47 protein-coding genes and 1 pseudogene (1 of these 48 only partly in view) are annotated in these 56,496 nt (G+C 69.4%); 16 read left to right on the forward strand and 32 right to left on the reverse strand.

Going from position 1 to position 56,496, the window contains the following annotated elements:
• Window positions 1–160 precede the first annotated feature (160 nt).
• Window positions 161–2,347: a TonB-dependent receptor gene (locus AC1Q5A_RS14590; RefSeq protein ID WP_492701851.1), complete on the reverse strand. Its 2,187-nt coding sequence runs from the start codon at window positions 2,345–2,347 to the stop codon at window positions 161–163.
• Between the two features lie 182 nt (window positions 2,348–2,529).
• Here AC1Q5A_RS14590 and AC1Q5A_RS14595 point away from each other — a divergent pair, with 182 nt between their 5' ends.
• Both AC1Q5A_RS14595 and AC1Q5A_RS14600 read left to right on the forward strand, forming a co-directional pair.
• Window positions 2,530–3,192 (forward strand): hypothetical protein, encoded by a 663-nt coding sequence (locus tag AC1Q5A_RS14595; protein WP_492701853.1) that lies wholly within the window; start codon window positions 2,530–2,532, stop codon window positions 3,190–3,192.
• Window positions 3,193–3,260: 68 nt separating this feature from the next.
• The gene (locus AC1Q5A_RS14600; RefSeq protein ID WP_492701855.1) at window positions 3,261–4,007 is read left to right on the forward strand and encodes a pteridine reductase; all 747 of its coding nucleotides are present in this window, start codon (window positions 3,261–3,263) and stop codon (window positions 4,005–4,007) included.
• Here AC1Q5A_RS14600 and AC1Q5A_RS14605 read toward each other — a convergent pair.
• From AC1Q5A_RS14605 to folB, 3 genes are all read right to left on the reverse strand, one after another.
• On the reverse strand, window positions 3,965–4,150 hold the full coding sequence (locus tag AC1Q5A_RS14605; protein ID WP_492701857.1) for a hypothetical protein: 186 nt from the start codon (window positions 4,148–4,150) through the stop codon (window positions 3,965–3,967). The two genes, AC1Q5A_RS14600 and AC1Q5A_RS14605, sit on opposite strands and share 43 nt — an antisense overlap.
• Window positions 4,151–4,262: 112 nt before the next feature.
• The gene (gene folK / locus AC1Q5A_RS14610) at window positions 4,263–4,751 is read right to left on the reverse strand and encodes a 2-amino-4-hydroxy-6-hydroxymethyldihydropteridine diphosphokinase (RefSeq protein WP_492701859.1); all 489 of its coding nucleotides are present in this window, start codon (window positions 4,749–4,751) and stop codon (window positions 4,263–4,265) included.
• Entirely contained in the window at window positions 4,751–5,110 is a 360-nt protein-coding gene (folB, locus tag AC1Q5A_RS14615; RefSeq protein ID WP_492701861.1) for a dihydroneopterin aldolase, read from the reverse strand. The genes folK and folB overlap by 1 nt, the downstream gene beginning before the upstream one ends.
• 95 nt (window positions 5,111–5,205) lie before the next feature.
• On the opposite strand from folB, the gene dbpA reads away from it, so the two are divergent.
• Window positions 5,206–6,585, forward strand: a complete 1,380-nt coding sequence (gene dbpA / locus AC1Q5A_RS14620; protein ID WP_492701863.1) for an ATP-dependent RNA helicase DbpA — start codon at window positions 5,206–5,208, stop codon at window positions 6,583–6,585.
• A gap of 29 nt (window positions 6,586–6,614) precedes the next feature.
• Complete coding sequence (locus AC1Q5A_RS14625) at window positions 6,615–7,385, forward strand: glutaminyl-peptide cyclotransferase (RefSeq protein WP_492701865.1); 771 nt, start codon at window positions 6,615–6,617, stop codon at window positions 7,383–7,385.
• A 12-nt stretch (window positions 7,386–7,397) separates the two neighbouring features.
• On the opposite strand, the gene AC1Q5A_RS14630 is transcribed toward AC1Q5A_RS14625, so the two are convergent.
• The 3 genes from AC1Q5A_RS14630 to AC1Q5A_RS14640 are packed head-to-tail and all read right to left on the reverse strand — an operon-like array spanning window position 7,398 to window position 11,893.
• Window positions 7,398–8,111: a c-type cytochrome gene (locus AC1Q5A_RS14630; RefSeq protein ID WP_492701867.1), complete on the reverse strand. Its 714-nt coding sequence runs from the start codon at window positions 8,109–8,111 to the stop codon at window positions 7,398–7,400.
• An 11-nt stretch (window positions 8,112–8,122) separates the two neighbouring features.
• Window positions 8,123–10,741 carry an MtrB/PioB family outer membrane beta-barrel protein gene (locus AC1Q5A_RS14635; protein WP_492701869.1) on the reverse strand — a complete coding sequence of 873 codons (2,619 nt, stop codon included), beginning with the start codon at window positions 10,739–10,741 and terminating at the stop codon, window positions 8,123–8,125.
• A 12-nt stretch (window positions 10,742–10,753) separates the two neighbouring features.
• Window positions 10,754–11,893, reverse strand: coding sequence for a DmsE family decaheme c-type cytochrome (locus AC1Q5A_RS14640; RefSeq protein WP_492701871.1), 1,140 nt, complete (start codon window positions 11,891–11,893; stop codon window positions 10,754–10,756).
• A 250-nt stretch (window positions 11,894–12,143) separates the two neighbouring features.
• Between AC1Q5A_RS14640 and AC1Q5A_RS14645 the strand changes: the two genes are divergently transcribed.
• Entirely contained in the window at window positions 12,144–13,106 is a 963-nt protein-coding gene (locus AC1Q5A_RS14645; protein WP_492701873.1) for a LysR family transcriptional regulator, read from the forward strand.
• Window positions 13,107–13,117: 11 nt separating this feature from the next.
• Here AC1Q5A_RS14645 and AC1Q5A_RS14650 read toward each other — a convergent pair whose 3' ends face one another.
• Complete coding sequence (locus AC1Q5A_RS14650) at window positions 13,118–14,350, reverse strand: TIGR03862 family flavoprotein (protein ID WP_492701875.1); 1,233 nt, start codon at window positions 14,348–14,350, stop codon at window positions 13,118–13,120.
• Between the two features lie 989 nt (window positions 14,351–15,339).
• Between AC1Q5A_RS14650 and AC1Q5A_RS14655 the strand changes: the two genes are divergently transcribed.
• From AC1Q5A_RS14655 to AC1Q5A_RS14665, 3 genes are all read left to right on the forward strand, one after another.
• On the forward strand, window positions 15,340–16,134 hold the full coding sequence (locus tag AC1Q5A_RS14655) for a hypothetical protein (RefSeq protein ID WP_492701877.1): 795 nt from the start codon (window positions 15,340–15,342) through the stop codon (window positions 16,132–16,134).
• A gap of 60 nt (window positions 16,135–16,194) precedes the next feature.
• A complete protein-coding gene (locus AC1Q5A_RS14660; protein ID WP_492701879.1) occupies window positions 16,195–17,016 on the forward strand; it encodes a PKD domain-containing protein in 822 nt (273 codons plus the stop codon).
• Window positions 17,017–17,191: 175 nt separating this feature from the next.
• A complete protein-coding gene (locus AC1Q5A_RS14665) occupies window positions 17,192–18,541 on the forward strand; it encodes a M20/M25/M40 family metallo-hydrolase (protein ID WP_492702028.1) in 1,350 nt (449 codons plus the stop codon).
• Window positions 18,542–18,624: 83 nt separating this feature from the next.
• On the opposite strand, the gene AC1Q5A_RS14670 is transcribed toward AC1Q5A_RS14665, so the two are convergent.
• The 13 genes from AC1Q5A_RS14670 to gspE are packed head-to-tail and all read right to left on the reverse strand — an operon-like array spanning window position 18,625 to window position 34,607.
• Window positions 18,625–21,375, reverse strand: coding sequence for a bifunctional diguanylate cyclase/phosphodiesterase (locus tag AC1Q5A_RS14670; RefSeq protein WP_492702030.1), 2,751 nt, complete (start codon window positions 21,373–21,375; stop codon window positions 18,625–18,627).
• 17 nt (window positions 21,376–21,392) lie between these two features.
• Window positions 21,393–23,939, reverse strand: a complete 2,547-nt coding sequence (gene hrpB, locus AC1Q5A_RS14675) for an ATP-dependent helicase HrpB (RefSeq protein ID WP_492701881.1) — start codon at window positions 23,937–23,939, stop codon at window positions 21,393–21,395.
• 38 nt (window positions 23,940–23,977) lie between these two features.
• On the reverse strand, window positions 23,978–26,296 hold the full coding sequence (gspD, locus tag AC1Q5A_RS14680) for a type II secretion system secretin GspD (protein WP_492701883.1): 2,319 nt from the start codon (window positions 26,294–26,296) through the stop codon (window positions 23,978–23,980).
• 3 nt (window positions 26,297–26,299) lie between these two features.
• Window positions 26,300–27,025 (reverse strand): type II secretion system protein, XpsN-like, encoded by a 726-nt coding sequence (locus tag AC1Q5A_RS14685; protein WP_492701885.1) that lies wholly within the window; start codon window positions 27,023–27,025, stop codon window positions 26,300–26,302.
• Window positions 27,022–27,666, reverse strand: coding sequence for a type II secretion system protein GspM (gene gspM / locus AC1Q5A_RS14690; protein ID WP_492701887.1), 645 nt, complete (start codon window positions 27,664–27,666; stop codon window positions 27,022–27,024). The genes AC1Q5A_RS14685 and gspM overlap by 4 nt, the downstream gene beginning before the upstream one ends.
• Window positions 27,663–28,811, reverse strand: a complete 1,149-nt coding sequence (locus AC1Q5A_RS14695; RefSeq protein ID WP_492701889.1) for a PilN domain-containing protein — start codon at window positions 28,809–28,811, stop codon at window positions 27,663–27,665. The genes gspM and AC1Q5A_RS14695 overlap by 4 nt, the downstream gene beginning before the upstream one ends.
• Window positions 28,808–29,677, reverse strand: a complete 870-nt coding sequence (locus AC1Q5A_RS14700; protein WP_492701891.1) for a type II secretion system minor pseudopilin — start codon at window positions 29,675–29,677, stop codon at window positions 28,808–28,810. Before AC1Q5A_RS14700 ends, AC1Q5A_RS14695 begins: the two co-directional genes overlap by 4 nt.
• Window positions 29,674–30,315 (reverse strand): prepilin-type N-terminal cleavage/methylation domain-containing protein, encoded by a 642-nt coding sequence (locus AC1Q5A_RS14705; RefSeq protein WP_492701893.1) that lies wholly within the window; start codon window positions 30,313–30,315, stop codon window positions 29,674–29,676. The genes AC1Q5A_RS14700 and AC1Q5A_RS14705 overlap by 4 nt, the downstream gene beginning before the upstream one ends.
• Entirely contained in the window at window positions 30,312–30,737 is a 426-nt protein-coding gene (locus AC1Q5A_RS14710; RefSeq protein WP_492701895.1) for a type IV pilus modification PilV family protein, read from the reverse strand. The genes AC1Q5A_RS14705 and AC1Q5A_RS14710 overlap by 4 nt, the downstream gene beginning before the upstream one ends.
• Window positions 30,734–31,192: a GspH/FimT family pseudopilin gene (locus AC1Q5A_RS14715; protein WP_492701897.1), complete on the reverse strand. Its 459-nt coding sequence runs from the start codon at window positions 31,190–31,192 to the stop codon at window positions 30,734–30,736. Before AC1Q5A_RS14715 ends, AC1Q5A_RS14710 begins: the two co-directional genes overlap by 4 nt.
• A 4-nt stretch (window positions 31,193–31,196) precedes the next feature.
• The gene (gspG, locus tag AC1Q5A_RS14720; protein ID WP_492701899.1) at window positions 31,197–31,622 is read right to left on the reverse strand and encodes a type II secretion system major pseudopilin GspG; all 426 of its coding nucleotides are present in this window, start codon (window positions 31,620–31,622) and stop codon (window positions 31,197–31,199) included.
• Window positions 31,623–31,654: 32 nt separating this feature from the next.
• Window positions 31,655–32,872 (reverse strand): type II secretion system inner membrane protein GspF, encoded by a 1,218-nt coding sequence (gene gspF / locus AC1Q5A_RS14725; protein ID WP_492701901.1) that lies wholly within the window; start codon window positions 32,870–32,872, stop codon window positions 31,655–31,657.
• Between the two features lies 1 nt (window position 32,873).
• Complete coding sequence (gspE, locus tag AC1Q5A_RS14730; protein ID WP_492701902.1) at window positions 32,874–34,607, reverse strand: type II secretion system ATPase GspE; 1,734 nt, start codon at window positions 34,605–34,607, stop codon at window positions 32,874–32,876.
• 303 nt (window positions 34,608–34,910) lie between these two features.
• Here gspE and AC1Q5A_RS14735 point away from each other — a divergent pair, with 303 nt between their 5' ends.
• Window positions 34,911–35,708, forward strand: coding sequence for a TatD family hydrolase (locus tag AC1Q5A_RS14735; protein WP_492702032.1), 798 nt, complete (start codon window positions 34,911–34,913; stop codon window positions 35,706–35,708).
• A gap of 3 nt (window positions 35,709–35,711) precedes the next feature.
• On the opposite strand, the gene AC1Q5A_RS14740 is transcribed toward AC1Q5A_RS14735, so the two are convergent.
• From AC1Q5A_RS14740 to AC1Q5A_RS14765, 6 genes are all read right to left on the reverse strand, one after another.
• On the reverse strand, window positions 35,712–36,458 hold the full coding sequence (locus tag AC1Q5A_RS14740) for a class I SAM-dependent methyltransferase (protein WP_492701904.1): 747 nt from the start codon (window positions 36,456–36,458) through the stop codon (window positions 35,712–35,714).
• A gap of 44 nt (window positions 36,459–36,502) precedes the next feature.
• Window positions 36,503–37,036 carry a pseudouridine synthase gene (locus AC1Q5A_RS14745; protein ID WP_492701906.1) on the reverse strand — a complete coding sequence of 178 codons (534 nt, stop codon included), beginning with the start codon at window positions 37,034–37,036 and terminating at the stop codon, window positions 36,503–36,505.
• Between the two features lie 11 nt (window positions 37,037–37,047).
• Window positions 37,048–37,971, reverse strand: coding sequence for a class I SAM-dependent methyltransferase (locus AC1Q5A_RS14750; RefSeq protein ID WP_492701908.1), 924 nt, complete (start codon window positions 37,969–37,971; stop codon window positions 37,048–37,050).
• A gap of 76 nt (window positions 37,972–38,047) precedes the next feature.
• Window positions 38,048–38,710, reverse strand: a complete 663-nt coding sequence (locus AC1Q5A_RS14755; protein WP_492701910.1) for an NYN domain-containing protein — start codon at window positions 38,708–38,710, stop codon at window positions 38,048–38,050.
• Window positions 38,711–38,927: 217 nt separating this feature from the next.
• On the reverse strand, window positions 38,928–40,040 hold the full coding sequence (locus AC1Q5A_RS14760; RefSeq protein ID WP_492701912.1) for an S-(hydroxymethyl)glutathione dehydrogenase/class III alcohol dehydrogenase: 1,113 nt from the start codon (window positions 40,038–40,040) through the stop codon (window positions 38,928–38,930).
• Between the two features lie 67 nt (window positions 40,041–40,107).
• The gene (locus tag AC1Q5A_RS14765; protein ID WP_492701914.1) at window positions 40,108–41,028 is read right to left on the reverse strand and encodes a LysR substrate-binding domain-containing protein; all 921 of its coding nucleotides are present in this window, start codon (window positions 41,026–41,028) and stop codon (window positions 40,108–40,110) included.
• A 109-nt stretch (window positions 41,029–41,137) separates the two neighbouring features.
• Between AC1Q5A_RS14765 and AC1Q5A_RS14770 the strand changes: the two genes are divergently transcribed.
• Window positions 41,138–41,317, forward strand: a complete 180-nt coding sequence (locus AC1Q5A_RS14770; protein WP_492701916.1) for a hypothetical protein — start codon at window positions 41,138–41,140, stop codon at window positions 41,315–41,317.
• A 106-nt stretch (window positions 41,318–41,423) separates the two neighbouring features.
• Complete coding sequence (locus tag AC1Q5A_RS14775; RefSeq protein WP_492701918.1) at window positions 41,424–42,368, forward strand: aldo/keto reductase; 945 nt, start codon at window positions 41,424–41,426, stop codon at window positions 42,366–42,368.
• A gap of 111 nt (window positions 42,369–42,479) precedes the next feature.
• On the opposite strand, the gene AC1Q5A_RS14780 is transcribed toward AC1Q5A_RS14775, so the two are convergent.
• On the reverse strand, window positions 42,480–43,517 hold the full coding sequence (locus tag AC1Q5A_RS14780) for a TraB/GumN family protein (RefSeq protein WP_492701920.1): 1,038 nt from the start codon (window positions 43,515–43,517) through the stop codon (window positions 42,480–42,482).
• A 275-nt stretch (window positions 43,518–43,792) separates the two neighbouring features.
• A complete protein-coding gene (locus AC1Q5A_RS14785; RefSeq protein WP_492701922.1) occupies window positions 43,793–46,018 on the reverse strand; it encodes an NADP-dependent isocitrate dehydrogenase in 2,226 nt (741 codons plus the stop codon).
• Window positions 46,019–46,158: 140 nt separating this feature from the next.
• Here AC1Q5A_RS14785 and AC1Q5A_RS14790 point away from each other — a divergent pair, with 140 nt between their 5' ends.
• The 5 genes and pseudogenes from AC1Q5A_RS14790 (at window position 46,159) to AC1Q5A_RS14810 (ending at window position 50,833) form a co-directional block, all read left to right on the forward strand.
• A complete protein-coding gene (locus AC1Q5A_RS14790) occupies window positions 46,159–49,518 on the forward strand; it encodes a DEAD/DEAH box helicase (RefSeq protein ID WP_492701924.1) in 3,360 nt (1,119 codons plus the stop codon).
• A gap of 25 nt (window positions 49,519–49,543) precedes the next feature.
• Window positions 49,544–49,864, forward strand: a pseudogene (gene csb2, locus AC1Q5A_RS14795) (type I-G CRISPR-associated protein Csb2); the annotation flags it as partial.
• A 49-nt stretch (window positions 49,865–49,913) separates the two neighbouring features.
• Complete coding sequence (locus AC1Q5A_RS14800; RefSeq protein ID WP_492701926.1) at window positions 49,914–50,228, forward strand: helix-turn-helix domain-containing protein; 315 nt, start codon at window positions 49,914–49,916, stop codon at window positions 50,226–50,228.
• 70 nt (window positions 50,229–50,298) lie between these two features.
• On the forward strand, window positions 50,299–50,430 hold the full coding sequence (locus AC1Q5A_RS14805; protein WP_492701928.1) for a hypothetical protein: 132 nt from the start codon (window positions 50,299–50,301) through the stop codon (window positions 50,428–50,430).
• Between the two features lie 94 nt (window positions 50,431–50,524).
• Window positions 50,525–50,833 carry a CRISPR-associated protein Cas4 gene (locus AC1Q5A_RS14810; RefSeq protein WP_492701930.1) on the forward strand — a complete coding sequence of 103 codons (309 nt, stop codon included), beginning with the start codon at window positions 50,525–50,527 and terminating at the stop codon, window positions 50,831–50,833.
• 42 nt (window positions 50,834–50,875) lie between these two features.
• On the opposite strand, the gene AC1Q5A_RS14815 is transcribed toward AC1Q5A_RS14810, so the two are convergent.
• The 3 genes from AC1Q5A_RS14815 to AC1Q5A_RS14825 form a co-directional block, all read right to left on the reverse strand.
• Window positions 50,876–51,400, reverse strand: coding sequence for a hypothetical protein (locus tag AC1Q5A_RS14815; protein WP_492701932.1), 525 nt, complete (start codon window positions 51,398–51,400; stop codon window positions 50,876–50,878).
• 320 nt (window positions 51,401–51,720) lie between these two features.
• A complete protein-coding gene (locus AC1Q5A_RS14820) occupies window positions 51,721–54,852 on the reverse strand; it encodes an efflux RND transporter permease subunit (RefSeq protein ID WP_492701934.1) in 3,132 nt (1,043 codons plus the stop codon).
• Window positions 54,853–55,119: 267 nt separating this feature from the next.
• A protein-coding gene (locus AC1Q5A_RS14825) for an efflux RND transporter permease subunit (protein ID WP_492701936.1) crosses the window boundary here: on the reverse strand, window positions 55,120–56,496 show its final stretch. The gene runs 1,863 nt beyond the window's last position; only the last 1,377 of its 3,240 coding nucleotides appear in the window; its start codon lies beyond the right edge, outside the window; the stop codon is at window positions 55,120–55,122.

Here is a 56,496-nt window from a genome sequence, read left to right on the forward strand (position 1 = left end):
ACTGTGCTGGTAGCACTAGCTCACCACCACTGGCACCTCGATGCCTGAATGCGCGGGGGCGAGTCCACGCGATTACGCCGTGGCAAGTTCAGGGTTGCGAATCAAGGGCCGGGAACACCACTCGCCGCTCTTGCCGTTCCGATTCCCGATTTCCCGCTTCTCAGAAATCCTTCTGCAGGCTGAGGAACACGCCGCGGCGCGGGCCGAACTGCGGTGCGCCGACGCCGATGCCGCTGCCGTCGCGCAGCTCATACGTGCGATCGAGCACGTTGAGCACCGCCAGCTGGGTGTGCAGCTTGCCGAAACGGTCGAAGGCGAAGTCGTGCGAGACATTGAGGTTGAGCTGGAAGTACGCCGGCAGCGAAGCCCCGTTCGGCACCGCGCCGTCCTTGCGCAGGCCGCTGCCGAACAGGTAATCGGCGCCGACCCGGGTGCTGTCGTCCAGCGCGACGTTGATGCCGCCGGACGAGGTGAGCTTCTGGTCGTGGTCGAGGAAGATCCAGTGGTTGTTGATCCAGGCCAGGTCGTCCGGCGCGAAGTTGTACTGGCTGGTGATGATGCGCCGGCCGATCGCCTTGCCGAGCGATGCGTTGAAGTAGGCGGACAACGGCCCCTGCGCGTAGTTGGCGGTGAACTCGACGCCCTTCACCCGGCCCACGGCGTAGTTGAAGGTGGAGTAGACCAGCGCCGAGCCGAACTGGCCTTCGTCCTGCAGGCGCCGCACCTTGCGGTAATAGGCATCCACGCCGACGGTCCAGGCCGAGCCGATGCCCTGCGAGATGCCGGCGTCGAAATAGTCCGAGCGCTCGGCCAGCGGCGTGTTGTTGCCGCTGTCCGCCACCGCGTTGGTGGTGCCGTCGAACTTGGCGATGTTGCTGCTGGCGATCATCTCGGTCGCCGGCGGGGTGAAGTAGCGCGAATAGCCGGCATGCACGGTGGTGCTGCCGGTGGCCTGCCAGACCAGGCCCAGGCGCGGGCTCAGCTGGCTCTCGCTGCGCACCAGCTGGTAGCGGTCGCCGCGCAGGCCATAGTTCAGCGTCCAGTTGTCGCCGATGCTCCATTCGTCCTGCACGTAGGCCGACCAGGTCCTGGCGACCAGGCGGCTGCCGTCGAGGATGTTGATCGGCGTGGTGCTGGTCGGGTTGCCGCCGGCGTCGGCCGGGAACACCCACGCATCGTTGCCGCTGACCGCGCGCTCGAAGCTGCCGTAGACGCCGTAGCGCAACGTATGGCGGTCGCCCAGCGGCGTGGCGAAATCGGCCTGCAGGGTGCTGGCGCGGTTGCTGCGGCTGACGGCGGAGGCGACGCCATTGAACATCAGCTCGCCGATCCGGTCTGGCGTGTAGGCGAGGCGGCTGTAGCGCTGCCCCACCGACACCTGGTAGCCGGTCGCGCCCAGCTTGCCCTGCAACGCCAGCACGCCGAAGCGGGTGTTCTCGCGCTGGCGGCCGTCGAGGTCGGCGGAATTGAAATCCACCGTATCGAGGTAGCCGAACTGCGGCGCCTGGTTCGGGCGGTTGGGGATCTGGAAGCGGTTGTTGGCGACGCCGAACAGGAAGCTCAGGCGGGTGTCGTTGTCGATCAGGTAACTGATGTTGCCGAAGCCCTTCGCCTGGTTGGTGCGGTCGTGGATCGGCTTCTTGCTCGGCGTGGGATTCTCGATGCCGGCGTCGTTCTCCATGTAGTTGCCGGTAAGGAACCAGCTCCAGCGATCGTTGCTGCCCCAGACCGACGCATTCGGGTTGAGCGTGCCGTTGCTGCCGCCGGTGATGCCCACGCTGCCGCCGTTGCCGAGGTCGTGGCCGCTCTTCGTGGTGATGTCGACCACCGCCGCCGTGCGCAGGCCGTACTGCGCCGGCAGCGCGCCGTCGAGCAGTTTCACGCTGTCGATCGTGCGCGCGTCCAGGCTTTGGCCGAAGCCGCCGATCGACTCGGGGATGATCACGCCGTTGATGCGGTACTGCAGGTTCGCGTGGTCGCCGCGCACGTGCACGCCGCCGTAGGAATCCTGCACCACGCCCGGCGCCTGCAGCAGCACCTGGTTCACCGGCGTGGACGCGCCCAGCGGCAGTTGCGCGATCGCCTGGTGGTCGATCACGTACTGGCTGCTGCCGGTATCCGGCGACAGCGCGTTGCGCGCCTGGTCCAGCGCGGCCGAGACCGAGACCGCGCCCAGGTCCCGCACCGTGGCCGGCTGCCGGTTGCGGCTGCCGCCGTCGGTCGGGTCGTCCCCGTTCGCAGCCATGGCGGGGGCAGCGGCCTTGGTCGCCGGCGGCGCGTCGGTGGCATGGACGGTGGTCGTGCCCAGGGCAACGGCGAGGCTGAGGGCAAGCAGGGAAGGATTCATCGGCAATTCCGGCAGGGGGATGGGGTGCTTGTTGTGTAATGTTATAACATTGCCGAAAGATTTTCCGCTTCGCCTGCGCCACAAGTCATGCCTGCCGGCGAAACCGTTGATCCCTGCTTCATGCGACACGCCTAGACTGCCGGGACGCTTGCCGCGAGCAGCGACATCCCACGGAGCCACGCATGACCCAGCGCAGCCAGCAGGTTCCCGCCGTCATCGCACCGGCCGAGCACGGCCGGATCGCCGAGGCGATCCTGGATTTCGTCAGCCATGTGCCGGACAGCTCGGTCGCCGACAGCACGGACCCCGCCGGCGCAGCGCGTCGGCTGGCACGCCGCGCCGCCCGGCGCGCCGCACTCACCGCCGGCTCGCTGGCGCTGCCGCCCGGCCCGCTGGGCTGGCTGACCCTGCTGCCGGAGCTGCTCGCGATCTGGAAGATCCAGGCGCAGATGGTCAGCGACATCGCCGCCGCCTACGGCCGCCACGCCACCTTGGGCCGCGAACAGATGCTGTGGTGCCTGTTCCGCCACACCACGGCGCAGGCGTTCCGTGACCTGGTGGTGCGCATGGGCGACCGGCTGGTCTTCCGGCGGGCGTCGTACGGCGTGGTCGAACGCATCGCCAAACAGGTCGGCGTCAAGCTCACCCGGCGCACGCTGGGCAGCGGGGTCTCGCGCTGGCTGCCGGTGATCGGCGCACTCGGCGTCGGCGCCTATGCGCACTACGACACCGGGCAGGTCGCCCGCACCGCGATCGCGATGTTCGAGGGCGAGTTCGCGTTCGAGGACGCCGGCGCGGCGAGCAGGGCCGACGGACGCGTCGCGCGCCAGCCACCGGCCGGCTGAGCCGCGCGGGATGACGCGCTGCCGCCTTTGCGGCAAGCTGGGGCCTGCCTAGCCGCCGGAGCTGCACGATGCCGCCACGCCATGATCGCCCCGTCGCCCTGGTCACCGGCGCCGGCCGGCGCGTCGGCGCCGTCACCGCGCGCACGTTGCACGCGGCCGGCTACGATCTGGCGCTGCACTACCGCCATTCCGCCGACGCCGCCCGCGCGCTGGCCGACGAACTGGAACGACAGCGCGGCGGCAGCACCTTGCTGCTGCAGGCCGAACTGGCCGAACTGGCGGCGTTGCCGGCGCTGGTCGAACGCTTGCTGGCGCATTACGGCCGGCTCGACGCGCTGGTCAACAACGCCTCGGCGTTCTTCCCCACGCCGCTGGGCACGGCGACGCCGCCGCAATGGGACAGCCTGTTCGCCTCCAACGCGCAGGCGCCGTTCTTCCTCAGCCAGGCGGCGATCCCGGCGCTGCGCCAGGCGCGCGGCGGCATCGTCAACATGATCGACATCTACGCCGAGCGACCGCTGGCGGAACACACCGTGTACTGCATGGCGAAGGCCGCGCTGGCCGCGATGACCCGCTCGCTGGCGCTGGAGCTGGCCCCGGAAATACGCGTCAACGGCGTGGCGCCCGGCGCGGTACTGTGGCCCAGCGACGGCAAGCCCTACGCCGACCAGCAGGCGATGCTGGCGCGCACGCCGCTGCAGCGCGCTGGCACGCCCGAGGACGTGGCCGGCGCGGTGCTGTGGCTGCTGCGCGATGCGCCGTTCGTCACCGGTCAGATCATCCGGGTGGACGGCGGGCGCACCTTGTCGGTGTGAGTGGGCACGAAGGGCTTCAGCCCACCCCAGCCCTCCCCTGCAACCAGCGCCTCCGGCCACTTCTTCGGCGCGAACGCCTGCTGCGGCAGCGCCTGGTCGAAGTCGACGCTGGTTTCGCCCGCTTCCGCGTAGCGGTACAGCACAGTCGAGTAGATACCCTGCAGCGAGGCCTGGACCAGGCCGGGCAGGGTCAGCCCAGCACCACCACGACCGCCGCCAGCACGATCGCCGCAGCCATGCGACGGTGCGCTTCGCTCAATCCGGCAACGCCTCCACCTGCAACGGTTCGCGCTGCTGCGGGAATGCCGCCCACAGCTCGGCCATGCTCCGCCCGCTGACCGGATGCCGGAACGCCGGCGCGATGTCCGCGATCGGCCGCAGCACGAACGCGTGCTGCAATTCCCGGCGCGGGATCTGCAGGTGGCCGGGACCGTCGAGCACCAGGTTGTCGTAGAACACGATGTCGATGTCCAGCGTGCGGTCCGCATAGCGCGGCACGTCGCGGCGGCGGCCATGGCGGTCCTCCAGCGCGTGCAGCCAGTCGTTCAGCGCCTCGGGCGACAGCCCGGTATCCAGCCCCACCGCCAGATTGATGAAGTCCGCGCCATCGAAGCCGACGGATTTGCTGCGATACGCCGGCGAGACGTCGATCCCGCCGAAGCGATGGCGCAATTCCCCGATCGCCGCAGGCAGGTGGCGCTGCGGTTCAAGGTTGGAGCCCAGGCTCAGGTAGACCCGCGCCATCAGTGCGTGCGCGTGCCGCGTTCGATGCATACGCCGACGGCCTTCGCACCGCGCACAGCGCCGGGCTTGGACAACTTCAGGCGCACCCAGGCCACGCCGAACTCCTCGCGGATGATCGCCGCGCAGCGCTCGGCCAGCGTCTCGACCAGGCCGAAGCTGGAGGCCTCCACATAGCCGATCAGCCGCTTGGATACGTCCTTGTAGTTCAGCGTCAGCGCAATATCGTCGCTGCCGGCCGGCACGGTGTTGTCGAATGCCATCTCGATGTCGAACGACAGCGTCTGCCGTACCCGGCGCTCCCAGTCATAGATGCCGATGACGGCGTCGATGCGCAGGTCTTCGATGAAAACGGTGTCCATGGCGGCAATTCGTGGGGCGACGGCCGTACAGGGTCCGCGAGCCGGCGGCCGGATGCAAGCCCGTGCCACGCGGGCCGCCATGCGATCATGCGCATATGACCGCCTTCAGCACGCTCCCGCTCAAACCCGCCCTGCTCGCCAGCGTCGACACGCTCGGCTACGCCGCGATGACCCCGGTGCAGGCACAGAGCCTGCCGCCGATGCTGCAAGGCCGCGACGTGATCGCCCAGGCGCAGACCGGCAGCGGCAAGACCGCCGCGTTCGGGCTGAGCCTGCTGCAGGCGCTGGACGCGGACACGATCCGGCTGCAGGCGCTGGTGCTGTGCCCCACCCGCGAACTGGCCGACCAGGTCAGCAAGGCGATCCGCAAGCTGGCGGCGAACATCCCGAACGTGAAGCTCTTGACCCTGTGCGGCGGCATGCCGCTGGGGCCGCAGCTGGCCTCGCTCACCCACGATCCGCACATCGTGGTGGGCACGCCCGGCCGGGTGCAGGAACACCTGAAGCGCGCCAGCCTGCACGGCGGCGGCATCAAGGTGCTGGTGCTGGACGAAGCCGACCGCATGCTCGACATGGGCTTCAGCGAGGCGATCGACGACATCGTCGGGCGCATCGCGAAGCACCATCAGACCCTGCTGTTCTCCGCGACGTATCCGGAGGAGATCCGCGCGGTGAGCCAGCGCGTGCAGAAGGACCCGGTGGCGGTCACGGTGGAAGCGGCGGCCGAGCAGAAGCCGGCGATCGAGCAGCAGTTCATCGAGGTGGAGCCGGCGCAGAAGCCCGATGCGCTGGCGCAACTGCTCGCCGGCGAAGGCGGTCAGCACGCGCTGGTGTTCTGCAACATGCGCCGCGACGTCGACGCGGTGGCGCAGGAACTGGACCACCGCGGCTACTCCGCGCTGGCGCTGCATGGCGACATGGAACAGCGCGATCGCGACGAGGTGCTGGTGCGCTTCGCCAACCGCAGCTGCAACGTGCTGGTGGCCACCGACGTGGCTGCGCGCGGGCTGGACATCGCCGCGCTGCCGCTGGTGGTCAGCTACGACGTGGCGCACGACCCGGACACGCATACCCACCGCATCGGCCGCACCGGCCGCGCCGGCGAATCCGGCCTGGCGATCACGCTGTGCACGGCGCGCGAGCGGCCGAAGGCGGCGAACATCGAGGAGCTCGGCGGCGCGCCGCTGCCGTGGCGTACGCTGAAACTCGCGCCGCCGCGCGGCAAGACCCTGCACCTGGCGCCGATGAAGACCCTGGTGATCGACGCCGGCCGCCAGGACAAGCTGCGCCCCGGCGACATCCTCGGCGCGCTCACCGGCGACGCGGGGCTGGAGGCGAAGGACATCGGCAAGATCGACGTGTTCGCCACCCGCGCCTATGTGGCGATCAGCCGTGCGCTGGCGAACAAGGCGCTGGAACGCCTGCGCGCCGGCCGGATCAAGGGCCGCAACTTCCGCGTGCGTCCGCTAGGCTAGGCTTCCGCCACCCGCCCGGAAGCCAACCGATGCTGCGCCGGTTCACCTGCCTCCTCGCCGTGCTCGCCTGCGCCGCCGCGCACGCCGCCGACATCCCGGTCTACGGCTACCGGGTCGTGCACGCCTACCCGCACGACACCGGCGCGTATACCGAAGGCCTGTTCTACAAGGACGGCTATCTCTACGAGAGCACCGGCGAGAAGGGCTCGTCGACGGTGCGCAAGGTGGCGCTGCGCAGCGGCGAGACGCTGCAGCGGCACAACCTGCCGGCGCGCTACTTCGGCGAGGGCATCGTCGACTGGAAGGACCGCCTGGTGCAGCTCACCTGGCAGAGCGGCACCGGCTTCGTCTACGACCTGGCCAGCTTCGAGCTGCGCCACACCTTCCGCTACGAAGGCGAGGGCTGGGCGCTGACCCGCGACGACACGCACCTGTACATGAGCGACGGCACGCCGGTGCTACGCGTGCTCGATCCGGAAACGCTCGAGGTGGTTCGCCGCATCCACGTCACCGCCGACGGCACGCCGGTGACCAACCTCAACGAACTGGAATGGGTCGACGGCGAGATCTACGCCAACGTGTGGCTCACCGACCGCATCGCGCGGATCGACCCGGCCAGCGGCCATGTGGTGGGCTGGATCGACCTCGGCGGGCTGTTCGACAACAGCCAGTTGCCCAATCCCGGCGACGACGTGCTCAACGGGATCGCCTGGGACGCGAAGCACCGGCGCCTGTTCGTCACCGGCAAGTGCTGGCCGAAGCTGTTCGAGATCGAACTGGTCAAGCGCCCGGCACGCTGAGCGCGGGCGGCGTCACAGCGCGTCGAGATAGGCGGACAACGCCTGCACGTCGTCGTCGCCGAGCGTGGAGGCCACGCCCTGCATCACCTTCGCATTGCTGCTGCCGGCACGCGCGCCACTCTTGAAGTCGCCCAGTTGCTTGGTCACGTACAGGCTGGACTGGCCACGCAGACGCGGGTAGGTCGCCCATGGCGGTTGTGGCGCGCTGTTCCAGTGCGGCTGCGGACCCAGTCCACCCGGACCGTGGCAACCCTGGCAGGGCGGAATGCCCTTGGCGGGATCGCCGGCGAGGAACAGCTGCGCGCCGCGCGAGGCGATATCGGCATGGCCGGCCGGTTTCGGCGCCAGCGCGGCGTAGTAGCTGGCCAGATCGCGCATGTCGGCGTCGCTCAGCGCGGCGGCCTGGCCGCTCATCACCGGGTCGCTGCGCTGGCCGTCGTGGAACGCCTTCAGCTGCACGTACAGGTAGGTGGCCGATTGTCCGGCCAGGTTCGGGAAGTTCGGTGCGATCGCCACGCCCTGCGCGCCATGGCAGGCCGCGCACACCGCAGCCTTGCCCGCGCCGGCCTGGGCGTCGCCGCTGACCGGCCGCATGCGGCGCAGGTCCGCCACCGTGGCGGGCGGCGGCGTGCCGGCGGCGGTACCCGTCGCCTGCTGTGCCGCGACGTCCGTGGCGACGCCCGTGCCAAGCAGGAACATCAACAGGAGGCTGGTGCGATTCGTCATCCCGGCGCCCCTCACAATTTCAGGTTCAGCATCACGCCGACCAGGCTGACGCTGTAGTGCAGTTGGCCGCCCTTGTCGGTGTACAGCCGATGGTCGTAGCTGAGCGTGTTGTCGAAGCCGGCGTAGTGCCAGTCGCTGAAGGCGCCGGTCTGGTAGCGGCCGAACAGGCGTACGCCGACGCTGCGGTTGACGGCAAAGTTCAGGCCGAGGTCGAGTGTGTTGGTGCGGTACTTGTTGTCGGGGAAGCCTGTCGCGGCGGCGGCCACCGCGGCCGGAACGCGGTTGGCCAGCGCGCCGATGGTGGCGTAGCTGTAGCCGACGTGGCCGAACGAGCCGGTGTAGTCGTAGCGCAGGTCGGCGCGCACGCGGCCGAAGTCGTGGCTGAGGCTGAAGCCGCCGTTGCGGTTGCTCTCGCGGTCGAGCTCCCACCACTGGTTCGCGAACGGGTACAGCGGGCCGCCGAGGTTGGGATTGGTCTGGCCGGGCGTGCCCAGCGCCTTGCCGTTGTCCGGCCCGTCTGCATCGTTGACGTTGGCGATGCCCATGCGCGAGGTTTCCGCGCCGAGGTAGGCGTTCACCGTGGTGGCCGAGGTCGGCTGCCAGTCCCACTGCACGGTGGCGCCGGTGGTCTGGGTGTTCTGCCGCCCGATCACCGCGTCGTACCGGTCGCGGTTGCCGTAGAAGGTGGCCGACAGCGTGGCCGACTCGCCCCACGGGTAGGTGATGATCGCGCGCGCCTTGCTCTCGGTGCGATCGGACAGGTCGTACTTGCGCATATCGGCGACCGTGTGCGCCGGCAGGCCGTTGACCGGCTCGACGAAGCCGGGCAGCGACTCGGAGAAAAACTGCCTGTATGGGTTGTAGTTGTACCTGTCGCCGTCGCGCCTGGCGTACTCCCAGCTCAGCCGCAGGGTGGCGCCGCCAAACACGCCACGGCTGACCCAGTCGAACTTGATGCGCTGGTCGTCGACGCGCTTGCGCTCGCGGTACTTCGGGCGGTTGTGGTCGAAAGTGTAGACGACGCCGAGTGAGCTCTTGCGGCCGAACTGCCAGTCGCCGCCCAGCTCGAAAACGGTGTCGGTGTAGCCGAACGGGTTGTTGCGCACGGTGACGTTGGCCGACCGGTACAGCGGATTGGTCGGGTCGAAGATGCCGGTCTCGCCCGGCACCACGCTGCCCTGCGAGCCGTTCTCGGAGATGTAGCCGTACTGGCCGGTGAGCGGGTTGTAGGCGAGGTAGCGGGTTTTGTCGTCCTCGCGGTACCAGCGCAGCCCGGCGTGCCAGCCGAACGCCGGCGTGGGGTGGAAGGTGACGCGGGCGTCGATGAGGCCGGTGTCGATGCGCGCGTTCGCGTTCTTCCGCGACAGCGCATCGGTGGTGTTCCAGTTGGCGCACTGGAAGGTGTAGTTCACCGGTGGCGCGATGAAGATGCCGCCCGTCCCGGTGCAGGTGGTCGGCGCCAGCAGCGCGTCGTTCTGGCGCATCGTGCCCCACGCACCGGCCACGCTGAACTGGCCGTTCCACTTCAACTCGCGCGTCAGGTCCAGGCGGATATTGTGGTAATCGTTGTCCGGCTCCAGCGAGAACTGGCCGTTCTTGATGTCGGCCACCTGCGGCGTGCCGACCACGTTCCACAGGCGGAACGGACTCTCGAAGTTCAGGCGGTCCTTGTGGTTGCGGAAGAACGAGCCGTTGTAGGTGGCGAGGAAATGCCACACCTTGCCCACGTTGCGCAGGCTCAGGTTGATGTCGGTGGTGCGGAAGTCGATCGGCCGCACCGTTTCCAGTACGCCGCCGTTGTCGGGGAACGGGAAGTTGAAGAACATCGAGCCGCCCCACAGGCGGGTGCCCGTGCGCTTCTCGTTGGTGATCGAGGCCGAGCCGATCCAGTCGCGGTACAGCACGCCTTCGTAGCCCAGCCCCGCGCGGGTGCGAGTGAGCCCGATACTGCGCCGTGGCGCGGCGGCCGACGCCGCGGCCACCTGCGCCGGCGTGCTGGCGCCAGCCACCAGCGGCGCCGGCAGGGTCAGGTCGGTGCTGCCGACGCCATTCCAGATCGGGTAGGCGCTGGTCGACACGGTGTGCGGCATGTCGCGGTAGAAGCCCTCGACGCGGTAGCTGCCGTAGCGGCCCGCACGCAGACGGTAGAACTGGTCGTCGCCGCTGAGGCGGCTGCCGCGAAACTCGACGTAGCTGCCGGTCTGGCGGTTGTCGAAACCGAGCGCGAACAGGCCCAGCACCGCGCCGCTTTTCCAGTCGTCGTACTGGCGGAAGTATTCCGCGTTGCGGTCACCGCCCACATGCAGGTAGCCGAATTCCAGCAGCCCGCTGTAGGTCCAGTCACCCGAACCCAGCGGCTTGCCCGCATCGATTCCCGGCGGGTGCGGGTACAGTGCGCCGGTGGGCGTGCGCAGCATGCCGGGGTGCAGCAAGGACATGCCGTCGGGATCGGCCGGATGCAGCATCGGCGTCCAGCCGCGCAGGTCCAGTCCGTTGCCATACTGCATGTCGCCCACGCGCATGGTGCCGCTGGTGTCGCCGGCCGTCGCGCACTGCATGCCGATCAGGCCGGCCAGCAGCCCCAGCACCAGGGCTTTCGGCGTCGTGCGATTTCCTTTCTGCGCAGGCATGGTCGGCCTCCGTCACTTGTGGAACTTCGGTCCGGAAGGATTGTTGGAACCGTGGATGTTGGCGTGGCAGCTGAGGCAGCCGCGGCCCATCAGGCGCTCGTCCGGGAACGGCCCGGTGCCGAGGTTGGCCGCACTCTGCAGGTCGTTCGGGTGACGCGTCATGGTGTGGCACTGCTGGCACAGCATCGGGATCGGCGCGACCAGCAGGGTCTGCTGGTTTGAGCCGTGCACGTCGTGGCAGTTGAGGCAGTTCGCGCGCACCGGCGCGTGCTCGAACAGGAACGGCCCGCGCTTCTCGGCGTGGCAGGTGTAGCAGGTCTCGTTGACGGTGTCGGTCTTCAGCAGCGGCTTGGTGATCGAGCCGTGCGGGTTGTGGCAGTCGGTGCAGGCCATCTGCCCTTCCGGCAGCGGCATGTGCGAGCGGCGGTTGAACTTGGCGCGGATGTCCTGGTGGCAGGTCGCGCAGACTTCGTTGATCGAGGATTTCGCCAGCACGCCCTCGGGCGACAGCCGCGCCATCGGATTGTGGCAGTCGGTGCAGGACAGGCCGCGGTTCTGGTGGATCGAGCCGATCCAGTGCTGTCGCGCGCCGCCGGCATGGCAGCTCAGGCAGACGCCAGCCTGGGTCTGCGGCGAGGTTTTCGCGTCGTGGGTGAAGGCGATGATCTTGCCTGGCGCGGTGGGGTCCTTGGCGTGCTCGGAACCCGGGCCGTGGCAGCTCTCGCAGGCCGCCTGCGGGCCGGTGTTGGCCGCGCCGGCGCGGAACGAGGCCACGTGCAGCGTGTGCGAGGCCTGCACGTTCTCCTGCGCGTGGCAGGCCACGCAGCTCTTCGCGCCGATCGCATCGGCGTTCGGGGCCAGCGGGTTGACCGGAATCGGCGCGGCGTCGAACGGGGTGGCCGGGCTGTCGCCCACTGGCGGCAGATGGGGGTTGTTCGCGCGTGCGGCGTCAGCACCCATGTCGGTGGCCGGCAGCATCCTGGCGATGTCGCCCTGACTGAGCCCGCTGGCCGGTGCATGCCCGTTGTCGGTCGCGACGGGGTCGCTCGTTGCCGCCTGCTGGGCGTGCAGATCCCGGGAGCCCAGCAGCATCGTGGCGGCACCCAGCATCACGCAAAGCAAGGCTGCAAGAAACAGCAAAATCGCACGCATGGCTTGGAACCCCTTGGCTAGCGTGAACACCTGATCGCGATAGGCCGGCGCCGCACCCGTCCGGTGTGCGTTCCTTCGACGCCTCCGGCCTTGCCCGGCACTGCAGTATTCCCTTCGGGGAGCGCGATTGATAAGCCCTGCGTTGTTGCGTTTAATATCCAGGATCAGAGAACAATTCTTCACGATTGCGCAACGCAGCAAGACATTTCGCCCTCGGGCCGCCCCGACAACGCCGCCGCAAGGATGTGCCGTGCAGGACCTCAACGACATCTACTACTTCGTGCAGGTGGTGGAACTGGGTTCGTTCACCGCCGCCAGCAAGGCGCTCGGCGTGGCCAAGTCGCAGCTGAGTTTCCGCGTGGCGCGGCTGGAGGCCAGCCTCGGCGTGCGGCTGATCCAGCGCACCACGCGGCGCTCGCACGTCAGCGAGATCGGCCAGCGCTACTACGAACAATGCCGGCAGCTGCTGGCCGCCGCCGAGCAGACCCAGCGTGTCATCGACGAAGCCCAGGCCGCACCGCGGGGACGCATCCACGTGGCCTGCCCGGTACTGTTCGCGCAGTTGTTGCTGGCGCCGGTGCTGGTCGACTTCCTGCGGCAACATCCCGAGGTGCAGGTCGACCTCGACATCTGCCATCACCAGGCCGACGTGATCGCCGGCGGCTATGACATCGCGTTCCGCGTGCGCGATACGCTCAAGGACTCCAGCCTGGTCATGCGCAGCTACGGCATGGATCCGCAGATCCTGGTGGCCAGTCCCGAGCTGTTGCGACGCCAGGGCCAGCCGCTGCAACCGATGGACCTGAAACGCCTTTCCAGCGTCGGCGTGATCAATACCGATGGCCGGCATTTCTGGCACCTGCAGGCCGCCGATGGCCGCACCCAGCAGATCGAGCACCACCCCAGCCTGGTCAGCGACGATTTGCAGGTGCTGTACCAGGCGGTGATCGGCGGCATCGGCGTGGCGCAGCTGCCGCAGTTCGTCTGCCGTGAACCGATTGGCGAAGGCCGGCTGGTGCCGTTGCTGCCGGCATGGTCGCTGCCGCCGGGCAACGTGCACGCGGTGTATCCCTCGCGCCACGGCCACACCCCGGCGCTGCGCAGCTTCATCGACTTCGTGGCGCAGCACATGCCGCAGGTACTGCGTCGCACGCAGCAGGGCGTGCTGACCGAGAATGTGAAGCCCGCGCCGGCAGGCCTGGTCGCCGGCTGAAACCGGGCCGGCTACGCAGCCAGCCAGCGTGCCGCGCCGCGGCCGGCCAGCAGGCCGCTGGCGAAGCAGGCGGTGAGCAGGTAGCCGCCGGTGGGCGCCTCCCAGTCCAGCATCTCGCCGGCGCAGAACACGCCGGGGCGGGCGCGCAGCATCAGCTCCTCATCCAGCTCCTCCAGCCGCACGCCGCCGGCCGTGCTGATCGCCTCGGCCACCGGCCGCGGTGCGCGCAGGCGCAGCGGCAGCGCCTTGAGCCGCGCCGCCAGCGCCGCCGGATCGGCCAGGGTGGGCTTGTCGGTGAGTTCGAACACCAGCGCGCACTTCGCCGCGTCCAACCCGGCGCGACGGCGCAGCCAGTCGCCGATGCTGTGCTTGCCGCGCGGCGCGGCGAGGCGTTCGGCGAGCACCGCTTCGTCATAGCCGGGCACCAGGTCCAGCCCAAGCAAAGTCTCGCCGTGTTCCGCGATCTGCTCGCGTAGCCCGGCGCCGATCGCGTAGATCAGGCTGCCTTCGATGCCGTATTCGCTGAGCACGAACTCGCCCTGGCGCGAACGGGCCACGCCATGGCGGTCGACCCAGTGCGCCACCACCGGCTTCAGCGGGGCGCCGGCGAAGCGGCTGGCAAGATGTTCGCTCCACGCCACCTCGAAGCCGCAGTTCGCCGGCTGCAACGGAGCGATATCGATGCCGGCCTCTCCGAGCGGCGCCACCCAGGCGCCATCGGAGCCGAGCTGCGGCCAGCTGGCGCCGCCGAGCGCGAGGACCACTGCACCGACCGATACCGTGTGTTCGCCCTGCGGCGTGGCGAAGCGCAACGCGCCATCGCTCCAGCCCAGCCAACGGTGGTGCATGTGGAAGGCCACGCCCGATTCACGCAGGCGGTGCAGCCAGCGGCGCAGCAGCGGCGCCGCCTTCAGGTCGGCGGGAAATACCCGGCCCGAGCTGCCGGTGAAGGTCTCCACGCCGAGCCCGCGCGCCCAGCCACGCAGCGCATCCGCGTCGAACGCATCGAGCCAGCGCCCCACCTCGTCGCGCCGCGCCGCATAGCGTTCGACGAAACGCGCACGCGGTTCGCCATGGGTGAGGTTGAGGCCGCCCTTGCCGGCCAGCAGGAATTTCCGCCCCACCGAACCCTTCGCGTCGTACAGGTCGACTGCCACGCCAGCCGCGCACGCAACCTCGGCTGCCATCAGCCCCGCCGGACCGCCGCCGATGATCGCCAGGCGGTGGGTGTTCGTCCGGTTCATCGGCGCATGGTCGCATGCCGCCCCGGCGGAATGAACTGGCGGCCGGACCATCGGCGGCGCTGCGGAGCGACCCCGGCGCACCTTGCCGGACGCTTCCCGGCAAGGATCGGCCGAATCGAAAATAAACCGGATTAATCGCCGATCCGGATTTATGGACTGCCACGCAACAGCCATGGAAAAGCTACGGAACATATTGCGCGAACGGCCAGATCTAATATCGTTCCAAACGCATGGAATTACGTAAACCTTCGGAACTTGGCACAGCTTGGCGCATGACCCTTCGCGGCCGTCCTGACCCTGTGAAAGGCCCACCTCGGATGCGCACCAGGTTCATCCATTATCTGATGCAGCGGAAGGACATCGTTACTTGGCGCACCCGCTGCGGGATCCCTCCGGGCCATCCGCACAGATCCAACAAAGCACCGTATTAATGAAAATATTTACGATGTGGAGACGCCAACGCGATTACCGGATGACGTGATCGCGATCACCGCCACTTCGAAAAGTCCTATTGACTGGTTTCATCTGCAACTCATACCGTCGCCGCATTCGCCAATGGGGAGATTGGCGAATGATCCCATCACCACGCCTGCAAGAGCCATTTCGATTCCGCACTCGGCCCCGAGGGAAACCAGGGGGAGGGTCCAGTGCAGGACACGGGATCGCGTGGCCATCCAAGAACAATTCCTTGTGCTGCGTCTGTCCACGGCACTCCATGCATGAGGCCCTCACGGCCCCATCGGGTCCGTTTGTCCTCAAGAACCTTGGGAGTTTGAAATGCCAGGCAATTTTCGATTGAAATCATGGGTCGTCGCGGCGGGAGTCGCGATCGCCGCGGCCGCGGCCCCGTCGGCCGTCCTCGCAGCGACTGCGCAGAGCAACGCCGCGTCTGAGGCGGCAAGCAACCCGACGGCCAATCCCTATATTCGCCGGCCTATGGGCACGCTTACCGCCACGGCGTGTTTCCCACCAGGGAAGCCCATGACCGGATGAAGCAGTACCAGGCATTGCTGGCGACCACGGCCGCCACCGGCGCCCAGACGCTGAGCTACGGCGGCGGCGTGGACGGCATCGGCGTCACCAGCGGCACGCCGAAGGTCTACATCGTCGTCTACGGCAACCAGTGGGGCACCGCCAGCACCGATGCCAGCGGCAACATGAACCTGTCCGGCGACGCCTACGGCGCCGTGCCCTACCTCGAGCGGATGTTCAAGGGGCTGGGCACCGGCGGCGAGCTGTGGTCGGGCACGATGACCCAGTATTGCGACGGCTCTTCGGTGGCCACCGGCGCCACCTCCTGCCCCAGTGGTGCCCCGAACATCGGTTATCCGACCGGCGGCGCCTTCGTCGGCATCTGGTACGACAATTCGGTAGCTTCGCCGTCGAACGCCACCGGCGCGCAGCTCGCGCAGGAAGCAATCAACGCCGCGCAACATTTCGGCAACACCACGGCGGCCTCCAACCGCTACGTGCAGTACGTGATCCTGTCGCCGAGCGGTACCCACCCGGACGGCTTCAACACCAGCACCGGCCAGTTCTGCGCCTGGCACGACTGGAACGGCGACCAGAACGTGACCTCGTCGGTCGGCGACGTGGCCTTCACCAACATGCCCTACGTGCATGACATGGGCACGAGCTGCGGCATGAACTCGGTCAACGGCAGCGCGGGCGCGCTGGACGGCTTCTCGATCGTGGAAGGCCACGAATACGCCGAGACCATCACCGACCAGAACCCGGCCGGCGGCTGGACCAACCACACCGGCAACGCGACTTACAACGGCTAGGAGAACGCTGACGAGTGCGCCTGGATCACCTCCGGCCAGGGCGCCACCGCGAACGTGACCATGGGCAACAGCACCTACCCGATGCAGAGCACCTGGTCCAACGACACCAACGAATGCGACCTCTCGCATCCAATCGTCGGCGGCAGCAGCGGCGGCACGCCGGTGGCCAACTTCACCGACACGATGAGCGGCCTGACCGTGAACTTCACCGACACCTCCACCGACAGCGGCGGCACCATCTCGGCGCATTCGTGGACCTTCGGCGACGGCAGCAGCTCGACCGCCGCCAGCCCCAGCCACACCTATGCGGCGGCCGGCACCTATAGCGTCACCGAGACGGTGACCGACAGCGTCAACAGCAGCACCAGCTCCAAGACCGCCTCGGTGACGGTCTCCAGCAGCAGCCCGTCCCAGCTGCTCGGCAACACCGGCTTCGAGAGCGGCACGTCCTCGCCGTGGTCGATGAGCTCCGGCACGCTGTGCAGCAACAGCGGCTGCACCGGTGAAGTGGCCCATAGCGGTTCCTGGTTCGCCTGGCTGGACGGCTACGGCACCACCCATACCGACACGGTGTCGCAGTCGGTGGCCATCCCGAGCGGCAGGACCTCGGCTACGCTGTCGTATTACCTGCACATCGACACGGCGGAGAGCGGTTCGACCGCGTATGACACGCTGACGGTGCAGGTGCTCAACAGCTCGGGCTCGGTGCTCGCCACGCTGGCCACCTTCTCGAACGTCAATGCCGCCACCGGCTACGCCGTGCACACGGCCGACCTCTCCGCGTACATCGGGCAGACGGTGACAATCAAGTTCACCGGCAGCGAGGACTCGTCGCTGCAGACCTCGTTCGTGCTCGACGACATCACGCTGACCGTGCAGTAAGGCGGCCATCGTCGCCGCTGCACGCGCAGCGGCAAAGCCCAGGGGCCCGGTCGGTGACGACCGGGCCTTTTTCATGGCCGCCCGGGCCCTGCCTGTACGCCGGCCGTTGTAAGGTGATGGTTTGTTCCAGCGGATCCCCGTCGTGCATCGATTCCTGCCCTGCCTGTTCCTCGCCATGCTGCCAGTGACGGCGGCCCAGGCGGCATCGCTCCCCGCCATGCCGCACGAGCAACCGGCGCTGCACGCACTGGCCGGCGCCCCCAGCGAGGCGGAGCTGCGCGCCACGATCACCAGGCTGGTCGGCTTCGGCACCCGCCACACGCTGTCCGACACGAAGTCCGACACCCGCGGCATCGGCGCCGCGCGGCGCTGGGTGAAGTCGCGTTTCGAGGCGATCTCGCGCGACTGCGGCGGCTGCATCGAGGTGGTCACACCCTCGCAGGCATTCAGCGGCAAGCGCATCCCTACGCCCACCGAGGTGATGGACGTGGTCGCGATCAAGCGCGGCAAGCGCGATCCGAACCGGGTGATCGTGATGACCGGCCACCTCGACTCGCGCGTCAGCGACGTGATGGACGCCAGCAGCGATGCGCCCGGCGCGAACGACGACGCCTCCGGCGTGGCCGCGCTGATGGAAGCCGCGCGGCTGCTGTCGAAGCAGGACAACGATGCCACCCTGGTGTTCGCCGCGCTGTCCGGCGAGGAGCAGGGCCTGTACGGCGGCAAGGTGCTGGCCGACTACGCGGTCGCGCACGGCTGGCAGGTCGAGGCCGATCTCAACAACGACATCGTGGGCAACAGCCACGGCCAGAACGGGGTGGTCGACAACACCACGGTACGGGTGTTCTCCGAGGGCACCCGGAGCAACGAGACGCCGGCCCAGGCCAACTACCGCCGCTATCACGGCGGCGAGGTGGACTCGCCCTCGCGCAACCTCGCCCGCTACCTCGACCGCCTGGCCGACCGTTACCTGCCCGACTTTCGCGTGCGCATGGTCTACCGCACCGACCGCTACGCCCGCGGCGGCGACCAGGTGCCGTTCCTGGAAGCGGGCTATCCCGCTGTGCGCGTCACCGAGGCACACGAGAATTACACCCGGCAACACCGGGATCTGCGCACCGAGGGTGGCGTGCGTTACGGCGACACGCTCGACGGCATCGACTTTCGCTACCTAGCCCGCGTCACCGCCCTGAACACCCTCGCCATGGCCGCGCTGAGCCGGGCGCCGGCGCCGCCGACCGGCGTCGACATCGCGGGCGCCGTGGCCACCGACACCACGCTGAAGTGGCGCAAGGTGCCCGGCGCCGCCGGCTATCGCGTGCATTGGCGCGATACCACCGCGGCGCAATGGCAGCATGCGCGCACGGTAGGCGACGTCGATCACACAGTGCTGCAGGACGTGGTGATCGACGACTGGTTCTTCGGCGTGTCGGCGGTATCCGCCGACGGCTACGAGAGCCCGGTAGTGTTCCCCGGCGACGCCGGCAGCTTCGCGCGTTCGCCGGCGGCGCCCGGCAAGCCCTGACCCGGGTCAGTCATCACCGGCGGAGTGCGATGGCCCGATCGGCAACGATCGGCCCATTTTTCCCTGGCGGAGCATCCGCTGCCTCAGTCGCGCTGGAACACCGCCAATTCGGGCCGGTGCAGGCTGAAGCCCTGCACCCCGTTCACGCCCAGCGCCGCCAGCGCCTGCACGGTTTCCGCGTCGGCCACCCACTCGGCGACGACCTCCAGGCCGAGCCGGTGACCGATGTCGGTGACCGCCCTGACCATCAGGTGGCTGACCGGGTCGGTAAGCATGTCGCGCACGAAGCTGCCGTCGATCTTGATGATGTCCAGCGGCAGGTTCTTCAAATAGGTGAACGAGGACATGCCGGCGCCGAAGTCGTCCAGCGCGACCTTGCAGCCCACCGCACGCAGTTGCTCCATGAAGCGCACCACCTGCGACAGGTTGCGCACCGCCACCGTCTCGGTGATCTCAAAGCACACCTGCGACGGATCCACCCGATAGTGGCGCAGCCAGCCGATGATCCGGCCAGCCAGCGCCTCATCCTCAACGCTGGCGCCGGAAAGATTGATCGCCACCCTGTGCAGCCCCGCGCCTGCCGGATGCAACCGGTCGAAGTGGACCAGCGCGGTCTCGATCACCCAGCGGTCGACCGCGGGCATCAGGCCGTAGCGCTCGGCCGCCGGCAGGAACACGCCCGGCACCACCAGCTCACCCGCCTCGTCGCGGAAGCGCAGCAACAGCTCGACGCTGGGCCCGGTTTCGAGCGCCGGCGACAGCGGCAGGATCTCCTGGTAGGCCAGCACCAGCCGGCCCTCGTCGACCGCCCAGCGCAGCCGGTTCGCCCACTCCATCTCGCCGTGCCGGCGCACCGTCTCGTCATCGCGCTCGGAGTAGAAGTGCACGCGGTTGCGGCCAAGTTCCTTGGCCATGTAGCAGGCGGTGTCGGCCTGTGCCAGCAGATCTTTCACCAGCGCGCCCGGGCGATCGACCAGCACGCCGCCGATGCTGGCGCTGACCAGGTAGCTGCGTTGCTCCCAGCTGAACACGTAGCCGTCGATGCAGCGGCGCATGCGCTCGGCCGCCTGCTCGGCGGCAGCCCGGTCGGCCACGTTCGTGACCAGCACGCCGAACTCGTCGCCGCCCAGCCGCGCCAGCACATCGCCGGCGCCCAGCTGCCGGCGCATGACGGCGGCCAGCTGGGTCAGCAACTGGTCCCCGGCGAGGTGGCCGGAGGTGTCGTTGATCAGCTTGAACTGGTCCAGGTCCAGGTACAGCAGCACGGCGGGTGGCGCCGCGACGTCGATTTCCTGCAGCGCCGCCTGCAGGCGCAGTTCGAACTCGCGCCGGTTGTAGAGCTCGGTCAGCGCATCGTGGCTGGCCTGGTGGCTCAGCCGCTCGGTCAGCCGGCGCTGCTCGCTGATGTCGCTGGCCACCATCAGCAGCATGGCGCCCCCGTTCAGCGCGATCCGCGAGATCGCCACGTCGGCCCAGAAGCGTGACCCCGCGTCACCGTGCAGGGGGGTTTCGCTCCAGTCGCCATCGCCGGGGTCGGCGCCGCCGAGCCGCGCGCGCAGGTGCGGGTCCTCGAACAGCTCGGGCAGGCGGCGCCCGACGACCTGTTCTCCAAGGCGCACACGCGCAGCCTGGTTCGCGTAGGTGATCCGCCCGTCCCCGGCTTCGGCCAGCAGCACCAGCGCCGGCAGAAGGTCGTTCAGCGCGCGGAAGCGCTCCTCGCTCTCGCGATAGCGGCGGCTCGTCCGCCAACCCAGTTCGAGCGCGCGCTGGCGGGTACTGACGACGGAATACACCAGCAGCGCCAGCAGGATGCTGGACAGCACGCTGGCCCACAGGATCGTCTGACTCCCTCCGCGCACGGGCGCGCCTGCGTGGTCCGGCAGCGGCCACATGCGGACGCTCCATACGCGCCCGCCGTAAGCCAGCTTGCGCTCGTAGCGGTAACCGTCGCCCAGCCATACCGGGCCGTTACCCGAGTCGAACAGGGGCAGCGCCTGCGCCTCGGTGACGTCGCTGACCTGCAGGCGCAGGTTGCGCGTCATCGAGTCGGGCAGCGAGTTGCCGATCAGTCCATCCAGCCGGAACGATGCCGCGATCGAACCGCGCATGCGCGCGCGCCGCTCCTCGACGGTCCGCGGCGGCGTCCCCGGGCTGTAGATCGGCAGCCGCAGGGTGACGCCTTCGCCCGCCATGCCGGATCCGGCCAGCTGGACCGGATGGAACGGCGCCGACAGGGTCGCCTGGTCGCTGTCGCGCGAGGCCAGCAGGCCGGCGAGGTTGCGCGGCTGCGTGCCCACGTCGAGCCCGACCACGCTGTCGTTGCCGGCCGCCGGCTCGACCCAGCGGGTTGCGTAATGCTCGCCGTCCGGCCGCAACTCGCGCTGGGCGTAGGCCAGTGCAAGCAGGCTGGGGAACTGTTCGCGCGGCCGCATGTTGGCGTAGAAGCCGGCGTATTCGCCCGCGTCCACCTCCTCCGAGGAGAGGAACAGCGATTGCGCGGCGCGCAGTAGCGACTCGGCCGCATGCAGCCGGCCCTGCAGCGAAACGCAGGCCTTGTTGGCCAGCTCGTTGCGGACGAGCGTGCGTTCGGCCCGCAGCAGCTGCTTCTGCTGGTCGTATACGGCCAGCGCCAGCGAGAGCCCCAGCAGCAGCGCGAGCAGGCCCCACAGGTAGGCAGCCACGCGCCATCGCGAGGGTTGCGGAATCACGGGATCGCCCGCGCTACCGTCATCCGGCGGTGCGGGAAGCGAATCGTCGGGATGCTTTTTTCCGGGCAAGGAGGCCACCACACGATGCCGTGGCCGCCGATGGTACACAACCGCACTGACGCCCATCCACGCATGCGACGGAATCAACGTCCACCGCGTGGCTTCGCGCGGTGCGTGGGCGTGGCCGTCCACGGGTCGTCCGGCCACGGATGGCGCGGGTAGCGGCCCTTCAGTTCCTTCTTCACTTCCGGATAGGTGCGCTCCCAGAAACCCTTCAGGTCCTGGGTTACCTGGATCGGCCGGCCGGCCGGCGAGAGCAGGTGCAGGGTGACCGGGATGCGGCCGCCACCGATGCGCGGCGTATCGGCCAGACCGAACAGTTCCTGCAGCTTCACCGCCAGCACCGGCGGCTCGCCTTCGGCGTACTCCAGCCGGCGGCTCTGCCCGCTCGGCACGAGCAGGCTTTCCGGCGCCTGCGCATCGAGCGTGCGGCGCTGCTCGTAGTCGAACCGCGTGGCCAGCGCCTGCGACAGCTGCTCCGCACTGAGCGCGTCGAACCGGTGCCTGCCCTCGAGGTACGGCGCCAGCCAGTCCTCCAGGGTGGCCAGCAGCGCCGGCTCGGAGACATCGGGCAGGCCCAGTTCGGGCATCCACGCGCGCAGCGCCTGCATGCGCGCGCGCAGCCGCCGCGCGGGATCGCTCCACGGCATCGCGTCGAGGCCCTTGGCGCGCACGGCGGCAAGCAGCGAAGGCAATGCATCGGCGGGTTTCACCGGCACGCTGCGGCGCTCCAGCACGATCGCGCCGAAGCGGCGCTCGTCGAATGCCTCGGCGGCGCCGCGCTCATCGTTCCAGCGCAGCGTGCGTTCGCGGGTGAAGCGCTGCGGGAAGTCGCGTTCGAGCACACGCGGATCGAACGGCGCGGCGGCGAACACCAGGCTGTCGCGCGCCTCCAGGCGCAGGTCGAGCACCACCAGCCAGGGCTCGCCCAGCAGCGCGGTGTCTTCGTGCAGACGCACGCCGCGGCCGTTGGCCAGCGTGTAGCGCAACGGGTTGCCGTCGTCGCGACGCGCAATGCGATCGGGGAACGCATGCAGCAGCAGGTCGCCGACCGCGTGGCTGTCGGGCGCGCCGGTCAGGGACGACCCAGTGTCGCGGGCGCAGGATGCGCTGGAGCGACCGCCGCTGGCGGCACTGCGCACGTCGAGCCGGCGACGCCAGCCTTTCGCGGTCTGCTCGATCGCCGCCAGCGCGCCGGCATCGGCGCCATGGCCGCGGCGGTCGCGCCAGGCGTGCAGCGCGGCCACGCGCACGCGGAAATCGTCGCTGCGCGCCTGCGCGCCACGCAGCGGCGAACGCGCCTCCATCAACGCCAGCAGGTCGGCGACCAGCGCATGCAGCCCTGGCGGCGCGCGCAACGCGGCGGCCCCCAGCCGTGGCGTGGCGCCGAGCTCGAGCATGCGCCGGCCCAGCGGGGTGATGCGGCCGTCGGCGTCCAGCGCGGCAAGACCCGCCAGCAGTTCGCGCGCCTGCGCCAGCGCGCCGGGCGGCGGCGGGTCCAGCCAGCGCAGCTCGTCGCTGCCCCAGGCCGCCAGCTCCAGCGCCAGGGCGGACAGTTCCGCCTGCACGATCTCGGCCGTGCGCGCCGGTTCCAGCCGCCGGCTCTGCGCCCACAGCCGATACGCCGTGCCTGCCGCCACGCGGCCGGCACGACCGGCGCGCTGGTCGGCCGAAGCCTGCGAGATGGCCACGGTTTCGAGTCGAGTGAAACCGGAGTTCGGATCGAAGCGCGGCTCGCGCGCGAGCCCGCTGTCGACCACCGCGCGGATGCCCGGCAGAGTGACGCTGGACTCGGCCACGTTGGTCGCCAGCACGATTCTCCGCACGCCCGGTTCGGCCGGCACCAGCGCGGCCTGCTGCTCGGCCAGCGACAGTTCGCCGTGCAGCGCGACCAGTTCGACGTCGTCGCGCGCCAGCTTCTGCGCCAGCACCGCGTGCGCCCGTGCGATCTCGCGCCGGCCGGGCAGGAACGCCAGCACGTCGCCGTCGTTCTCTTCCAGCGCCTGCCGCGCGACGCGGGCCAGCTGGTGTTCGACGGCTTCCTGCGCACGCGCCGGCGGATAGTCGACGCGCACCGGGAAACTGCGGCCGGGACTCGTGAGCCGCGGCGCGTCCAGCCACGATGCAATGCGCTCGCCGTCCAGCGTGGCCGACATCAGCAGCAGGCGCAGCTCCGGCCGCAACGTGGCCTGCACGTCCAGCGCCAGCGCAGCGCCGAGGTCACCGGCGAGGTGGCGTTCGTGGAACTCGTCGAACACGATCGCGCCGATGCCACCCAGTTCCGGATCGTGCTGGACCAGCCGGGTGAGGATGCCCTCGGTGACCACCTCGATGCGGGTGGCCACGCTCACCTTCGACTCGAAGCGGATGCGGTAGCCGACGGTCTGCCCGACTTCCTCGCCGAGCTGCCGCGCCATGAACTGCGCGGCGGCACGCGCCGCGATCCGGCGCGGCTCCAGCATCACGATCTTGCGCCCGGCGAGCCACGGCGCATCGAGCAGGGCCAGCGGCACCTGGGTGGTCTTGCCGGCGCCCGGCGGCGCCTCCAGCACCAGCCGCGGCGTCGCGGCCAGCGACGCGCGGATCTCGGGCAGCAGCGGGGTGATCGGGAACGAAGGCGGCGCATTCATCGCGCCGATGATAGCGGGCGCCGCCGCGCAGCCGCCTGCTACGGCTTGCTGCCGGCGGGCGCCGGCGCACGCAGCGGCGCCAGCGACTCGAACTTGCTCTGGTAGTCGTCGGTGATCTGCTTGGCGTCCGCGCCGCCGCGGATCACCCGCGGCGTGATCAGCACGATCAGCTCGGTGCGGTTGCGGCTGCGGCTGGTGTTGCCGAACAGCCGGCCCAGCACCGGCACACGGTTGAGCCCGGGGATGCCGGTGTCGGTATTGCCTTCGGCCTGCTCGATCAGGCCGCCCAGCAGCACGGTCTGGCCGCTCTGCACCGCGACCTGGGTGGCCAGCTTGCGCTGCGAGATGGCCGGGTTGCCGTTGACCAGCGGCACCGACTTGTCGGCCTGGCTCACTTCCTGGCTGATGTTCATGTAGACCAGGCCGCCGGGATTGATCCGCGGCTGTACGTTGAGGATCACGCCGGTACTCAGGTAGCTGACCTGGCTGTAGCTGGTGGGGTTGCCCAGGCCGGTGTTCACGCTGGTCTGGTTGATCGGGATCTGGTTGCCGACCGCGATGCTGGCCACCTGGTTGTTCATCACCACCATCGACGGCGCCGACAGCGTCTTGGTGTTGCCGCTGGTCTCCATCGCGCGCACGGCGACCTGCAGGTCGCTGTTGAGGAAGGAGTAGAAGAACGGCTCGCCGTGGAACGCGTTGCCGCCCTGGCCCAGGCCGAGCTGGCGGTGCCGGTACGGCTGGCCCGGCACGATGTTGCCGCTGCTGTCGGTGGTGCTGCCGGTCAGCCCTTCCAGGTACCACTGCACGCCGAACTGGAACTCGCCGGTGAGGCTGACCTCGAGAATGCGCGTCTCGATCTGCACCTGCAGCGGCACGTTGTCGAGCTTGTGGATCGCGCCCTTGATCTCCTCCCACTGCGACGGCCGCGCGCGCACCAGCAGCTGGTTGCTGCCGTCGACCGAGCTGATCCGCACGCTGCCGTCGCTGGAGCTGTACTGCGCCTCGCTGGACGCGCCGCCGCCGGCCGTGCCGCCGAAGGCGGCCGTGCGGCTGCCGAAGGCGCCGCCCGCGCCGGCACCGCTGCTGTCGCGGCCGTTGCCGCCGGGCGCACCGACGTTGCCGCCCACGCCACCGAGACCGCTGTCGCGTCCCGCACCGCCCGGGTTGCCGAAGCTGCCCGCGCTGCTGCCCATGCTGGTCGCGCCGGCGTTTTCCGCGCTGCCCAGGGTGGCGGCGGCAAGGCCCGGCCCGACCTGGCCGCCGTTGTCACCGCCAGCGCCGGCGCCGCCGGTGTAGATCTGCGCCAGGTAACGGGCCAGGTCCGATGCCTTGATGTTGCGCACGTCGTAGACGAACAGCTGCGGCTCGTTGCCGCCGCCGCGGTCGATGCGGGTGATCCAGTCACCGACCTCCTGCAGGTATTCCGGCTGGGTGCTGATCACCACCAGCGCGTTGGTGCGCTCGATCGGGATGAAGCGCAGCATGCCGGCCAGCGGGGTATTGCCCTTCTCGCCGAACATGCCGTCCAGCTTCGGCATCAGTTCGCCGACGCTGGCGTACTGCAGGTTGAACACGCCCACCGACATGCCGCGCAGCCAGTCGACGTCGAAGGTGTGCACCATGCGCTGGTAGTTGGCCAGCTCCTCGGGGGTGCCGGACATCACCAGCAGGTTGCGCGCCGGATCCACCAGCAAGGTCGAATCCGCCCGCGCAAACGGCTTGATCAGCTTCTGCATCTCGGTGGCGGAGATGTAGTGCAACGGGAACAGCCGCGACTGCAGCCCGCCCGTGGGCGCGCTGGCGCCGAGGCTGGGCACCAGGTTGCCGGCCACCGCCTCCTTCTGCGGCAGCACCACGTAGCCGCCGGCGCGCTGCACCAGCGCGTTGCCGGTCCACGACAGCAGGGTCTCCAGGATCGGCAGCGCCTGGTTCGAATCCACCGGCTCGGCGGTGGAGAACGAGATGTTGCCCTGCACGCCCGGTGCGATGGTGTAGTTCTGCTTGAGCAGGTCGCCCAGGATCGCCTTGACCACCGCCTGCACCGGCTGGTTCTCGAAGTTGAAGGTCACCGAGCCGCCGCCGCTGGCCGCCGGACGCGGCTGGCTCAACGCGCCGGGCCGGATGAACTGCCCGCTGCCCCGGCTCAGCTGCGACGGCGGCGTGGCCGTGTTGCCCTGCGACGCGCCGTTGTTCAGCGGCAGCGGCGCCGGCACCGGATTCTGCGTGCCGGCCATCGCCTCGCGCTGCAGGGCGCCATTGTCCGGCGGTGGCGGCAGGCTGGCGCAGCCGGCCAGCGCCACGATGGCGCCCAGCACGGCGCTGCGCAGGATTTGCTGAGTGGGCGTGCGGAACATGAATCAATGCACCTCTTGATTGGCCGCAGCCGCCTTGGCAGCACGACGTTTCTGGATGTTTTCCCTGAGCTGGTCAAGGCCCTTCTGCCGCGTCGGGTCTGCCGACGGCGGCAGCGCCTGCGGATCGCGACCGCCGCCGGAACTCATGCCCTGCCGACCGGCCCCGCGCGACCCGATGCTGATCATCGCGTCGGCCGGCGCTGCCGGCGGCGGCGCAGTGGCCGGGCCGGCGGCCTTCTGCCCGTCGAAAGGCGCGCCGGCTGGCAGCTTCAGTTCGGTGCGCCCCGCGGAGCTGGCGAACACCGCCGAGCGCGGATGCACTTCGAGCAGGGTGGCGCCGCCCTCCGGCAGCGACGCGCCTTCGCGCACGCGCACCTCGCGATGGTCGCCGTTCCGGTCGCGCAGCAGGGCCATGCGCAGCTCGGGGGTGAGGATGATGCCGGTCAGTTCGAGGTCGCCGAGATTGCTGCCACCGTCGGCGGTGCGCGCCACCGGCTTGCGGTCGGGGCTGAACAGCGGTCGCTGCCAGACCAGCGCGTACTGCTGCAGCGGCACCGGCTGCAGCAGGTTGGCTGGCCGGCCGGCCGGCGGCAGCGGCAGCGGCGTGCGCGGCGTGTCCCAGCGCACGCCGCGGCCGAGACCGGCCAGCAGCAACAGCAGCAGCGCGCCCAGCAACACGACGAGCGCGACCAGCACGGGAGTCAGCCGGCGCTGATCGGCGGCGTTCATGGCGCGGCTCCCGCGTCGTCGGGCGCGCGGCCGGGTGGCGCGGCCGCCGGACGCGCCGGACGCACGTAGCCAGACAGGCTGAACTGCACCTCCAGCGCCGCGGCATTGTTCTGCTGTGTCGTCACCGGGTTGCGATAGATGCTGAGGTCGTCGACGAACAGGTACGGCGTGCCCTGCTCCAGCGCCTGCAGCACCGCCGCCAGCGGCTCCATGTCGCAGTTCAGGCTGATGCTGACCGCCGCCTTGCGGTACGGCTCGCCGGCGATCGACGGCGGGTTCGGCAGCGGCATCTTCTGCGTCACCGCGCAATGGCCGCCGGCGCTGGCGGCGACCACGTCGATCACGCGTTGCATCAGGTCGGCCGCGGCGGCGTTCGGATCGTCGGCAGCGAGGAACGCGTTGCTGGCGGCCTGGCCGGAGCCCAGTTCGGCGAGGCGCCGCTGCAGCGCCGGCTTCTCGGCGATCGCGGCGGCGTAGCGGCTGTGCGTGTCGCGCAGGTCGACCATCGCCTCGCGCACCTGCTGCAACGGCACCACGAACCACCAGTGCAGCAACACCAGATAGGCCAGCGCCAGCGCCAGCAGCAGCAGGAGCACCGCCGCGATGCGGCTGTCGCGCGGATTCATCGCGGTGATCTTCATGGCGTGTCCCCGCCAGCCACCGGGGCCGCCGGTTTCGGCTGGTTCACGTGTGCGATCAGGTAGAAACGTTCCTTGCCGCTGGTCGGGTCGGGCTGGATGCTGCCCTGGAAGCTGGCGCCGGTGACCAGCTTCGAATCCTTCAGGGCGTCGAGCAGCTTCACCGCCTGCTGGCTCTGCCCCTGCACGCCGATCTGGCCGGCGTTGTCGACGCTGAAGCGCTCCAGCCAGGCGCTGTCCGGCAGGCGCTCGGTGACGTCCTGCAGCAGGCTGAGCATGGCCACCGTGTCGTGCTTGCGCCGGGCCAGGAAACCGGCGGCGCCGGCGTCGTCCTGCAGTTGCTGGCGCAGCGCCGCCACCTGCTGCGCCTCGCCGCGCATCGCCTCGACTTCGGCCTGCATCTGCGCCAGCGCCAGTTGCCGGTTGTGCAGCCACTCGCCCAGCAGCAGCACCAGCAACAGCACGCAGGCGGCGGCCAGGATCAGGTTCAACCGGCGGCGCGGGCGCGCACGGCGCGGCACCTGTTCCGGCGGCAGCAGGTTGACGCCGAGGCGGCCGTCGCCCACCGCCACGTCGGCCGCGTCGACCGCGATGCCCTGGGCCTGCAGGCGCGCCAGCAGCGGATCCAGCGTGGCGCGGGTGACCACCACCAGCTCCGCGTTGAGGCGGCCGGCCGCGGCGGCCGCGGCCGTTTCGCGCACGGCGTAGTACACCTGCGCCACGGTGAACGGGGTCTGCCGGTCCATCTCGAAGGCGGCGACCTGACGCAGGTTGTCGCGTGCGGCCAGCGGCAGCGCCAGCGTGCGCCGCAACACCGCCGCTGCCGGCAGCAGCAGCGCCAGGCGCAGGTCCTCGCGGTCCACCCGCTGCAGCGCCGCACCCAGCGCGGCGGCCGGCGCGAGCGCGCCGTCGTCGTCCCAGCTCGCCAGCACCTCGCCATGGCCGCTGCGGCGCAGGGTCCAGGCGGTGCCGGCACGCTGCAGCAGGTGCCAGTCCGCGCCGCTGCCGAACCAGCCGCGCCAGCGCACCGGCAGCAGGCCGCGCAGCTCGCCGCCCCACCAGCCCAGGAACGCGGGCAACGGCGAAGCGCGCCAGCCGCGGCGTGCACGATCCCACAACGGCTGCAGCGACTGCGTTGCGGTACTCATTCCGCCTCCCCCTCCTGCCAGCGCATCACGGCGTACGGCTGCACCTGCCCCTCCTGCAGGCGAATCGTGGCGCGCAGGATCGCACGCGTGCCGTCGGCCAGCGTGGCCTCCGAACGAATACTATGCGCGGTTCCACTGGCGAGAACCAGCCGCGGGTCGTCCGCGTTCTTCTGCCGTGCGGCCTGGATCGCGTTCATCTGTTCGGGCGTCATCCCGGGGATCGCGGCCAGCGCCAGCGGCGGGGCGGTGTTCGGATCCGGGCTCGGGTTGCCGGACCAGATCGTCACCACCGGTGCCACCTGCCGGTACAGCGCCGGGGTCATGCCCAGCACCATCTGCAATTCCTCGATGCTGGCGAACGGACCGCCGCGTGGACCGTAGTCGCGCCCGGCCGCCAGATAGGCGGCGCGCCGGGTGGCGGTCGCGCCTTCGAGGATGGGCGGGCTGCGCCAGTCCACCACGCGGCCGGCCAGCAGCTGCGCCTCGGCCGCCGTCAGCCCGGCGGCCTGGAACAGGCCGCGCAGCACCTCCGGCGGGGCGGCGTTGAGATCGACCTTGCCGCCCTCGTCGGTCGCGCGCACCACCACCGTGGCCTGGTCGTAGCGGAACGTGTACGGCCGGCCGTCGCCGAGCCAGTGCTGCTTCGGCTGCGGATCGTGCAAGGCGTACAGCGCACGCATCAGGCCGGCCTCGGCGGCGTAATGCGCCTGGGCCTGGGCAAACGCGTAGCGGGCCTGCAGGCCTTCGGTGCGCACCAGCGCGGCGTAGCCGCCGAGCAGGATCGCCAGCAGCGTGCACGCCCACAGCACCAGCAGCAGGGCGACCCCGCGCTGGCCGGCACGCCGCGGCAACGGCCGGCGCCTCATCGCCCCCTCATGGCGGGCAGGTTGACCAGGAGCGGGTTCGCCCGCAGCGGCACGTCCAGCTGCGGCCACGCCATGCCGCCCTGCGCCTGCAGTTCGATGCGCACCAGCTGCGGCATGCGGCGCCCGTCGGGCCACGCGCTGGACCACGGTGCAGGGTCGCCCTGGTCATCGACCCCGCGGTAGCTGAAACTGCCCCTGGCGATGCGATCGAGCAGCACCTGCGGCTCGCCCAGCGGCTGCGGCGGCCGTCCGTCCGGCGGCAGCAGGGCCAGGCTCAGCTCCAGCCGCAGCCCACCGTGGCCGTCATCGACCAGCTGCAGCCGCTGCAACTGCGGGCCAAGCTTGCCGAGGTAGCCGGGCAGCGGCGCCACGTAGCGCATCTCGCGCGCGCTGCCCTCGAAATAGATCGGCTCGCCGTGGTCGGTGCGGCCGATCGGCTGCACCTGGCTCTGCGCCAGTTCGCGGCGCAGGAATTGCTGCGCCGAGCGCACCTGGTCGATCCGCTCGATCGCGACGGTGCCCGAGCGCACGCTGTGGGTGGCAGTGCGCAAGCCCGAGTACACGCCGACCAGCAGCAGCGCCAGCAGCACCAGCGCGGCCAACACTTCCAGCAGGGTGAAACCGGCCGCGCGTTTCATCGGCCGGCCTGGGCATTGCCGGCTGGCAACGGCGTGCCCAGCCGCAGCGTGCGGAAGTGCGCGCTGCGCGGATGCGCCGGCGGCCCCCACGATATGGCCAGGTCGAGCTGGTAGAGCTGCATCGATGCGCCTGGCGCGGCCGGACCGGCGGCGTTCCACGGCGTCACGTCGAGCTGCCAGCGGTAGCGCCGGTCGAAGCGGCCGGCATGCTGGCCCGGCTTCACCGCCTCGCCGACGAACGCGCTGTCGAGCAGGCTGCGCGCATGCATCGCCACCTCGCTGTACTCGGCGGCGTTGCGGCTCAGCGCGATGGATGCGCCGGCCACCTTCATCAACGCGGTGAACGCGATCGCCAGCAGCATGATCGCGGCGATCACCTCGAGCAGGCTGAAGCCTTGCTGGTGGCGGGGCCGGGCTTTCATCGCTGCGCCACCGCGTCGACCACGCGCACCTCGCCGGTCAGCCACGCCACGTTGACGTGCCATTCGCGCCGGCCGCTGCGCAGGGTGATGCGCCCGCCGGTGGAGCTGCCGTCCGGGAAGAAGCGGATGCGCCCGGTGTGCTCGTTCGGCTGGTCCTGCTTCGCGCTGGTGATGCTCACGCGCAGGCCCTTCGGCAGGCGCACGCCCTGCCGCTTCGCGTCGTCGTAGCTGTTCGCGCGGGTGTCCACGTCGACGTGCTGCTCCTCGCCGCGCACGATCGCCTGCGCGCGGGTGGCCCGCAACGCGCCGGCCAGCTCGCTGCTGGCCGCGCGCACCCGTGCGCTGGCCAGGCCCTGGGTCACCGCGACCGACACCGCCGCCGCCGCGATGCCGACCAGCAGGATCACCGCCAGCATTTCCAGCAGGGTGAAGCCATGGGCGCGCGAAGCTCTCACATGCCTACTGCCAGTTGCCCACGTCCTTGCTGTAGCCGTCGCCGCCGGGCTTGCCGTCCTGGCCGTAGAAGACCAGGTCGAAGCTGCCGTGCTCGCCGGGGTACTGGTAGCCGAAGGCGTGGCCCCAGGGATCCTTCAGGTCGGACTCCTTCGCGTACGGGCCCTGCCAGTTCGACGCGTTCGCCGGCTTCGTCACCAGTCCCTCCAGCTGTGGCGGCGGCGCGCCGTTGTCCAGCGCGTAGTTCTCGATCTTCTGGTTCAGCGTCATCAGCTGCGCCTTGCCGGCGCCGTACTTGCCCTTGTCGACGTTCTTGCCGACCTGGGTCACCACCACCGCGCCGATGATGCCGATCAGCACGATCACCGCGAGCATTTCGAGCAGGGTGAAGCCGGCGTTGGAACCGGATCGTCGTGGTTGCCTTTGCTGCATGGAGATCGCCTCAAGGATTGCGGGTGGGATGTCTATTGGATGTTGCTGGTCAGGCTGAGCAGCGGCAGCAGGATCGCGGCCATGATGATCGCCACCAGCACGGTCATCACGATGGTCAAAGCCGGCACCAGCGCCGCCAGCAGGCGGTCGATCGCACGTTTCGATTCGAGCTCGAAAGTGTCGGCGACCTTCAGCAGCATGGTGTCGAGCTGGCCGGCCTCCTCGCCCACCTGCACCATCTGCATCGCCAGCCGCGGGAACAGTTTCGACTGGCCCAGCGCCAGGCTCAGGCCCGCGCCGCCCTTGACCTCCTCGTGGGCCGCCTCCAGCGCCGCGTCCAGCGCGCGGTTGGCGGTGACCTGGCGCGCGATGCTCAACGCGCTCAGCAACGGTACGCCGTTCTTCAGCAAGGTGCCCAGCGTGCGCGTGATCCGCGCGGTTTCGACCTTCAGCAGCAGCGGGCCGACCACGCGCAGCCGCAGCAGTCGGGCATGCCAGGCCAGCCGCGCCGCCGGCTCGCGCAGCCGCGCGCGCCAGGCGAACAGGCCGCCGCCGAGCAGCAGCACGATCAGCCACCACCACGCTTGCAGCGCGTTGCCGAGCGCCAGCACCGCGGCGGTGATCCACGGGATCGGTACCTGCATGTCCGCGAAGATCGGCACGAACTGCGGCACCACGTAGGCCAGCAGCAACACCAGCGAACCGAGCACGCCGACCAGCAGGAACGCCGGATAGATCAGCGCATTGACGATGCTGCCGCGCAACTGCTGCGCGCGCTCCAGGTAATCGGCCAGCCGGCGCAGCGTCTCCTCCAGCGAACCGCCCGCCTCGCCGGCGCGCACCAGGCTGACGTACAGCTTGGGGAACACACCGTGCTCCTCGTCCAGCGCCGAGGACAGGCTGTTGCCGCTGCGCACGCGCCCGCGCACGCGCTCGATCAGTTTCTTCGCGCCCTCGCCCTCGGGCAGCTCGAGCAGGATGCCGAGCGCGCGGTCCAGCGGCTGGCCGGCGCCGAGCAGGGTGGCCAGCTGGTGGGTGAACTGGGCCAGCTGGTCACCGCTGAGCGGGCCGCGCCGGAACCACCCCGCCAGCCCGCTGCCGCCGCCGGCGCCGTCGGCCGGCTGCGCCTCCAGCGGCGTGTGGCCCTGGTCCTGCAGGCGGCCGATCACTTCCTCGACGCTGGCGGCCTCCATCTGCCCCTGCAGCATCTCGCCGGCGTCGCTGACGGCCTTGTAGCGGAACTGGGCCACGTCAGCCTTCCTGCGTCACGCGCAGTACTTCTTCCAGCGTGGTGATGCCGGCCACGGCCTTGGCAATGCCGTCCTCGTACATCGTGCGCATGCCTTCGACACGGGCCTGCTTCTCAATCTCGCCCTCGTTCGCGCGCTGCATCACCAGCCGGCGCAGCGGGTCGCTCATGGTGAGGAACTCCATGATCGCGCGGCGGCCGCGGTAGCCGCTGGGATTCGCCGCGCTGCTGCCCGGCTTCCACAGCCGGATCGGCCGCTCGTCGGTGTACTTGTGCAACTCGAACTGCTCGATCACTTCCGGCAGGGCTTCGTACGGGATCGCCGTCTCCGGATCGAGCCGGCGCACCAGCCGCTGCGCCAGGATGCCGTTGACGGTGGAGCCGAGCAGGTAATCCTCCACGCCCATGTCGAGCAGGCGGGTGATGCCGCCGGCAGCGGAGTTGGTGTGCAGGGTGGAAAGCACCAGGTGGCCGGTGAGCGCGGACTGGATCGCGATGCGGCAGGTCTCCAGGTCGCGCATCTCGCCGATCATGATCACGTCCGGGTCCTGGCGCACGATCGAGCGCAGCGCGCCGGCGAAATCCAGCCCGATCTGCGGCTTCACCTGGATCTGGTTGATGCCCTCGATCTGGTACTCGACCGGGTCCTCGACGGTGATGATCTTCACGTCGGGCGTGTTGATCCGCGACAGCGCGGTGTACAGCGTGGTGGTCTTGCCCGAGCCGGTGGGCCCGGTCACCAGCAGTATCCCGTGCGGGCGGTTGAGCACCTCGACGAAGCGCGACTGGAAGCGGTCGGTGAAGCCGAGCGAGGCGAAGTCGAACACCACCGATTCGCGGTCGAGGATGCGCATCACCACCGACTCGCCGAAGCTGGTCGGCACCGTTGACACGCGCAGGTCCAGCTCCTTGCCCTGCACGCGCAGCTGGATGCGGCCGTCCTGCGGCAGCCGGCGCTCGGCGATGTTCAGCCGCGCCATGATCTTCACGCGCGAGATCACCGCGGCGGTGGACGACGAGGGCGGCGCCTCGACTTCGTGCAATACGCCGTCGATGCGATAGCGCACCTTCAGCCGGTTCTCGAACGGCTCGATGTGCACGTCCGACGCGCGCTGCTCCACCGCGCGCTGCAGGATCAGGTTCACCAGCCGGATCACCGGCGCCTCGGAGGCAAGGTCGCGCAGATGCTCGACGTCGTCCTCTTCCGCGGCGCTGCCGTCGAGGTTCTCCACGATGGTGCCCATCGCCGAGCGGCCGGAACCGTAATAGCGCTCGATCAACCCGTCGATCTCCGAACGCAGGCCCACGCGCAGCGCCACCGGCCGCCCGGCGGCCAGCTCCACCGCCTGCAGCGGATACGGGTCGGCCGGGTCGGCCACGATCAATGCCAGCCCGTGCTCGCCATCCTGTACCGGCACCACGTGCTGCTGTTTCAGGAAGCGCAGCGACAGCTCCAGCTCGGCCGGCGGCAGTTCCGGCGCATCGCGCGCGGCCAGCAGCGGCACCTGCAGCAGCTCGGCCCAGGCCTCGGCCAGGTCGCGCTCGGAGACCAGGCCCAGCCGCGCCATCAGCGCGGTCAGCGTGCCCTCGGCCGCTTCCTCGTGCAGGCGGCGCGCGCGGGCGAGGTCGCCGTCCTTCAGGCGGCCGCGCGCGACCAGCCAGGCACAGACTTCCGCCTCGCGGTCATCCGCCACCCGACCCGACCCGCCGACCGCCGGCTCGATCACTGCCGCCATCCTCCACCCCGATCGATAGCTGCGAAAAGCCGTCGACGCTCCCCTGCGGCGAAACGGCACGCGCCATAGTTAACACATCCGGCTGGCAGCTGGTGAATGCCGCCCACACCGGCCACCACGGCGGCACAAACGTCCATTGTGGGGCCAGCGCCTGCAGCGTTGGATATCCGCGGCCTAGGAAAATTTCCTGTGCCGCAGCCGACGTGACCCGGGTCGCAGGCCGGCGACGCGCCCGCGGCCGGTCCCGCGTTTGCGCCGCTGCCGGGGTCTGGGACAATGCCGCTTTCGATGACCGGCCAGACCATGCAACTGCTCGATATCGGCGCCAACCTCACCCACGAGTCGTTCCACCCCGACCTCGACGCGGTGCTGCGGCGCGCGCAGGCGCACGGCGTGGGCCGGATGGTGGTCACCGGCGCCTCGCGCGACGGCAGCGAACATGCGCTGGCATTGGCGCGCGCGCATGCCGGCACGCTGTACGCCACCGCCGGCGTGCACCCGCACCACGCGGTCGACTACGACGATGCCACCGATGCGGCGTTGCGCGAACTGGCGGTGCAGCCGCAGGTGCGCGCGGTCGGCGAGACCGGGCTGGACTACCACCGCAACTATTCGCCGCGCGAGGTGCAGTTGGCGGTGTTCGAACGCCAGCTGCAGATCGCGGCGGACCTGCACAAGCCCCTGTTCCTGCACCAGCGCGATGCGCACGCGGATTTCGTCGCCCTGCTCCGGCGCTACCGCGAGCGGGTGCCCGGCGCGGTGGTGCACTGCTTCACCGACACCGGCGAGGCGCTGCGCGACTACCTGGCGCTGGACTGCCACATCGGCATTACCGGCTGGATCTGCGACGAGCGCCGCGGCACCCACCTGCGCGAACTGGTGCGCGGCACCCCGGCCAACCGGCTGATGCTGGAGACCGATGCGCCGTACCTGCTGCCGCGCACGGTGCGGCCGCAGCCCAGCCACCGGCGCAACGAGCCGATGTACCTGAAGCACATCTGCGAGGAAGTCGCCCGCGACCGCGGCGAAAGCGCGGAAGTCACCGCAGCGAACAGCACCGCGACGGCGATGGCGTTCTTCGGGCTGGCCGAAGCGGTCTGAGCGTCACGCCACCCGCCCCACCTGCACGAAGAACGGCCAGCGCACCGTGCGCACCCGTTCGGGCTCGCCCCAGGCCGCAGCCAGCGCGGGGGCGGCTGCCTGCACCGCATCGTGGCCGGTGCGCTGCCGATGCCGCTGCGCGGCCGACCACGAATGCAGGTAGGCCAGGAACTGCGCGAAGTTCCAGTCCGCGTGCATGCTGAAGCTGGGCGCCGGCACCGGCGTGAACGGGAACGGCAGGCCGCGGTAGCCGGCATCCACCAGCGCGCGCTCCGGCGGCCAGTCCGGGCCCAGCGCGCCGGCGTAGAGCTCGCGTTCCACCGCATCGACCGCACGACTGACGCTGCAGTTGCCGTAGGCCGAGACCGCCAGCAGCGCGCCCGGCCGCGCCACGCGGCGCACTTCCGCATGGAACGCCGCCAGGTCGAACCAGTGCAGCGCCTGCGATACGCCGACCAGGCTCACGCTGCCGGCGGCGAGGCTGCTGCGTTCGGCCGGCTCGGTACGGTAGTCGATGCGCGGATGCGGCGTGGCCTGTGCGATCTGCGTGGCGCTGGGATCGGTGGCGACCACCCGCTCGAAGTGCGCGGCCAGGCCCACGCTGGCCTGGCCGTTGCCGCAGCCGGCGTCCCAGGCCAGCGCGAGGTCGGGCGCCTGCGCCGCCAGCCAGTCGAACCAGTCGGCCGGCGGCAGCGGGCGGGCGTCGCGGTACAGCGCGGCGTGGCCGGAGAAGTGATCCTTGAAGTCCATGCGGATACCGGTGCGGGGAGGATGCGCGGATTATCGCGCCACCCTCAGGCGAGTACGCGTGATGTGCCGGGGGCGAGCCCATCCAGCGCATGCTCGCCGATGCGCACACGGATCAGCCGCAGAGTGGGGAAGCCCGCTGCGGCGGTCATCCGGCGCACCTGGCGGTTGCGACCTTCGCGCAGGGTGAGGCTGAGCCAGCTGGTGGGAATCGCCTTGCGGAAGCGCACCGGCGGATCGCGCGGCCACAGCCAGTCCGGTTCGACGGCGAAGGCGGCTTCGGCTGGCAGGGTCGGGCCGTCGTTCAGGACCATGCCGCGGCGCAGCGCCTGCAGCGCTGCCTCGTCGAGCGTGCCCTCGACCTGCGCGAGGTAGGTCTTGGCCTGCTTGTGGCGCGGATCGGTGAGCCGATGCGCCAGCCTACCGTCGTCGGTCAGCAGCAGCAGCCCCTCGCTGTCCTGGTCCAGCCGGCCGGCCGCATAGACACCCGGCTGCCGCACGAAGTCGGCCAGCGTGGGGCGGCCGCGATCGTCGGTGAACTGGCACAGCACGCCGTACGGCTTGTTCAACGCGAGGAGCATGCGCGCCCGGCTCAGGGCGTCGAAGCCGCCGCCGGCTTCACGAAGCGAAGGGTCATCCGGTCGGACTCGCCGATCGCCTGGTACTTCGCCTTGCCCTGCTCGCCCAGGGTGAGCGTGGGCGGCAACGTCCACACGCCTTTGGGATAGTCCCTGGTGTCCTTCGGATTGGCATTGATGTCGCTGCTTTCGTCCAGCGTGAAACCAGCGTCGGTGGCCAGCTTCACCACGTAGCGGGTGGGCAGGTAGCCGCTCGACTTGACGGCTTCCAGCGTGGCGTCGTCGTCGGCGCGGTGGTCGACCACGCCGAGCACGCCGCCGGGTTTCAGCACCGCGAAGAACGCCTTGAACATCGTCGGCGCGGTGCCGGCCACCACCCAGTTGTGCACATTGCGGAAGGTCAGCACCAGGTCGGCCGAGCCCGGCGGGCCGAGTACCGGCGCCTTCGGGTCGAAGGTGACGATCGCGGCCTTGCCGTAGTGCGCCGGATCGGCGGCGAATTTGCGGCGCAGCGCGCTGTCGTCGCTGCGCGCCTCGGCATCGGCGGCGGGCGCCTTCTCCGCGGCGATGTAGCGGCCATTGTCGCGCAGCAGCGGCGCCAGGATCTCGGCGTACCAGCCGCCGCCGGGGGTGATCTCGATCACCGTGCGGTCCGGCCGCACGCCGAAGAACTGCAGGGTGGCCTTGGGGTGGCGGTACGCGTCGCGAGCACGGTTCGCCGCCGGACGCCAGCTGCCGGCCAGCACGCCGTCCAGCTGCGAAGCAGTGAAGTCGCGAGCGCTGGTCGGCGGCACCAGCGCGTCGCTCGGCTGGTCCGGCGGAGCCGAGGCGGCGGATACCGCCTGGGCAGCGGCCGCCAACACCGGACTGGCGGTCAGCAACGTGGTCGCCACGAGGCTCGCCAACCTCGTCCTGGCCGCCTGTGTCCCGTGTTTCATGAATGACTCCTTGGCATGGTGGTCGTCCGGACCTGTCGCATTGTCGCGCAAACCTTGTGCAGGGCCGGTGGACGATTCAGAACGGCCGCGGGCAGACCGACTGCAGGCCGTCGATGTGTTCGTGCAGGTCCGGCGCGATGCCCTGCCACATCGGGTCGAGGATGAAGTCGATGCCTTCGTAGCGGGCCAGCTTCGCGGCCGGGATGAAATCCGCATCGCCGGCGACCAGGATGATCTGGTCGACCAGCTTTTTGTAGGTCAGCGCGGCGATGTCGATGCCGATCTTCATGTCGACCTGGGTCTGGCGCATGTCCGGCTCGAAGTGCTCGTCGCCCAGGTCGTCCCAGCGCAGGCTGCCCTCGCGCAGCTGCTGGTAGGCGCCGCGCTTCAGCTGCCACTCGCCGCGCTCGGCCAGCCGGCCCAGCCGCAGCGCCATCTTGCGCTGCCGGCGCAGCTGGTCGTGCAGCTCGCGGCGGAACGCGGCGGCGCCGGTGCGGCCGAAGTCGATGCTGTCGCCGCTGATCGGCCTGACGAAGCTCTTTTCCAGCGGCGGGCAGTCGTAGAAATAGATGCGGTAGAGCTGCTCGCGCGGGCGGTCGACCGCCTTGAGGTGTTCCAGCGCCATGCCGAACAGGGTCTTCGCCACCGCGCGCGCATCGCCGGCGTCGCGCTCGCCGTACACCTTGCGGTAGCGGGCGAGGAAGAAGGCGCCGTCGACGAGGATGGCGGTGCGGTTCATGGGACAACCTTATGGGTGAGCTGGCATAGACGAGGATAAGTGCCGCCAGCAGAATGGGGCTGGCGGCGTGTGCCTATTCTAGAGCTTCATCCGACAGTGCGGGCATCGCATCGCTCCTGCAGGGCGGGCAAGGACCGCCGACATCCCAGCTCACCTGTGATCGAGCAAGAGCGGCGGGCCGTGCCCGCCCTACGCCAGCCATTTCGGCATCGCGTCTTCAGTAGTGGATCACCGAGCGGATCACCTTGCCTTCATGCATCAGCTCGAACGCCTCGTTGATGCGCTCCAGCGGCAGCACCTCGGTGATCATTTCGTCGATCCTGATCTCGCCGGCCAGGTAGCGCTCGACGTAGCCTGGCAGCTGCGAGCGCCCCTTCACGCCGCCGAACGCCGAACCGCGCCACACCCGCCCGGTGACCAGCTGGAACGGCCGCGTGCTGATCTCCTGGCCCGCGCCGGCCACGCCGATGATGATCGACTCGCCCCAGCCCTTGTGGCAGCACTCCAGCGCCGAGCGCATCACGTGGACATTGCCGATGCACTCGAACGAATAGTCCACGCCGCCGTCGGTGAGCTCGACGATCACCTGCTGGATCGGCGTGTCCGGATAATCCTTCGGATTGATGCAGTCCGTCGCGCCGAGCAGCTTCGCCATCTCGAACTTGGCCGGATTGGTGTCGACCACCACGATGCGCCCGGCCTTCGCCATCACCGCTCCCTGCACCACCGACAGGCCGATGCCGCCCAGGCCGAACACCGCCACGCTGGCGCCAGGCTCCACCTTCGCCGTGTTCAGCACCGCGCCGATGCCGGTGGTGATGCCGCAGCCGAGCAGGCAGACCTTCTCCAGTGGTGCGGCCCGGTTGATCTTCGCCAGCGAGATCTCCGGCAGCACGGTGTACTCGCTGAAGGTGCTGGTGCCCATGTAGTGCAGCAGCGGCTTGCCGTTGAGCGAGAAGCGGCTGGTGCCGTCGGGCATCAGGCCCTGGCCCTGGGTGGCGCGGATCTTCTGGCACAGGTTGGTCTTGCCGGAACGGCAGAACTTGCACTCGCCGCATTCGGGCGTGTACAGCGGGATCACATGGTCGCCGACCTGGAGCGAGGTGACGCCCGCGCCGACCTCCTCGACGATGCCGCCGCCCTCGTGGCCCAGGATCACCGGGAACCGGCCTTCCGGATCGGTGCCGGACAGGGTGAACGCGTCGGTATGGCAGACCCCGGTGGCGACGATGCGCACCAGCACCTCGCCGGCCTTCGGCCCGGCCACGTCGACCTGCTCGATGCTGAGCGGCTGGCCGGCGGCCCAGGCCACCGCGGCGCGCGATTTCATGATTCAACTCCTGACGTTCGGCAACGACCCGCAATGATGACGCGTTTGACCGCTTTGCGGAACCGCGTCAGCCGACCGGCTTGTCGTCGGGGCGGAACGCCGACATCTGCCGTCGGTAGTCGTCCGCCTCGGCCAGCAGCCATTCGCGGAACAGCTGCAGGCCACGGTGCTCCAGCGAGCGCGGCGGGTACACCAGCCAGTAGGCCTCCTCCACCGCCAGGTAGTTGTCGCCCAGCACTTCCAGCCGGCCGGCGTCGATCAGCGACTTCGAGGTCACCATCCGCCCCAGCGCCACGCCGAGGCCTTCCAGCGCCGCATGGCGCAGCGCGTCGAGGCTGTCGAACTGGGCCACGTAACGCGCTGGTGGCGTGCCGCCGGTGCGGCCGAACCAGTCGCTCCAGCGCCGGGACGGATTCGGCTCGCCGAGCAGCGGCCAGCGCGACAGCTCGCGCGGGTCGGCGCCGCCCATCCGCGCGATCAACGCCGGCGCAGCCACCGGCGCGATCCACTCGCCGAACAGCCGCTCGCTGTGCAGGCCCACCCACTCGCCGCGGCCGTAGCGCAGGGCGACGTCCACCGGCTCGCGCTCGAAATCCACCAGGGTCGAACCCGACTGCAGGCTGAGCTCCAGCTCCGGATGCGCGGCCACCAGCCGCGGCAGCCGCGGCACCAGCCAGCTCGACATGATGCCGGGGCTGGCGCTGAGCGTGAGCGCGTCATGATGGCGCGTGCGATACGCCGCCAGCGCATGCTCGATGCCGTCGAAATGCCCGCCGACCGCCTCCAGCAGACTGCAGCCCTCGACGGTCAGCGTCACGCCGCGCGGGCCGCGTTCGAACAGGCGCCGCTCCAGCCGTTCCTCCAGCTGGCGCATCTGGTGGCTGAGCGCGCTCACCGTGAGATTCGCCTGCGCCGCGGCGCGCGACAGGTTGCCCTGCCGGGCGACCAGCACGAACTGTTGCAACAAGCCCAGCGGCAACTTTCCCACCTTGAATATTCCTCAAGTCTGACTTGCGAATATATCGCTTTCTCGCGGCCTGCGGCGTGCGTATCTTGAGTTCTTCCCAAGCCATGAGCCCTCCCAAGGAGGCTTCCCCATGAACTCGCTGTGGAAAGATCTGCTGTTCCTGCACGGCCATCTGGTGCACAAGGAGGACCTGGACTGGCGCCCGGAGCCGAAGCCCGCTCCGAACCCGGCCAGCGACGCCGCCAAGGCCCGGCGCAACACGCTGGCGTGCTGCGCTGGCGTGTGGCCACGGATCATGGCCCCGCGTTGAGGGCCGCCCGGGCTTGAATACCGCGGATATGCAGCCACTTCGAGTGGACCGCGCGCCGCCTGCAGGGCCGCGCGCGGATTCTGCCCGCCGCCCTCCGAGGTATTCCATGCATACGCGCCCGCTCGGCAACTCGCCGCTCTCCATCGCCCCGCTCGCCTTCGGCGGCAATGTGTTCGGCTGGAGTGCCGACGAGAAGCGCTCGTTCGAACTGCTCGACGCGTTCGTCGATGCCGGCGGCAACCTGATCGACACCGCGGACGTCTATTCGGCCTGGGTGCCGGGCAACCACGGCGGCGAGTCGGAAATCATCATCGGCAAGTGGCTGAAGCAGAGCGGTAAACGCGGGCAGGTGGTGATCTCGACCAAGGTGGCCAAATGGGCCGAGCAGCCGGGCCTCTCGCCGGTCAACATCCAGCAGGCGGTGGACGGCTCGCTGCAGCGCCTGCAGGTCGACTGCATCGACCTGTACCAGGCGCACGAAGATGACGCCAGTGTGCCGATGGAAGAAACCCTGGGCGCCTTCGCCCGGCTGATCGAAGCCGGCAAGGTGCGCGTGATCGGCGCCTCCAACTTCAGCGCCGCGCGCTTCGCCGACGCGCTGGCCATGTCGAAACAGCACGGCCTGCCGCGCTACGAAAGCCTGCAGCCGGAATACAACCTGGTCAGCCGCGCCGGCTACGAGCGGGAACTGGAGCCGCTGATCCGCCGCGAGCACATCGGCGTGATCAGCTACTACGCGCTGGCCAGCGGCTTTCTCAGCGGCAAGTACCGCAGCGCGGCCGACCTGGCGAAGAGCGCCGCACGCGGCGGCTCGGTGAAGAACTTCCTGAACCCGCACGGCCTGCAGGTACTGGCCGCACTGGACGCGGTGGCCGCCACGCACCACGCCACCCCGGCCCAGGTCGCACTGGCCTGGCTGATCGCACGCCCCGGCCTCACCGCGCCGATCGTCAGCGCCACCAGCGTGGAGCAGCTGCGTGAACTGCTCGGCGCCACCTCACTGCAGTTGAGCGACAACGAGATTGCGCAGCTCGACCTGGCCAGCGCCTGATCACCCCGATCACCGGGCAAAAATCCGCTCGCGGATGCTTCCGTCGTAGGGCGGGCACTGCCCGCCGGCTTTTGAACGCAAGAGCGGCGGGCGGTGCCCGCCCTACGGGGATTACTCCGGTGCGTCGATCTGGTAGCCCTCGGCCTGCAAGGCGGCGAGGTAACCGTCCGGCTTCAGCAATTCGTCCATCGGCAGCAAGGCGAAGGTCTGCGCGTTGCCGGCCAGCGCCTTGCGCGCGGCAGCCAGCCACACGGCGCGCTGCTTCGCCGGCACGTCGTCGAGGCCGAGCGTCTGCGCGAAACCGGCGCCGGTGATTGCCGCCACGCAGGCGTCGCGACGATCGCTGTCGGGCAGTTCGTGCAGCGCCTGCAGGTCGCCCGTGGCCCAGGCGTTGGCGCGCGCGGCCATCGCCGGCATGTCGTGCTCGATGCTGTCCAAGGTGCGGATGAAGCAGGTGACGTCGCGCGGCGCCGCCTGCCGGAATGCCTTGATCGCCGCACGCGGGTGCTCGATCAGCACGGGGTAATCGGTCGACAGTTCCGGCACGCCGCGGCGTTTGGCCAGCTCATCCACGCTCGCCTCGACTCCGCCGGAACGGCTGAGCCCGTTCGCCTTCAGCGCCTTCTTGTACAGCTCCTGCGCGGCGAACAGCGGGCGCCAGCGCTCGACGCCGCGGTCGTCACCCAGGTATTTCTGCTTCAGCACCTGCCAGCGCGCATACACCAGCGGCGGCAGCACCTGCTGCAGGGTTTCACCGTCGTCGTTCTTGCGCGCGCCGTAGGCCGAAGGCAGCAGGAACAGCTTGCCGAGGAAACCCACGTCGGCCTTCAGCTTCACCGCCGGCGCCAGCAGCACCTGCTGCGAGCCGGCGATCGCCTGCTCCACCTCGCGCGACTGCCACTGCATCGCGCGCGGCAGCGGCGACAGCGTGCCCAGCACCCACAGCACGTGCCCGTCCTTCGATACCTTCCACAGGCCGGGCCCCGGCACCACGCCGCTCACCACCACCACGGGCAGGTTGGCCACGTCCTGCGGCGACGGCCGCGCGGCCGTACTGGCCGCTGCCGGCACCTGGGCAGGCGCCGCGGACACGCATGCGGGCGCCAGGACGCCCGACACGAGCAGGAAAGCCAGGGGCAGCAGGCGCATCACGGCAGACTCCGGTTTCGAAGGCCACCATTGTCGCAGGGCGATACTGAGAGGTTGTGAACTTTTCAACCTCTCAGACCGGCCACGGAGGGCCGGGCATGAAACAGTCACGCCAGTGACTGTTTCATGTGAGCGAGTCGGGCGTGTACCGGACTCACGACTGAAGAAAACCACAGGAAGTGGTTTTCTTCACAAGCTCTGAGCGGAAGGTTGCCAGCCGGAAGAAGCAAACGGGGCACCGCGGGGTGCCACGTTGGGTGACACAGGAAGGCAGCTCAGGCCGACAGCTTCGCCAGCGCCGCATTGAACGTCGCGCTGGGCCGCATCGCCGCGCTCACCTTCGCCTGGTCGGGGTGGTAGTAGCCGCCGATGTCCACCGGCTTGCCTTGCACGCGGTTGAGTTCGTCGACGATGGTGGCCTCGTGCTCGGTGAGCGCCTTGGCCAGCGGCGCGAACTTCGCCTTCAGCGCGGCGTTCACGCCCTGCGCGGCCAGCGCCTGGGCCCAGTACAGCGCGAGGTAGAAGTGGCTGCCGCGGTTGTCGATGCCGCCGACCTTGCGCGAGGGCGACTTGTCGGTGTCGAGGAACTTGCCGTTGGCCTGGTCCAGCGTCTTTGCCAGGAGCTCCACCTCGGCGCTGCCGTGACGGTTGCCCAGGTGCTCCAGCGAGGCGGCCAGCGCGAGGAACTCGCCCAGCGAATCCCAGCGCAGGTAGTTCTCTTCCAGGAACTGCTGCACGTGCTTCGGCGCGGAGCCGCCGGCGCCGGTCTCGAACAGGCCGCCGCCGGCCATCAGCGGCACGATCGACAGCATTTTCGCGCTGGTGCCCAGCTCCATGATCGGGAACAGGTCGGTGAGGTAGTCGCGCAACACGTTGCCGGTGACCGAGATGGTATCCAGGCCCCGGCGGATGCGCTCCAGCGAGAACCTGGTCGCCGCCACCGGATCCATGATGCGGATGTCCAGGCCGCTGGTGTCGTAGTCCTTCAGGTAGCGCTCGACCTTGGCGATCACCTCGCGGTCGTGCGCGCGTGCCGGATCGAGCCAGAACACCGCCGGGGTGTGCCGCGCACGGCCCACCGCGAGCTTCACCCAGTCCTGGATCGGCGCGTCCTTGGTCTGGCACATGCGCCATATGTCGCCGGCCTCCACGTCATGCTGCAGCAGCACGGCGCCGGCCCCGTCGATGACCTTCACCACGCCGTCGGCGGCGATCTGGAAGGTCTTGTCGTGCGAGCCGTATTCCTCGGCGGCCTGCGCCATCAGGCCCACGTTCGGGACGCTGCCCATGGTCGCCGGATCGAACGCGCCGTGCGCCTTGCAGTCCTCGATCACTGCCTGGTACACGCCGGCGTAGCAGCGGTCGGGGATCACCGCCTTGGTGTCCTGCAGCTTGCCCTCGGCGTTCCACATCTTGCCGGAGTCGCGGATCATCGCCGGCATCGAGGCGTCGACGATCACGTCGCTGGGCACGTGCAGGTTGGTGATGCCCTTGTCGGAATTGACCATCGCCACGGCAGGGCGCCTGGCGTACTCGGCGTCGAGATCGGTCTTGATCGCCGCCTGCGTCGCCTCCGGCAGCGTGCCAAGGCGCGCGTACAGGTCGCCGATGCCGTTGTTCGGGTTGAAGCCGGCCTGCTTCAGCGCGTCGGCGTGCTTCGCCAGCACGTCCTTGTAGAACTCGCCGACCGCCACGCCGAACATGATCGGGTCGGAGACCTTCATCATGGTGGCCTTGAGGTGCAGCGAGAACAGCACGCCCTGCTTCTTTGCGTCCTCGATCTGCGCGTCGACGAAGGCGGCCAGCGCGCGGCGCGACATCACCGCGGCGTCGATGATCTCGCCGGCCTTCAGCGCGGTCTTCTCCTTCAGCACCTTGCTGGAGCCGTCCTTGCCGAACCACTCGATGCGCACCGTGGTCGGCTGCTCGACCACCGCGGACTGCTCGCTGCCGTAGAAGTCGCCGCCATCCATGTGCGCCACGTGGGTCTTCGAATCCTTGCTCCACGCGCCCATCCTGTGCGGGTGCTTGCGCGCGTAGTTCTTCACCGAGGCCGGCGCGCGGCGGTCGGAGTTGCCCTCGCGCAGCACCGGGTTCACCGCGCTGCCCTTGACCCGGTCGTAGCGCGCCTTGACGTCCTTCTCGCGCTCGTCCTTCGGTTCGTCCGGGTAATCCGGCAGCGCGTAGCCGTGGTCCTGCAACTCCTTGATCGCCGCCTTCAGCTGCGGCATCGAGGCACTGATGTTCGGCAGCTTGATGATGTTCGCCTCCGGCGTGGTGGCGAGGCGGCCCAGCTCGGCGAGGTCGTCGGCGATGCGCTGGCCCGGCTGCAGCAGCTCGGGGAACAGCGCGACGATGCGCCCGGCCAGCGAGATGTCGCGCGTCTCGACCTCGACTCCCGCGGTGGCGGTGAACGCGGCAACGATCGGCAGCAGCGACGCGGTGGCGAGGAACGGGGCTTCGTCGGTAAGGGTGTAGATGATCTTCGGCGTGTCGGACATATTCGGCGGGACTCTCTGACGGCAAAAGGAAATGGCAGCGGGCCATTGTCGCGGTTTCGGCCCGGCGCGCAAAGCGCAGCGGGACGATTTGCGTGACATGGGGATATGCCACACTTTCCCATTCCGGATATGCCTGCCACATGAACCTCACCATCCTGCAATCCTGGCTGGCCATCCACGAATGGCAGTCCAGCTTCGACGAACGCACCCTGCAGCGCGCCGGCGACTACGCCCGGCGCGGGCGCGTGCACGAACTGGAACTGCAACCTGCCGGCGCGCAAGCATGCAAGCTGTCCGCCGCCGTGGCCGGCAGCGGCGGCAATGTCTACGAATGTCGCGTGCACATCGCGTTGAACGAGCCTTGGTTGTTGCTGGAAACCGATTGCAGCTGCCCGGTAGGGGTCGACTGCAAGCACGCTGCGGCGATGCTGTTCAGCGCAGCCAGCCGTGGCCTGTCCGCTCTGGCTCCCGACGCGCGGGCACCGGTCATCCTGCCTGCCTGGCTGGCCCGGCTGCATGCCCTCAAGGACGAGCAGGAACTGTCGTCATGGGACCAGTGGCTGGCTTCACTCGACCGCGTCTCCAGCACCATGCCAGGCGCCGACCCGGAGCGCCGCTTCGGCGTGCTGCTGCGCGGCGACGACACGCAGCGTCGCGGCCTGATGGCGCTGCCGGTCTGGTTGCGACCATCGAAAAGCCGCAACGGCACCGGCGCCCTGGTCGACCCGCAACCACTGCGCCTGGACGACCACCTCGGTGCGGTACCCGCGCCGGCGGAAGGCTGGCCGGAGCCGGTAGCCACGGCGCTCACCGTACTGCTGGCCGCGCCCACGGCCTACCACCGCAACGCCGTATGGTTGTCGATCCGCTCGGTCCACACGGAACGAGCGCTGGAACAGGTGCTGGCCCATTACCCGGCCTGGCACGAACGCGGCAACCAGCCGATCGAGCGCGGTCCCGTCGTGCCCGCCACCCTGGAGTGGATCGAAGCCGCCGACGGCAGCCAACGCCTGCGCATGAACCTGGACGCAGGCGACTCGGAACTGCTGGTCGGCGCCAGCCTCTGGTACGTGCAACCGAAAACCGCCCGCTATGGCCGCGTCGACGGCGATGCACAACTGTTCGAACAACTGGGCAGCGCACCCGTGCTGCAGCCGCAGCAACTCGCGGCGGTGCGCCAACGGCTGGCCACATCTGCCGCCGGGCGCCGCCTGCCCGCGCCCGTGGAACGCGGTCCGGCACAGGCCGTACGCGTGCAGCCGGTGCCCGTGTTGCAGTTGCGTCCGGAGCGCATCCACCACTGGAACGGCCGCACCGGCGGCATCGGCGTGGCGGCGCTGCGCTACGACTATGCCGGCCACGCCGTGCAGGCCCGCGAAACCGCCGCCATCGTCAACCGTCTCGACGGGCAGGCCATCCACGAGATCCACCGCGACCCCGCCGCCGAGCAACGCTGGCTGCAATTGCTGCAGCAGCATGACCTGTACCCGCTGCATACGCTGGATTCCGGCTACCTGCCACGGACCGGGCCTGACCGATCCGGCGACTGGTATGCGCGCACCACGGTCCGCAAGCCGCCGTTGGCGCCGGAGGCGTGGGCGCCGCTGCTCGCCCGACTCGAAGCGGCGGGCTTCCGCATCGAATACGCCGACGACTTCCCGCACGAGCGACTGGTCGCCATCGACGAATGGCATGCAGAACTTATTTCCTCCGGCAACGCCTGGTTCGACGTGTCGCTGGGCGTGGACGTGGAAGGCGAGCGCATCGACCTGCTGCCGGTGCTACGCCAGCTGATCGCCGACCCGGCCTTTCCGCGCAAGCCCGCCGCGCGCGAAAAGAACAACGCCACCTGGCCGGTGAAGCTGGATGCCACGCGCCGCACCGAGGTGCCGCTGACGCGCCTGCGCGCACTGATCGAGCCGCTGCTGGAATGGCTGGAAGGCGGGCACGAGGCCGGCCCGCGCATTCATCGCAGCCAGGCCGGGGAACTCGACGCCAGCGGAGTGCCGTGGCGCGGCGACGAGGCCCTGCGCACCCTGTTGCAGCAACTGCGCAACCGCCCGCCGGCCAAACCGCCACGGGGTTTCAAGGCCACCCTGCGCCCCTACCAGCGCGACGGCCTGGCGTGGCTGGACTTCCTCGGCGCGGCGGGCCTCGGCGGCATCCTTGCCGACGACATGGGTCTGGGCAAGACCGTGCAGGTGCTCGCCCACATCCTCGGCGAACAGCAACGCGGACGACTCGCGGAACCCGCCCTGGTCGTCGCGCCCACCTCGCTGGTCGGCAACTGGCAGGCCGAGGCCGCGCGCTTCGCACCGCAACTGAAGGTGCTGGTGCTGCACGGCAGCGACCGCGCCGACCGCTACGACACGATCGCCGGCCACGACCTGGTCGTCACCACCTACCCGCTGCTGCCGCGCGACCGCGACAGGCTTATCGAGGCGAGATTCTCCCTGCTGATACTCGATGAGGCGCAGGCGATCAAGAACGCCGCCAGCCAGGCCTCGCAGGTCGTGCGCGAGATCCCCGCCACGCGCCGCCTCGCCATGACCGGCACGCCGCTGGAAAACCACCTCGGCGAACTGTGGGCGCAGTTCGACGCGGTGGAGCCGGGCCTGCTCGGCAGCCAGCGCCAGTTCGTGCGCCACTACCGCACGCCGATCGAGAAGCACGGCGATCGCGAGCGCCAGCAGCGGCTCAACCGGCGAATCGGCCCGCTGCTGCTGCGCCGGCGCAAGGACGACGTACTCACCGACCTGCCGCCCAAGACCGAGATCGTGCGCACGCTGGAGCTGGAACACGACCAGCGCGCCCTGTATGAAACCCTGCGCCTGGCCCAGCACGAACGCGTACGCCAGGCGGTGGCCGAACGCGGCCTCGCCCAGAGCGGCATCATCGTGCTCGACGCCCTGCTCAAGCTGCGCCAGGCCTGCTGCGATCCGCGCCTGGTCAAGCTCGCCAGCGCGAAGAAGGTGAAGACCAGCGCCAAGCTCGACGCCCTGCTGGAACTGCTCGACGGCCTGCTCGCCGACGGCCGCCGCGTTCTGCTGTTCTCGCAGTTCACCGAAATGCTGGGCCTGATCGAAACGGCCCTGCACCGGCGCGGCATCGCCCACTGCACCCTCACCGGCCAGACCCCGGCGCGCGAACGCACCGCCATGGTCAAGCGCTTCCAGCAAGGCGCCGTGCCGCTGTTCCTGATCAGTCTCAAAGCCGGCGGCACCGGCCTCAACCTCACCGCCGCCGACACCGTGATCCACTACGACCCCTGGTGGAACCCCGCCGCCGAAGCCCAGGCCACCGACCGCGCTCACCGCATCGGCCAGGAAAAACCGGTCTTCGTCTACCGCCTGATCTGCAAAGGCACGGTGGAAGAAAAGATCCAGGCCATGCAAGGCCGCAAGGCCGAACTCGCCCGAGCCGTGCTCGAGGGCGGCGGCGCCAGCACGCGACTGCGGTTTGACGAGAAGGATCTGGAGGCGTTGTTCGGGGGGATGTAGCTAAGCGCGCCCTGGTGTCTGCCGGCTATGGGAACCGGCCACTCCCTATCTACACCCGTGGCACGCCAAGAACCATTCCGGCATCGAGGATCAACTCCGACGCGAGTGTCGCGAACGCGGCTTTGCGGAGCCCATTGCGTTTGAATCCTTCGCCGAAGCGCATGTGGGCAAAGGCCGCATGCGTCGACCAATCCACTTCCGTCGCTTTCGAGGCCGGCGCGGGCTAAGCCAGCCTGATCGCTTGGGCAGCTTCTGGGGGCTGACCTTTGCCGAACCACTGACCGGGCCACTGGCTCTGGGCTTCGCCTGCCACTACGGCCTGGGAATGTTCAAACCTGTGCCTTAAAATGAAAATAAAATTGCTTTATGTTTATTAAAAGCATATTTTATTTCCTATGCCAAAGCGCACCCCACCCATCTTCCCCACCGCCGTCGAGCGCCTCACAGCGCTCGGCGCCCGGTTGCGCGCGGCGCGCCTGCGGCGGCGCATGACGCAGGCGGCGCTGGCGGCGCGGGCCGATGTGTCGTTGCCCACCTTCCGCAAGCTGGAGCAAGGCGAAGGTTCGAGCAGTCTGGCCACTTTGATGCGCACGATGGAGGTGCTGGGGCTGGATCACGACCTCGACCTCCTGGCCAAGGAAGACGAACTCGGCCGCCGTCTGCAGGACATTCGCCAGGTGGGCGCGCCACGCGGCAGGCGCAAGTCGTGAGCGCGCTCCGAAACCGTGCTGGAAGTGGTACTGGACGACGCCAGCTCGGGCCAACCGGGCGATCGGCAGCTTGCACTGCGAGCGGCATGGCGCCATCGAGGCCGAGGTGCGCGACGCCGTGGCCCGTTGGCCGGCCATCGCCACCGAACTCAAGCTGCCGCGCACGGCGCGCGATCAATTGGCTGCCCTGATCGGCGATTGAAGCCGTCACACCATGGCGCAAGAAGTTGTCGCCCCAGCCGCGCGGGAGTAAAACCCGGATACGGATCGGCGAACGCCATGAGGAGCGGCTTTCGATGGAACCGAAGCAGGGGGATCTCGAACTTCCGTTTCCGGAGCTGGGCGGCGATCAACCGCCGATTCCGGTGCGCACGCTCAACGAGCACGTTTACTGTCCGCGCCTGGCTTACCTGGAATGGGTGCAAGGCGAGTGGGCCGATTCGGCGGACACCGTGGAAGGACGCCACAAGCACCAGCGGGTGGACAAACCTTCCGGCGACCTGCCCGATGCCGAAACCGCCGAGGAAGAACACGCCGAGATCCATGCGCGCTCGATCATCCGCCGTGATCCGCAGCGAAGAGCTGCGGCCTCATTGAAGCATTGAAGCGTAGCGCGTCGGCGGCGACGCGCCCTCACTTACCGCAACTTACTTCACCGAGAAATCCTTGCTGGCCACCTGGTTGCCGTTCAAAGAGATCTCCACCTTGTAGCTGCCGGTGGGGAAACCGTCGGGCTTGCTGATCATGAACGCGGTGGTTTGCGGCCCCGCGGCGTCGAGGGATTTGCTGTCCTCGTGCACCATCTGTCCGTCCTGGGTGGTCCACTTCGCCGCTAGCGTCGCGGTGCCTTTGCCAGTGGTGTCGACCGAGACGTAGATGGGATCCTTCGGCGCGAAACTGGTGCCGCTGGCGAGAATCCTGTTGTTGGCATCGACCGTCGAGCCCAGTTCCACCGAGCCGACGCTGACCCCGGTGGGCGCGCTGTTGTTCACGGCCGTCGGCGCCGTCGAGGCGGGTGGCGGCGCTACCGCGGGCGTCGGTGCCGTCGCCGTGGTTGGCGGCGTACGCGATGGCGCCGGCGCCGTCGATTCGTCGTTCTTGCCGCACGCGCTCAAGGCCAGCATCGCAGCCAGCGACGCGGCAAGGACCAGGGGTTGGCGAGTGATCTTCATGGAGCTACCTCCTGCTTCAGGACTTGGCGGAAATCTTCAGGACCCGGCCGCTCCTGATCCGGTCCGGATCGGAGAGTCGGCCGCGGTTGGCGTCGAGGATCCGCTTCCACGCGTTCGTATTGCCGTAGAAGTGTTTGGCGACGCACCCAGCGCGATGGAGCTCGCTCGGCCCCGCACATCGGAAAATCAGCGTTGCCGGCCTCGTCGCCCAGCGCACGCCACTCCGTCCGCGAACGGGATCAGTGGTAACCACCTTGCGGTTAACGGGTTGTGAGTGTGGCGGCAAAGCGTTCAGCTGGGTGTCGCGAGAAGCGGCCGTATCAACCGATGCCGGGGCGGGCTACCATCGGATGGCGCCTCTGTCGCCGCGCCCACCACGCTCTTCGCCGCTCGGCGAGGCACGAGAAGATCACGTACAGCGCGGGGGTGCTGAGCAGGGTGAGGCTCTGCGAGATGAGCAGGCCGCCGATCAGGGCGATGCCGAGCGGACGGCGCAGCTCGCTGCCTTCGCCGAGGCCGATGGCGATCGGCAGCGCGGCGAGGATGGCGACCATGGTGGTCATCATGATCGGGCGGAAGCGCACGGTGCACGCCTCGCGCGCCGCTTCCAGCGGGCTCTTGCCGTGTTCGCGCTCGGCGACCAGAGCGAAGTCGATCATCATGATCGCGTTCTTCTTGACGATGCCGATCAAAAGCACCAGCGCGATCTGCGCCACCACCGACAGTTCGGTGCCGGTGATCCACAGCGCCAGCAATGCGCCGGCGCCGGCGGCCGGCAGGGTGGAAAGGATGGTGACCGGATGGACCAGGTTCTCGTACAGCATGCCGAGCACGATGTAGACGGTGAGCACGGCGGCGAGGATCAGCCAGCCCATGCCGCTCTGCGACTGCTGGAAACGGCGGAAGTCGCTGCCCATCTTCACCCGGATGTCGCCGGGCATGCGCATGTTCTGCACGGTGGCCTGGATGAGCGCCATCGCTTCGCCCATGCTCACGCCAAGGGCGAGGTTGAAGCTGAGGTCCATCGTGGTGTACTGGTTTTCGTGGGTGATCCGCGACGGTGCCACCCCGGGCTCCTGCCGCGCGAAGGCGGTGATCGGGATCATCTTGCCGCCGCTCGAGCGCACGTAGATGCGGTTGAGCGCCTCCGGCGTGGCCGTCTGCACCGGCAGCGCGTTGACCACCACCTGGTACTGGTTGATATCCGAATAGATGGTGGACACCTGGCGCTGGCCGAACGCGTCGTACAGCGCGCCGTCGACGGCGCCGACGGACACGCCGAGCCGCGCGGCCTTGTCGCGGTCGATCACGATGTTCTGGCGCAGGCCGGCCTCGTCGACATCGGTGCCGACGTCGCGCAGCCTGGGGTTCTTCTTCAGCTCGGCCTGCAGTTTCGGCAGCCACGCCTGCAGGCTGGCGAGGTCGTTGCCCTGCAGCGAGACCTGGTACTGCGCGCCCTGGCTGGTGCCGCCGCCACCGCTGGGCAGGTCCTGCACCGGGCGCAGGCGCAGGTTGAGGTCGGGATAGTGCGCCGCCTTCGCGCTGAGCCGCGCCAGCACCGCGAAGGTATCGTCCTGGCGGCCGTCGGCGCGGCTCTTCAGGTCGATGTTGAACGAGCCGCTGGTGCCCTGCCGGCTGCTGCCCAGGCGCGAGCCCACGGTGGCGACGTCGGGGTCCGCCATCAGCATGGTGGTGAGCCGTTTCAGGCGCTGCTCGGATTCGCCGAACGACACGGTGGCGCTGGAGGTGGCGCGGCCCCAGATCAGGCCGGTGTCCTGCGCCGGGAACAGGCCGGCCTTGACCACGCCGAACAGGTAGAACGTGGCCACGATCAGCACCAGCGGAGTCAGCGAGAACGCCAGCGCGTGGCGCAGCGAGAAATCCAGCGCGCGGGTATAGGCGCGCAGCATGCCGGCGTGGAAACCGTCCAGCACGCGGGCCAGCCGCGACGGCGGCGCCTGTGGCTTCGCGGCATGCCCGCCGAGGAATCGCCCGCACAGCGCCGGCGTCAGCGTCAGCGAAACCGTCGCCGAGACCACGATCGCCGCCACCAGGGTCACCGAGAACTCGTGCATGAACATGCCGGTGATGCCGCCGGCGAACAGCAGCGGGATGAACACCGCGATCAGCGAGACGGTGATCGAGACGATGGTGAAGCCGATCTCCCTCGCGCCGGCGAGCGTCGCCTCCATCCGCGTCATGCCGGCATCGATGTGGCGGATGATGTTCTCGATCACCACGATGGCGTCGTCGACCACGAAGCCGATCGCGATCACCAGCGCCAGCAGGGTGAGGTTGTTCAGCGTGTAGCCGAGGATGTACATCACCACGAACGCGCCGGCCAGCGACAGCGGCACCGCCACCGCGGCGATCAGCGTGGGCGCCAGCCGGCGCAGGAACAGCGCCATCGTCAGCACCACCATCGCCAGCGAGATCAGCAAGGTGGCCTGCACCTCGTGCAGCGAGGCGCGGATGGTCGGCGTACCGTCGAAGAACGGGCTCAGCACGGTGCCGGGCGACAGGTAGCCGCGCAGCATCGGCAGCTGTTCCTTGACCAGGTCGACGGTGGCGATGATGTTGGCGTCGGCCTTCTTGTAGACGTACATCAGCACAGCCGGCTTGCCGTGGAACCAGGCGGCCTGGTAGGCGTCCTGCTGGCCGGCGTAGACGTGGGCCACGTCGGCCAGCCGCACCGGCGTGCCGTTGTGGCTGGCGATCACCAGCTGGGCGAAGTCCTCCGCGCCGTGCAGCTGGGCGGTGGCGCTGATCGACATGGTGGTGGTGCCGTTGGACAGGAAGCCCTCCGGCGAGGTCACGTTGGCCGCGCTCAGCGCATTGCGCAGCTGGTCGGGCGACAGGCCCATCGCATTCAGCGCGCGCAGGTTCACGTCGACGCGGACCGCCGGCGTGGCCGCGCCGGCGATCTCCACCGACGACACGCCCGGCAGCTGGCGCAGCCGCTGCGCCAGCAGGGTGTCGGACAGGTTGTACAGGTCGGCCGCCGATTGCGTGTCCGAGGTCAGCGCCAGCGCGATGATCGGGTCGTCGTTCGGATTCGCCTTCTGGTAGCTGGGCGCACCGTTGAGGCCGCTGGGCAGGTCCGGCGCCGCCGCGTTGATCGCCGCCTGCACGTCGCGGGCGGCGGCATCCAGGTCGGTGCCGGTGCGGAACATCATGAACACGAAGCTGCGCCCCTCGGAACTGGACGAGCGCATGGTGTCGATGCCGGGCACCTGACCCAGGTGGCGTTCCAGCGGCGCGGCCACGGTGGAGGCCATCGTGCTGGCATCGGCGCCGGCCTGGCTGGCCTGCACGAAGATCGCCGGGAACTGCATGTTCGGCAGCGCCGCCACGCCGAGCAGGAAGTAGGCGATCGCGCCGGCCACGAACAACCCCATCGCCAGCAGCGAGGTGCCGATCGGGCGGCGGATGAAGGTGCCGGAGAGGTTCATGGATTCAACGCGGACGGGGACGGACGGGGGTGCGGGGACAAATCATCCCACCCTCAACGTCCGGGCCGAGGAAAGGTTGATCGCGAGGCTGCGCGAAGAGCGACCCCACCCCGGCCCTCCCCTGCGAGCAGGGGAGGGAGCAAAGCACGGCACCTCCCCCTGCGCAGCAGGAGGAGGTGGGGAGGGGGTGCTTTTGACTTTGCGGCGAAGAGCGACCCCACCCCAACCCTCCCCTGCAGGCAGGGGAGGGAGCGGGACACAGCGGACTCACGCCGCACTGCGGGCCTGGGCGTGGGCCAGCGCACGCCGTTCGCGGCGCGCTTCCAGCCAGTCGGAGAAGCGCTCCATGTACAGGTAGATCACCGGCGTGGTGTACAGCGTGACCAGCTGCGACAGCAGCAGGCCGCCCACGATCGACACGCCCAGCGGCCGGCGCAGCTCGGCGCCGATGCCGTTGCCCAGCGCCAGCGGCAGCGCGCCGAGCATCGCCGCCGCGGTGGTCATCATGATCGGACGGAAGCGCAGCAGGCAGGCGCGGCGGATCGCATCGCGCGCGTTGAGTCCGGTGCGGCGTGCCTCGATCGCGAAGTCGATCATCATGATCGCGTTTTTCTTCACGATGCCGATCAGCAGCACGATGCCGACGATGCCGTCCACCGACAGGCTCATGCCGAACATGATCAGCGCCAGCAGCGCGCCGACGCCGGCCGGCGGCAGCGTGGAGATGATCGTCAGCGGATGGATGTAGCTCTCGTACAGCACGCCCAGCACGATGTAGATCACCACGATCGCGGCCAGCAGCAGCAGGACTTCGTCGCCGAGCGAGGAGGTGAACTCGGCCGCCTTGCCGACGAACTCGCCGCGCACCTGCGGCGGGAAGTCCAGCTGCCGCTCGACCTGGTGGATCGCCGCCACCGCGTCGGACAGCGAGTAGCCCGGCGCCACGTTGAACGCCAGCGTCACCGCCGGCAGCTGCTGCTGGTGGCTGACCACCAGCGGCGCGCTGGTCACCCGCGCGCTGACCAGCGCGGACAGCGGGATGTTGCCGCCCGCGCCGATCTGGAAGCCGATGTTGCCGGTGTTGCCGATGCCCGACGGCGTCGCCGAGTTGCTCGACTTCAGCTGGCCGAAGCTGGTCGCGTTGCTGCCGGTGAGCGCGCCGTTGCCGTTGCCGCGCACGGTGAGCTTGGTCAGCAGGTCGTCGCTGGTGCGGAACTCCGGCGCCACCTCCAGCACCACGCGGTACTGGTTGAGCTGGGTGAAGATGGTGGAGATCTGGCGCTGGCCGAACGCGTCGTACAGGGTGTCGTCGATGGTCTGCACCGGCACGCCGAGGCGGCTGGCCTTCTCGCGGTCGATGGCGAGCTTCAGCGCGTTGCCGTTGTTGGCGAGGTTGTTGTCGACGTCGGCCAGCTCCGGCCGCTGGCGCATCGCCTGGGTCATCTGGTTGGCGTAGCCGGCCAGCTCGGCCGCGTTCACCTCGGACAGCGAGTACTGGTACTCGGTGGCGGCGACGCGGCTGTCCAGCGTCACGTCCTGCACCGGCTTCAGGTACAGCGCCACGCCGGGGATCCCGGCCACCGCGTGCTGCAGGCGCGGCAGCAGCGCGTCCAGGCCGTCGCGCTCGCCGCGGTCCTTCAGCAC

Source organism: Rhodanobacter sp. GW835-FHT13D09 (genome assembly GCF_058793995.1).

Excerpts from the sequence above, each read along its gene's own strand:
- AC1Q5A_RS14590 (WP_492701851.1), bottom strand. The coding sequence starts at position 2,347 with ATGAATCCTTCCCTGCTTGCCCTCAGCCTCGCCGTTGCCCTGGGCACG.
- AC1Q5A_RS14595 (WP_492701853.1), top strand. The coding sequence starts at position 2,530 with ATGACCCAGCGCAGCCAGCAGGTTCCCGCCGTCATCGCACCGGCCGAG.
- AC1Q5A_RS14600 (WP_492701855.1), top strand. The coding sequence starts at position 3,261 with ATGCCGCCACGCCATGATCGCCCCGTCGCCCTGGTCACCGGCGCCGGC.
- folK (WP_492701859.1), bottom strand. The coding sequence starts at position 4,751 with ATGGCGCGGGTCTACCTGAGCCTGGGCTCCAACCTTGAACCGCAGCGC.
- folB (WP_492701861.1), bottom strand. The coding sequence starts at position 5,110 with ATGGACACCGTTTTCATCGAAGACCTGCGCATCGACGCCGTCATCGGC.
- dbpA (WP_492701863.1), top strand. The coding sequence starts at position 5,206 with ATGACCGCCTTCAGCACGCTCCCGCTCAAACCCGCCCTGCTCGCCAGC.
- AC1Q5A_RS14625 (WP_492701865.1), top strand. The coding sequence starts at position 6,615 with ATGCTGCGCCGGTTCACCTGCCTCCTCGCCGTGCTCGCCTGCGCCGCC.
- AC1Q5A_RS14630 (WP_492701867.1), bottom strand. The coding sequence starts at position 8,111 with ATGACGAATCGCACCAGCCTCCTGTTGATGTTCCTGCTTGGCACGGGC.
- AC1Q5A_RS14635 (WP_492701869.1), bottom strand. The coding sequence starts at position 10,741 with ATGCCTGCGCAGAAAGGAAATCGCACGACGCCGAAAGCCCTGGTGCTG.
- AC1Q5A_RS14640 (WP_492701871.1), bottom strand. The coding sequence starts at position 11,893 with ATGCGTGCGATTTTGCTGTTTCTTGCAGCCTTGCTTTGCGTGATGCTG.
- AC1Q5A_RS14650 (WP_492701875.1), bottom strand. The coding sequence starts at position 14,350 with ATGAACCGGACGAACACCCACCGCCTGGCGATCATCGGCGGCGGTCCG.
- AC1Q5A_RS14655 (WP_492701877.1), top strand. The coding sequence starts at position 15,340 with ATGAAGCAGTACCAGGCATTGCTGGCGACCACGGCCGCCACCGGCGCC.
- AC1Q5A_RS14660 (WP_492701879.1), top strand. The coding sequence starts at position 16,195 with ATGGGCAACAGCACCTACCCGATGCAGAGCACCTGGTCCAACGACACC.
- AC1Q5A_RS14665 (WP_492702028.1), top strand. The coding sequence starts at position 17,192 with ATGCTGCCAGTGACGGCGGCCCAGGCGGCATCGCTCCCCGCCATGCCG.
- AC1Q5A_RS14670 (WP_492702030.1), bottom strand. The coding sequence starts at position 21,375 with ATGGGCGTCAGTGCGGTTGTGTACCATCGGCGGCCACGGCATCGTGTG.
- hrpB (WP_492701881.1), bottom strand. The coding sequence starts at position 23,939 with ATGAATGCGCCGCCTTCGTTCCCGATCACCCCGCTGCTGCCCGAGATC.
- gspD (WP_492701883.1), bottom strand. The coding sequence starts at position 26,296 with ATGTTCCGCACGCCCACTCAGCAAATCCTGCGCAGCGCCGTGCTGGGC.
- AC1Q5A_RS14685 (WP_492701885.1), bottom strand. The coding sequence starts at position 27,025 with ATGAACGCCGCCGATCAGCGCCGGCTGACTCCCGTGCTGGTCGCGCTC.
- gspM (WP_492701887.1), bottom strand. The coding sequence starts at position 27,666 with ATGAAGATCACCGCGATGAATCCGCGCGACAGCCGCATCGCGGCGGTG.
- AC1Q5A_RS14695 (WP_492701889.1), bottom strand. The coding sequence starts at position 28,811 with ATGAGTACCGCAACGCAGTCGCTGCAGCCGTTGTGGGATCGTGCACGC.
- AC1Q5A_RS14700 (WP_492701891.1), bottom strand. The coding sequence starts at position 29,677 with ATGAGGCGCCGGCCGTTGCCGCGGCGTGCCGGCCAGCGCGGGGTCGCC.
- AC1Q5A_RS14705 (WP_492701893.1), bottom strand. The coding sequence starts at position 30,315 with ATGAAACGCGCGGCCGGTTTCACCCTGCTGGAAGTGTTGGCCGCGCTG.
- AC1Q5A_RS14710 (WP_492701895.1), bottom strand. The coding sequence starts at position 30,737 with ATGAAAGCCCGGCCCCGCCACCAGCAAGGCTTCAGCCTGCTCGAGGTG.
- gspG (WP_492701899.1), bottom strand. The coding sequence starts at position 31,622 with ATGCAGCAAAGGCAACCACGACGATCCGGTTCCAACGCCGGCTTCACC.
- gspE (WP_492701902.1), bottom strand. The coding sequence starts at position 34,607 with ATGGCGGCAGTGATCGAGCCGGCGGTCGGCGGGTCGGGTCGGGTGGCG.
- AC1Q5A_RS14735 (WP_492702032.1), top strand. The coding sequence starts at position 34,911 with ATGCAACTGCTCGATATCGGCGCCAACCTCACCCACGAGTCGTTCCAC.
- AC1Q5A_RS14740 (WP_492701904.1), bottom strand. The coding sequence starts at position 36,458 with ATGGACTTCAAGGATCACTTCTCCGGCCACGCCGCGCTGTACCGCGAC.
- AC1Q5A_RS14745 (WP_492701906.1), bottom strand. The coding sequence starts at position 37,036 with ATGCTCCTCGCGTTGAACAAGCCGTACGGCGTGCTGTGCCAGTTCACC.
- AC1Q5A_RS14750 (WP_492701908.1), bottom strand. The coding sequence starts at position 37,971 with ATGAAACACGGGACACAGGCGGCCAGGACGAGGTTGGCGAGCCTCGTG.
- AC1Q5A_RS14755 (WP_492701910.1), bottom strand. The coding sequence starts at position 38,710 with ATGAACCGCACCGCCATCCTCGTCGACGGCGCCTTCTTCCTCGCCCGC.
- AC1Q5A_RS14760 (WP_492701912.1), bottom strand. The coding sequence starts at position 40,040 with ATGAAATCGCGCGCCGCGGTGGCCTGGGCCGCCGGCCAGCCGCTCAGC.
- AC1Q5A_RS14770 (WP_492701916.1), top strand. The coding sequence starts at position 41,138 with ATGAACTCGCTGTGGAAAGATCTGCTGTTCCTGCACGGCCATCTGGTG.
- AC1Q5A_RS14775 (WP_492701918.1), top strand. The coding sequence starts at position 41,424 with ATGCATACGCGCCCGCTCGGCAACTCGCCGCTCTCCATCGCCCCGCTC.
- AC1Q5A_RS14780 (WP_492701920.1), bottom strand. The coding sequence starts at position 43,517 with ATGCGCCTGCTGCCCCTGGCTTTCCTGCTCGTGTCGGGCGTCCTGGCG.
- AC1Q5A_RS14785 (WP_492701922.1), bottom strand. The coding sequence starts at position 46,018 with ATGTCCGACACGCCGAAGATCATCTACACCCTTACCGACGAAGCCCCG.
- AC1Q5A_RS14790 (WP_492701924.1), top strand. The coding sequence starts at position 46,159 with ATGAACCTCACCATCCTGCAATCCTGGCTGGCCATCCACGAATGGCAG.
- AC1Q5A_RS14800 (WP_492701926.1), top strand. The coding sequence starts at position 49,914 with ATGCCAAAGCGCACCCCACCCATCTTCCCCACCGCCGTCGAGCGCCTC.
- AC1Q5A_RS14810 (WP_492701930.1), top strand. The coding sequence starts at position 50,525 with ATGGAACCGAAGCAGGGGGATCTCGAACTTCCGTTTCCGGAGCTGGGC.
- AC1Q5A_RS14815 (WP_492701932.1), bottom strand. The coding sequence starts at position 51,400 with ATGAAGATCACTCGCCAACCCCTGGTCCTTGCCGCGTCGCTGGCTGCG.
- AC1Q5A_RS14820 (WP_492701934.1), bottom strand. The coding sequence starts at position 54,852 with ATGAACCTCTCCGGCACCTTCATCCGCCGCCCGATCGGCACCTCGCTG.